General features: G+C 58.5%; 31 protein-coding genes, 1 rRNA gene and 1 pseudogene. 13 read left to right on the forward strand and 20 right to left on the reverse strand.

The features are described 5' to 3' along the window. Positions 1 to 153 precede the first annotated feature (153 nt). On the reverse strand, positions 154 to 1140 hold the full coding sequence (locus IEQ42_RS09110) for an FAD:protein FMN transferase (RefSeq protein WP_210703294.1): 987 nt from the start codon (positions 1138 to 1140) through the stop codon (positions 154 to 156). 134 nt (positions 1141 to 1274) lie between these two features. Here IEQ42_RS09110 and tcuC point away from each other — a divergent pair, with 134 nt between their 5' ends. Beyond that, complete coding sequence (gene tcuC / locus IEQ42_RS09115; protein ID WP_210703295.1) at positions 1275 to 2573, forward strand: MFS transporter; 1299 nt, start codon at positions 1275 to 1277, stop codon at positions 2571 to 2573. Between the two features lie 185 nt (positions 2574 to 2758). Here the strand turns inward: tcuC and IEQ42_RS09120 are convergent, their stop codons facing one another. Further along, positions 2759 to 4222 (reverse strand): glyceraldehyde-3-phosphate dehydrogenase, encoded by a 1464-nt coding sequence (locus IEQ42_RS09120; protein ID WP_210703296.1) that lies wholly within the window; start codon positions 4220 to 4222, stop codon positions 2759 to 2761. A 354-nt stretch (positions 4223 to 4576) separates the two neighbouring features. On the opposite strand from IEQ42_RS09120, the gene mfd reads away from it, so the two are divergent. From mfd to IEQ42_RS09135, 3 genes are read left to right on the forward strand one after another with little or no spacing between them, the layout of a single operon-like run. Further along, positions 4577 to 8026 (forward strand): transcription-repair coupling factor, encoded by a 3450-nt coding sequence (mfd, locus tag IEQ42_RS09125; protein WP_210703297.1) that lies wholly within the window; start codon positions 4577 to 4579, stop codon positions 8024 to 8026. 10 nt (positions 8027 to 8036) lie between these two features. Beyond that, positions 8037 to 8603, forward strand: a complete 567-nt coding sequence (locus IEQ42_RS09130) for a CsiV family protein (RefSeq protein ID WP_210703298.1) — start codon at positions 8037 to 8039, stop codon at positions 8601 to 8603. A gap of 11 nt (positions 8604 to 8614) precedes the next feature. Further along, positions 8615 to 11305 carry a DEAD/DEAH box helicase gene (locus IEQ42_RS09135; RefSeq protein ID WP_210703299.1) on the forward strand — a complete coding sequence of 897 codons (2691 nt, stop codon included), beginning with the start codon at positions 8615 to 8617 and terminating at the stop codon, positions 11303 to 11305. Positions 11306 to 11445: 140 nt separating this feature from the next. Here the strand turns inward: IEQ42_RS09135 and IEQ42_RS09140 are convergent, their stop codons facing one another. From IEQ42_RS09140 to IEQ42_RS09150, 3 genes are all read right to left on the reverse strand, one after another. After that, positions 11446 to 12183: an S-methyl-5'-thioinosine phosphorylase gene (locus tag IEQ42_RS09140; RefSeq protein ID WP_150592531.1), complete on the reverse strand. Its 738-nt coding sequence runs from the start codon at positions 12181 to 12183 to the stop codon at positions 11446 to 11448. 12 nt (positions 12184 to 12195) lie between these two features. After that, positions 12196 to 13206 carry a beta-N-acetylhexosaminidase gene (gene nagZ, locus IEQ42_RS09145; RefSeq protein ID WP_042560163.1) on the reverse strand — a complete coding sequence of 337 codons (1011 nt, stop codon included), beginning with the start codon at positions 13204 to 13206 and terminating at the stop codon, positions 12196 to 12198. Between the two features lie 158 nt (positions 13207 to 13364). After that, positions 13365 to 14072: a TetR/AcrR family transcriptional regulator gene (locus IEQ42_RS09150; protein WP_042560164.1), complete on the reverse strand. Its 708-nt coding sequence runs from the start codon at positions 14070 to 14072 to the stop codon at positions 13365 to 13367. 229 nt (positions 14073 to 14301) lie between these two features. Between IEQ42_RS09150 and lexA the strand changes: the two genes are divergently transcribed. Further along, the gene (lexA, locus tag IEQ42_RS09155) at positions 14302 to 14910 is read left to right on the forward strand and encodes a transcriptional repressor LexA (protein WP_042560165.1); all 609 of its coding nucleotides are present in this window, start codon (positions 14302 to 14304) and stop codon (positions 14908 to 14910) included. Positions 14911 to 14920: 10 nt separating this feature from the next. Beyond that, on the forward strand, positions 14921 to 15394 hold the full coding sequence (sulA, locus tag IEQ42_RS09160) for an SOS-induced cell division inhibitor SulA (protein ID WP_210703300.1): 474 nt from the start codon (positions 14921 to 14923) through the stop codon (positions 15392 to 15394). A gap of 97 nt (positions 15395 to 15491) precedes the next feature. Here sulA and IEQ42_RS09165 read toward each other — a convergent pair whose 3' ends face one another. The 7 genes from IEQ42_RS09165 to IEQ42_RS09195 form a co-directional block, all read right to left on the reverse strand. After that, positions 15492 to 15725: a hypothetical protein gene (locus IEQ42_RS09165; RefSeq protein ID WP_150592597.1), complete on the reverse strand. Its 234-nt coding sequence runs from the start codon at positions 15723 to 15725 to the stop codon at positions 15492 to 15494. Between the two features lie 106 nt (positions 15726 to 15831). Then, the gene (locus tag IEQ42_RS09170) at positions 15832 to 16356 is read right to left on the reverse strand and encodes a DUF6586 family protein (RefSeq protein ID WP_210703301.1); all 525 of its coding nucleotides are present in this window, start codon (positions 16354 to 16356) and stop codon (positions 15832 to 15834) included. A 143-nt stretch (positions 16357 to 16499) separates the two neighbouring features. Further along, complete coding sequence (gene topA, locus IEQ42_RS09175) at positions 16500 to 19130, reverse strand: type I DNA topoisomerase (protein WP_210703302.1); 2631 nt, start codon at positions 19128 to 19130, stop codon at positions 16500 to 16502. Between the two features lie 114 nt (positions 19131 to 19244). Further along, a complete protein-coding gene (locus tag IEQ42_RS09180; protein ID WP_042560169.1) occupies positions 19245 to 19481 on the reverse strand; it encodes a DUF1653 domain-containing protein in 237 nt (78 codons plus the stop codon). A 98-nt stretch (positions 19482 to 19579) separates the two neighbouring features. Beyond that, positions 19580 to 20755 (reverse strand): acetyl-CoA C-acyltransferase FadA, encoded by a 1176-nt coding sequence (gene fadA, locus IEQ42_RS09185; protein ID WP_210703303.1) that lies wholly within the window; start codon positions 20753 to 20755, stop codon positions 19580 to 19582. Between the two features lie 32 nt (positions 20756 to 20787). Further along, on the reverse strand, positions 20788 to 22935 hold the full coding sequence (gene fadB / locus IEQ42_RS09190; RefSeq protein WP_150598230.1) for a fatty acid oxidation complex subunit alpha FadB: 2148 nt from the start codon (positions 22933 to 22935) through the stop codon (positions 20788 to 20790). 527 nt (positions 22936 to 23462) lie between these two features. After that, positions 23463 to 23900, reverse strand: a complete 438-nt coding sequence (locus IEQ42_RS09195) for a hypothetical protein (protein WP_210703304.1) — start codon at positions 23898 to 23900, stop codon at positions 23463 to 23465. Between the two features lie 103 nt (positions 23901 to 24003). Here IEQ42_RS09195 and IEQ42_RS09200 point away from each other — a divergent pair, with 103 nt between their 5' ends. Beyond that, positions 24004 to 24441: a universal stress protein gene (locus IEQ42_RS09200; RefSeq protein ID WP_042560173.1), complete on the forward strand. Its 438-nt coding sequence runs from the start codon at positions 24004 to 24006 to the stop codon at positions 24439 to 24441. Positions 24442 to 24561: 120 nt separating this feature from the next. Here the strand turns inward: IEQ42_RS09200 and IEQ42_RS09205 are convergent, their stop codons facing one another. After that, the gene (locus IEQ42_RS09205; protein WP_115147209.1) at positions 24562 to 26478 is read right to left on the reverse strand and encodes an ATP-binding cassette domain-containing protein; all 1917 of its coding nucleotides are present in this window, start codon (positions 26476 to 26478) and stop codon (positions 24562 to 24564) included. 214 nt (positions 26479 to 26692) lie between these two features. Here IEQ42_RS09205 and IEQ42_RS09210 point away from each other — a divergent pair, with 214 nt between their 5' ends. Beyond that, positions 26693 to 28621, forward strand: coding sequence for a transglycosylase SLT domain-containing protein (locus IEQ42_RS09210; protein ID WP_210703305.1), 1929 nt, complete (start codon positions 26693 to 26695; stop codon positions 28619 to 28621). A 101-nt stretch (positions 28622 to 28722) separates the two neighbouring features. On the opposite strand, the gene IEQ42_RS09215 is transcribed toward IEQ42_RS09210, so the two are convergent. Beyond that, the gene (locus IEQ42_RS09215; RefSeq protein WP_210703306.1) at positions 28723 to 30501 is read right to left on the reverse strand and encodes an ABC transporter transmembrane domain-containing protein; all 1779 of its coding nucleotides are present in this window, start codon (positions 30499 to 30501) and stop codon (positions 28723 to 28725) included. Positions 30502 to 30759: 258 nt separating this feature from the next. Between IEQ42_RS09215 and IEQ42_RS09220 the strand changes: the two genes are divergently transcribed. Further along, complete coding sequence (locus tag IEQ42_RS09220; protein ID WP_210703307.1) at positions 30760 to 30939, forward strand: PA1571 family protein; 180 nt, start codon at positions 30760 to 30762, stop codon at positions 30937 to 30939. A gap of 75 nt (positions 30940 to 31014) precedes the next feature. On the opposite strand, the gene pdxB is transcribed toward IEQ42_RS09220, so the two are convergent. Further along, positions 31015 to 32157 carry a 4-phosphoerythronate dehydrogenase PdxB gene (gene pdxB / locus IEQ42_RS09225; RefSeq protein WP_210703308.1) on the reverse strand — a complete coding sequence of 381 codons (1143 nt, stop codon included), beginning with the start codon at positions 32155 to 32157 and terminating at the stop codon, positions 31015 to 31017. A 215-nt stretch (positions 32158 to 32372) separates the two neighbouring features. Here pdxB and IEQ42_RS09230 point away from each other — a divergent pair, with 215 nt between their 5' ends. Continuing rightward, positions 32373 to 33782 carry an MATE family efflux transporter gene (locus IEQ42_RS09230; protein ID WP_210703309.1) on the forward strand — a complete coding sequence of 470 codons (1410 nt, stop codon included), beginning with the start codon at positions 32373 to 32375 and terminating at the stop codon, positions 33780 to 33782. Positions 33783 to 33918: 136 nt separating this feature from the next. Here IEQ42_RS09230 and tusA read toward each other — a convergent pair whose 3' ends face one another. Further along, positions 33919 to 34170 carry a sulfurtransferase TusA gene (tusA, locus tag IEQ42_RS09235; RefSeq protein WP_115147206.1) on the reverse strand — a complete coding sequence of 84 codons (252 nt, stop codon included), beginning with the start codon at positions 34168 to 34170 and terminating at the stop codon, positions 33919 to 33921. A 165-nt stretch (positions 34171 to 34335) separates the two neighbouring features. Beyond that, positions 34336 to 35409: a 23S rRNA (cytidine(2498)-2'-O)-methyltransferase RlmM gene (gene rlmM, locus IEQ42_RS09240; protein ID WP_042560180.1), complete on the reverse strand. Its 1074-nt coding sequence runs from the start codon at positions 35407 to 35409 to the stop codon at positions 34336 to 34338. 222 nt (positions 35410 to 35631) lie between these two features. Here rlmM and acnA point away from each other — a divergent pair, with 222 nt between their 5' ends. After that, positions 35632 to 38373 (forward strand): aconitate hydratase AcnA, encoded by a 2742-nt coding sequence (acnA, locus tag IEQ42_RS09245; protein WP_210703310.1) that lies wholly within the window; start codon positions 35632 to 35634, stop codon positions 38371 to 38373. Positions 38374 to 38746: 373 nt separating this feature from the next. Here acnA and IEQ42_RS09250 read toward each other — a convergent pair whose 3' ends face one another. Beyond that, positions 38747 to 39235: an SRPBCC family protein gene (locus IEQ42_RS09250; protein WP_150592545.1), complete on the reverse strand. Its 489-nt coding sequence runs from the start codon at positions 39233 to 39235 to the stop codon at positions 38747 to 38749. Between the two features lie 197 nt (positions 39236 to 39432). Here IEQ42_RS09250 and IEQ42_RS09255 point away from each other — a divergent pair, with 197 nt between their 5' ends. Both IEQ42_RS09255 and IEQ42_RS09260 read left to right on the forward strand, forming a co-directional pair. After that, positions 39433 to 40353, forward strand: coding sequence for an ADP-ribosylglycohydrolase family protein (locus IEQ42_RS09255; RefSeq protein ID WP_210703311.1), 921 nt, complete (start codon positions 39433 to 39435; stop codon positions 40351 to 40353). A 56-nt stretch (positions 40354 to 40409) separates the two neighbouring features. Continuing rightward, positions 40410 to 40814 (forward strand): lysozyme inhibitor LprI family protein, encoded by a 405-nt coding sequence (locus IEQ42_RS09260; RefSeq protein WP_210703312.1) that lies wholly within the window; start codon positions 40410 to 40412, stop codon positions 40812 to 40814. A 121-nt stretch (positions 40815 to 40935) separates the two neighbouring features. On the opposite strand, the pseudogene mrdA reads toward IEQ42_RS09260, so the two are convergent. Together mrdA and rrf are read right to left on the reverse strand one after the other, a co-directional pair. Continuing rightward, a pseudogene (gene mrdA, locus IEQ42_RS09265) lies at positions 40936 to 42812 on the reverse strand (penicillin-binding protein 2). A 219-nt stretch (positions 42813 to 43031) separates the two neighbouring features. Next, positions 43032 to 43107, reverse strand: a 5S ribosomal RNA gene (gene rrf / locus IEQ42_RS27855); the annotation flags it as partial.

The raw sequence follows: 43107 nt of genomic DNA on the forward strand, positions 1-43107 counted from the left end.
TCACGCCGAACGGCGGCGTGAAGGAACAATTGGGGGTCAGTAAAGAACCCGGACACAGTCTATAGAAGCGTCAACGCCGCGCACATTAACCCTTGGTCGCGTCGTAGGCTACTTTTGCCTGCACTACAACGCCAGCTTTCGTATTGTTCTCAGTCAATTTTTTGCGCCCGAGAGCCGATCGAAAGCCTTGCTGGTGCGTATGACAAAACCTGTATCGGCACGAATGACAAAGAATGCACCAATGTCATGTTTTTCGGCATAGGCCCACGCCCTTTCAGGCCCGAGAATCAGCAACAGCGTCGATAGTCCATCGGCCATCAATGCTGAAGGATGAATGACCGTGACCGACGCCAGGTCGTGCAGGACGGGCGCGCCACTGCGGGCATCGAAGGTGTGGGAATAGCGCCGACCGTCCTGCAGGAAATAGTTGCGGTAGTCACCCGAGGTGGACACGCCGTAGCCGTCGACGTTGATGATGCGCTCGGCGACCTGCTGATCGTCGCGAGGCGCTTCCAACGCAATGCGCCATGGCGAACCGTCAGGTTTTTTGCCCTTGGCCTTGAGCTCGCCAGTGGCCTCGGCGAGGTAATCGTGGATGCCCATGGCGTCGAGCCTGGCGGCAATCGTGTCGACGGCATAACCGGCGGCGATACTGTTGAAGTCGACTTCGACGGCGGCGTCCTTGCACAACTGCTCGCCATCGATGCGCAAATGCTGATGACCGACCCTCTGCAACACCTCCGCCAACGCAGCGGCACTCGGGACCTTTTCTTCGCGACCTTGCGGGCCGAAACCCCACAGATTCAGCAGCGGCTCCACGGTCAGGTCGTAGGAACCTTCGCTTTGCTCTGACAGCTGCTTGCCGATGCGGACCAGCTCGAGGACAGGCGCGGGCATTCTCTGACAAGTATTGGCGGGCAATGCGTTGAAGCGCTCGATATCCGAGTCACTGCGATACGTGGACATTTGCCGCTCGATTTCGGCGAGGATGCCCTCCACTTCGCTGCGCACTCGAGCGGCATCCACCTGACCTGCATGACGCACGTACTTGATCGAATACGTGCTGCCCATGGTCGCGCCGCCAAAGTTTTCCAGGCTGTCGCCGTTGCCGCAGCCCGACAAAACAGCGGCCAGGACCATAAGCCCTCTGCACCGTCCAGTTAACAAATCTTCATCTCCCCGCAAAACCGCGGCGGCCATTATGGACTACAGAGCGCGCTCGCTCCGAAACGGATGCGACGCCTTCACACAAATTCAATAGTGAGAATCTGCAAATGTCCTCGACCACGGGCAACGGCAAAGCGATTTTTCGCGTTGTCAGCGGCAATTTCCTCGAAATGTTCGACTTCATGGTCTACGGCTTCTACGCCACGGCCATCGCCAAAACCTTCTTCCCTGCCGACAGCGCCTTTGCGTCTCTGATGCTGTCGCTGGCCACGTTCGGCGCCGGCTTCCTGATGCGTCCATTAGGGGCGATTTTCCTCGGCGCTTACATCGACCGTCATGGCCGGCGCAAAGGCCTGATCATTACCTTGGCAATGATGGCCGCCGGCACCGTGCTGATCGCCTGCGTCCCCGGCTATGCAACGCTTGGCGTGGCCGCACCGTTGCTGGTGCTGTTCGGACGCCTGCTCCAAGGCTTCTCGGCCGGCGTGGAACTGGGCGGCGTGTCGGTGTATCTGGCGGAAATCTCCACCCCCGGCCGCAAGGGCTTCTTCGTCAGTTGGCAGTCCGCCAGCCAACAGGCGGCCGTGGTATTCGCCGGCCTGCTCGGTGTCGGTCTCAATCACTGGCTAAGCCCGGAGGAAATGGGCGAATGGGGCTGGCGCGTGCCGTTTCTGATTGGCTGCATGATCGTACCGGTGATCTTCGTCATCCGTCGTTCGCTGGAAGAAACCCCGGAATTCCAGGCGCGTAAACATCGCCCTACCCTGCGCGAAATCGTCCGCTCGATCGGTCAGAACTTTGGCATTGTCATCGCCGGCATGGCGCTGGTTGTGATGACCACAGTGTCGTTCTACCTGATCACCGCCTACACCCCGACTTTCGGCAAATCCGAACTGCATCTGTCGGACCTGGACGCCTTGCTGGTGACGGTCTGCATCGGTCTGTCGAACTTCTTCTGGTTGCCGGTGATGGGTGCGGTATCCGACAGGGTCGGACGTAAACCCCTACTGCTGGCGGCGACAATTCTGGCGATTCTGACGGCTTATCCGGCGCTGTCGTGGCTGGTGGCAAACCCGAGCTTCAGCCATCTGCTGATCGTCGAGCTGTGGCTGTCGTTCCTGTACGGCTCTTATAACGGCGCGATGGTGGTGGCGCTCACGGAGATCATGCCGGTGGACGTTCGTACGACCGGGTTCTCGTTGGCCTACAGCCTGGCAACGGCGACGTTTGGTGGTTTTACACCGGCAGCGTGCACTTATCTGATTCATGTGCTGGGTAACAAGGCTGCGCCGGGGATCTGGCTCACAGGTGCGGCGGTGTTGGGGTTGATTGCGACGCTGGTGTTGTTTCGTGGCAACAGGCATGAGCTGCGTACTGCGCAAGCGGCTGTGTTCGGTCGCGCCTGACAGGACCCCATCGCTGGCAAGCCAGCTCCCACAAGGGTTTCGGGTGTGAATGCGATTGTGCAAGCTCTCAAGAAACCTGTGGGAGCTGGCTTGCCAGCGATGAGGCCGGTACAGGCAACAGAGATTTACAAGGCATAAAAAAACGCCCCGACCTAAGTCGGGGCGTTTTCATGTGCAGCCAAGGCTTAGCGCGGGAACGCAGGCGGGTTTACACCGGCCATGTCTTCCATCACGCGAACCACCTGGCAGCTGTAACCGAACTCGTTGTCGTACCAGACGTACAGAACAACGCGGTTATCCTGAGTGATGGTCGCTTCAGCGTCGACCACACCGGCGTGGCGCGAGCCAACGAAGTCGGTCGAAACCACTTCCTGCGAGTTGACGAAGTCGATTTGCTTATGCAGATCGGAGTGCAGCGCCATGTAGCGCAGGTACTCATTCATCTCTTCACGGGTGGCGGCTTTCTCAAGGTTGAGGTTGAGAATGGCCATCGACACGTTCGGCGTTGGAACACGGATCGCGTTACCGGTCAGCTTGCCGGCCAGCTCAGGCAGAGCCTTGGCAGCAGCGGTGGCAGCACCGGTCTCGGTGATAACCATGTTCAGCGCGGCGCTACGGCCACGGCGATCGCCCTTGTGGAAGTTGTCGATCAGGTTCTGGTCGTTGGTGTACGAGTGAACGGTTTCGACGTGACCGTTGATGATGCCGAACTTGTCATTCACAGCCTTGAGCACCGGCACGATGGCGTTGGTGGTGCAGGAAGCGGCAGACACGATCTTGTCGTCAGCGGTGATTTCACTATGGTTGATGCCGTGAACGATGTTCTTCAGCTTGCCTTTGCCAGGCGCGGTCAGAACAACGCGGTCGACACCCGGGCACGCCAGATGTTGACCCAGGCCATCAGCGTCACGCCATACACCGGTGTTGTCCACCAGCAGCGCGTCTTTGATACCGTACTGGGTGTAATCCACTTCAGTCGGGTTCTTCGCGTAGATCACCTGGATCAGGTTACCGTTGGCGGTGATGGTGTTGTTTTCTTCGTCGATGGTGATGGTGCCGTTGAACGAACCATGGACCGAATCGCGACGCAGCAGGCTGGCGCGCTTGGTCAGGTCGTTGTCGGCGCCTTTACGCACGACGATGGCACGCAGACGCAGACCGTCGCCACCACCGGTTTTTTCGATCAGGATGCGCGCCAGCAGACGGCCGATACGACCGAAGCCGTACAGCACAACGTCAGTGCCTTTGCGGGCCGAGGCGTTTTGCTGGCCAACCACATCAGCCATTTCTTCACGAACGAACTGCTCGGCGCTGCGGCCGTTGCCTTCGTTGCGGAATTTGAACGCCAACTTGCCCAGGTCTACCGAGGCCGCGCCGAGCTTGAGCTCGCTCATGGCTTTGAGCAGGGGGAATGTTTCGTGGACGGAGAGTTCGCTGTCGTCGGAAGAACGGTGGCGCGCAAAGCGGTGAGCTTTGAGAATCGCGATGACAGACTGGTTGATCAGGCTGCGGCCATAGATCGAGCTCACCACGTTGTTATTGCGGTAGAGCTGACCGATAAGCGGGATCATCGCTTCTGCGAGTGCTTCACGGTCGATCCATTCACCAAGACACTGGTCGGGCTTCTGAGTCACGGTAACCTTCCACATGTAGGGGCAGAAAAAAGGGGCTACATTATGCCGCTCAGAACCTCTCGTAGCAATGCGCGCCTGTCGCGCAAACGCTAACAAATTTCCGTTCAAAAAAATTACGCCCTTCTCCAGCCCAGTAAATACGCGGCCTCCAGCACAGTCAATTTTTCGACGACTGTTAGACGATGTCTGTAACCCTCCGAAACACCACGCGGTTTCGGCACTACATAACCGCTAAAAAAGTGCTGGTTTTTATGGTTACCACTACATTTCACCCAAATATCGAAGATAGACACAGTCTGCAACTGACAGGCAGCATCGGACGCCGCTACAATTACCGACTTTGTCGCAACGCCTGGAGCTCAACCTTCCGTGCCTGTTCTGCGTCTACCGCTTCTCCCTGCTGCGGCAGGTAAACAGCATTGGGGCAATTTGCCCGGTGCCGCCCTCAGCCTGGCGATTGCCGAGGCTGCCAGCGCTGCCAAGCGCTTCACCCTGCTCCTGACCGCCGACAGCCAAAGTGCCGAACGGCTGGAACAGGAGCTGAGTTTCTTCGCCCCGGATTTGCCCGTCCTGCATTTTCCCGACTGGGAAACCCTGCCCTACGACCTGTTCTCGCCGCATCAGGACATCATTTCCCAGCGCATTGCCGCCTTATACAGGTTGCCGGAGCTGGCGCATGGCGTGCTGGTGGTGCCGATCACGACAGCACTGCATCGTCTGGCGCCGACCAAGTTCCTGCTCGGCAGCAGCCTGGTGCTGGATGTCGGCCAGAAGCTCGACGTCGAACAAATGCGCTCGCGACTCGAAGCCAGCGGCTATCGCTATGTAGACACCGTCTACGAGCACGGCGAGTTCACCGTGCGCGGCGCATTGATCGATTTGTTCCCGATGGGCAGCAAGCTGCCCTATCGCATCGACCTGTTCGACGACGAAATCGAAACCCTGCGCACCTTCGATCCGGAAAACCAGCGCTCCATCGACAAGGTCGATTCGGTCAAGCTGCTGCCGGCCCGTGAGTTCCCGCTGCAGAAAGATGCCGTCACCCGCTTCAAGGCGCGTTTCCGCGAACGCTTTGACGTTGATTTCCGTCGTTGCCCGATCTTTCAGGATTTGAGCAGCGGCATCACACCGGCCGGTATCGAGTACTACTTGCCGCTGTTCTTTGACGAAACCTCGACCCTGTTCGATTACCTGCCCCAGGACACGCAAGTGTTCTCGCTGCCGGGCATTGAGCAAGCGGCGGAGAATTTCTGGAACGACGTACGCAATCGTTATGAAGAACGCCGCGTCGATCCTGCTCGTCCTTTATTGCCACCGGCGGAATTGTTCCTGCCGGTGGAAGATTGCTTTGCCAGGCTCAAGAGCTGGCCGCGCGTGGTCGCCAGTCAACAGGACGTGGAAGTCGGTGCAGGTCGCGAGCGCTTCCCGGCGCAAACGCTGCCAAATCTGGCAATCGAAGCCAAAGCCACGCAACCGCTGGCAGCGCTGGCAGGTTTCCTCGATGAATTTCCCGGACGCGTGCTGTTCACGGCCGAATCGGCGGGCCGTCGCGAAGTCCTGCTGGAGTTGCTCGAACGCCTGAAACTGCGACCAAAAACGGTCGACAGCTGGCCGGATTTCGTCGCGAGCAAGGATCGCCTGGCGATCACCATTGCGCCGCTCGACGAAGGCCTTTTGCTCGACGACCCGGCGCTGGCATTGGTCGCCGAAAGTCCGCTGTTCGGTCAGCGAGTCATGCAGCGTCGCCGTCGCGAGAAGCGCGCCGACGGCAACCACGACGCGGTGATCAAGAACCTCACCGAACTGCGCGAAGGCGCGCCGGTGGTGCACATCGATCACGGTGTCGGCCGCTACCTGGGCCTGACGATTCTGGAAATCGACGATCAGGCTGCCGAATTTCTCACCCTCGAATACGCCGAGAACGCCAAGCTCTACGTGCCGGTGGCCAACCTGCACTTGATCGCCCGCTACACCGGCAGCGACGATGCACTGGCCCCGCTGCACCGCCTCGGCTCCGAGACCTGGCAGAAAGCCAAACGCAAAGCGGCCGAACAGGTGCGCGACGTTGCCGCCGAATTGCTCGACATCTATGCCCGTCGCGCCGCTCGCGAAGGTTATGCGTTCGCCGATCCGAAAGCCGATTACGCAACATTCAGCGCCGGTTTCCCGTTCGAAGAAACACCCGACCAGCAAACCACCATCGAAGCAGTGCGCGCCGACATGCTCGCGCCGAAACCGATGGATCGCCTGGTCTGCGGTGACGTGGGTTTCGGCAAGACCGAAGTGGCCATGCGCGCAGCGTTCATCGCTGTGCACGGCGGCCGCCAGGTTGCGATTCTGGTGCCGACCACCCTGCTCGCCCAGCAGCATTACAACAGCTTCCGCGACCGCTTCGCCGACTGGCCAGTGAGCGTGGAAGTGATGAGCCGCTTCAAGTCCGCCAAGGAAGTCAACGCGGCGATTGCCGATCTGGCGGAAGGCAAGATCGACATCGTCATCGGCACGCACAAATTGCTGTCCGACGACGTGAAAATCAAAAACCTCGGGCTGGTGATCATCGACGAAGAGCACCGTTTTGGTGTGCGTCAGAAAGAACAGCTCAAGGCCTTGCGCAGCGAAGTCGACATTCTGACCCTGACGGCCACACCGATTCCGCGCACGCTGAACATGGCAGTGTCGGGCATGCGTGACCTGTCGATCATTGCCACACCACCGGCACGACGCCTGTCGGTGCGCACCTTCGTCATGGAGCAGAACAAGAGCACGGTCAAAGAAGCCCTGCTCCGCGAACTGCTGCGTGGCGGACAGGTTTATTACCTGCACAACGATGTGAAAACCATCGAGAAGTGCGCCGCCGATCTGGCCGAACTGGTTCCGGAAGCACGAATCGCCATCGGCCACGGACAGATGCGCGAGCGCGAACTCGAACAGGTGATGAGCGACTTCTATCACAAGCGTTTCAACGTGCTGATCGCCTCGACCATCATCGAGACCGGTATCGACGTACCGAGCGCCAACACCATCATCATCGAACGCGCCGACAAGTTCGGTCTGGCGCAACTGCACCAGCTGCGCGGCCGTGTCGGTCGCAGTCACCACCAGGCTTATGCTTATCTGCTGACGCCGCCGCGCCAGCAGATCACTTCAGACGCAGAAAAGCGTCTGGAGGCGATTGCCAACACCCAGGACCTCGGTGCCGGTTTCGTGCTGGCCACCAACGACCTGGAAATCCGTGGCGCCGGCGAACTGCTCGGCGATGGCCAGAGCGGCCAGATTCAAGCCGTGGGTTTCACGCTGTATATGGAAATGCTTGAGCGCGCGGTGAAATCGATCCGCAAGGGCGAGCAACCGAATCTCGATCAACCGCTTGGCGGTGGCCCGGAAGTCAATCTGCGGGTACCGGCGCTGATTCCGGAAGACTATTTGCCGGACGTTCACGCCCGCCTGATCCTGTACAAGCGCATCGCGTCGGCCACCGACGAGGAAGGCTTGAAGGATCTGCAAGTCGAGATGATCGATCGTTTCGGCCTGCTTCCGGAGCCGACCAAGAATCTGGTGCGCATCACCGCGTTGAAGCTGCAGGCCGAAAAGCTGGGCATCAAGAAAGTCGACGGTGGCCCGCAGGGTGGACGCATTGAGTTTGAAGCGCAGACCCCAGTCGATCCGATGACCCTGATCAAACTGATTCAGAGCCAGCCAAAACGCTACAAATTCGAAGGCGCCACGATGTTCAAGTTCCAGATGCCGATGGAGCGCCCGGAAGAGCGCTTTAATACTGTAGAGGCGCTGTTTGAGCGCCTCATCCCGAAAACTGCTTGAAGGACGCCGCATGCGCCTGTTTCGTTCACTGACTTTGCTACTCACCTTGGTAGCACCTTCGGCGTTTGCCGATGACCTGTATCAGGTCGAAATGATTCTGGTGCGCCAGAACGCTGTGCCGGCGATTGTCAGCCGCGCCGCGCCGGAAGACTGGGCCGCCGGCGCCCAGCGTTTGGGCGACGACAGCAAACGTACGCCGGCGCTGAACGACGTCGTCACCAGACTCACCGCCAGCGGCGAGTACAGCGTGTTGATGCACAAGGCCTGGCAACAAACCCTCGGTGAAACGCCGGCAAAAGTCGCGGTCAGCGAAGGCAACGAGCAATTCGGTCAGTTCCCGATCGAGGGTACGCTTGAGATGAAACTCGGGCGCTTCACCGACGTGGCTGCGGATTTCTGGGTCAATCAGATCGACGCCAATGGCCTGGTCACTGCCAGTGAGCGCCTGAAACAGGACAGCCACACCAAAAACGGCCAGCTCAATTATCTCGACAACGGCCATCTGGCCCTGCTGATCAAGATCACTTCCCTGACCGCGCCTGCGCCACGGGAAGCGCCTGAAGTCGTTCCGGACTGATCGAAGTCCTTATGTCCCCGCCCCTGAGTAAACCGTTGGCACCCTCCTGGGTCAGCCGATTCAAGGAACAGAGCCTGGAGCGTGGTCGCCGCTACGCCCTGGAAAACCGGGTACGCATCGCCCAGGTCGGCGATGCGACCATTACCGCCAGTTGCGAAGGCTCTGGCGGTAACGTCTACCGTCAGACCATTCACCTGCGCGAGTCAGCCAAAGGCACTTTGCTGTTGGTCGACGCCGGGTGCACCTGCCCGGTTCGCACCAACTGCAAGCATTGCGCAGCGGTGCTGCTGAAAATCCAGGAAACCCTCGAGTACCCCGCTGCCGCAAAAGACGCCGAGCTGCTGGAAAAACTCCAGGCCGTGCTGGAAAACCGTGGCCCGAAGGCACCACCGCAGGTGCTGGTCGACAACGTTCAACCAATGCCTCGCCTGTGGCTGGCCAGCGTCGAGTTCAGTGCATTTGAACCGCGTAACGGCAAGATGCAGCGCTACATTCAGCATCGCGCGGCGTTGTCGTTCAGCTATCTGGACGAATACGTCAGCGGGCAGAAGAACAGCGACATCCTGATCCGCCAGGAAAACCAGACTTTGCGGATAAAACGCCACCCGGAAGTCGAACAGTCCTACCGCGAACAGTTAAGAATCCTCGGCTTTCGTATCGCCACCCGGCAGAGCAAAGCCTTGCCGGAAAGCGCTGGCGAACTGTATGAAATGGTCAATGACAGCGCCTGGCTGACTTTCACCCTCAACGAACTGCCAAAGCTGCGCACCCAAGGCTGGGAATTGCAGATCGACGAAGAGTTCGGCTTCGACCTGACCGCCGTGGATGACTGGTACGCCACGGTTGAACAGGCGCCGGAGCGCGACTGGTTTGATCTGGAGCTGGGGATCATCGTCAATGGCGAGCGCCTCAGTCTGCTGCCAATCCTGCTCAACCTGATGCGCTCGCACGCGGAAATCCTCAATCCGGAGCGACTTGCGCGGCGCCGTGATGACGAGCTGATTCTGGTCAACATTCCACAGCGCAACCTCGAGCACGGGCCGTTGCAGGTGGCATTGCCGCTCGGCCGGTTGAAACCGGTGCTGGCCACGCTCGGCGAGTTTTATTTGCAGGAACCTGGCGAAACCACCCTGCGCCTGAGCAAAGCTGACGCCACGCGCCTGAATTCGCTGGAGGGCCTGCCGCTGCTCTGGGAGGGCGGCGAGCAGATCCGCACGTTTGCTCAACGCCTGCGCGACATTCGTGATTTCAGCATCGAGGCTCCCGAAGGCCTGAACGCAACGTTGCGTCCGTACCAACTCGAAGGTTTGAGCTGGATGCAGTCGCTGCGCCAGCTGGAAGTCGGCGGGATACTCGCGGATGACATGGGTCTGGGTAAAACCCTACAGACGCTGGCACATATTCTCAGCGAGAAAATCGCCGGACGCCTGGATCGTCCGTGCATGGTGGTGATGCCTACCAGCCTGATCCCGAACTGGCTCGATGAGGCGGCGCATTTCACGCCGCAACTGGAAGTGCTCGCGCTTTATGGTGCCAGTCGCAAAAAGCACTTCGACAATCTGGCTGACTTCGACCTGATCCTCACTACCTACGCGCTACTGCCCAAGGACATCGAACGTCTGGTGCAACAGCCTTTGCATGTCTTGGTGCTGGACGAGGCGCAGTACATCAAGAACCCCAACAGCAAAGCGGCGCAAGCGGCGCGCGAGCTGAATGCTCGTCAACGCCTGTGCCTGAGCGGTACACCGCTGGAAAACCACTTGGGCGAGCTTTGGTCGCTGTTCCATTTCCTGCTGCCGGGCTGGCTTGGCGACGTCAAAAGCTTCAACGCCGACTACCGCGTGCCGATCGAAAAACGCGGCAGCGAGGTCAGACTTCAGCACCTCAATGGTCGGATAAAACCGTTCCTGTTGCGCCGCACCAAGGAACAGGTTGCCACCGAGCTGCCGCCCAAAACTGAAATCATTCACTGGGTCGATCTCAACGAGGCGCAGCGCGACGTGTACGAAACCATGCGCCTGGCCATGGACAAAAAAGTCCGCGACGAGATCACCCGCAAAGGCGTGGCGCGCAGCCAGATCATCATTCTTGAAGCGTTGCTCAAACTGCGTCAGGTTTGCTGTGATCTGCGCCTGGTCAATGGCGCCACCCTGCCCGCCCGCGGCAGCACTTCCGGCAAGCTCGACAGCCTGATGGAAATGCTCGAAGAGCTGTTCGAAGAAGGTCGGCGGATTCTGCTGTTTTCGCAGTTCACCTCGATGCTGTCACTGATCGAGGACGAACTGAAGAAACGTAAAATCTCCTATGCACTTCTGACCGGCCAGACCCGCGACCGGCGCACACCGGTGAAGGAATTCCAGAGCGGCAATCGTCAGATCTTTCTGATTAGCCTGAAGGCGGGTGGCGTTGGCCTGAACCTGACCGAAGCGGATACGGTGATTCACTACGATCCGTGGTGGAACCCCGCGACCGAAAATCAGGCGACCGACCGCGCCTATCGGATCGGACAGGAGAAACCGGTGTTCGTCTACAAGATGATTGCCCGGGGCACGGTGGAAGAGAAGATTCAGCACTTGCAGAAAGAGAAGTCTGATCTGGCAGCGGGCGTGCTGGATGGGCGCAAGGCTGGGGACTGGAAGTTGCAGAATGACGATATTGAAGCGTTGTTTGCGCCGTTGCCGGACAAGCTCGACAAACGCTGAGATCTTTGTCGTCTGTTAGATAGCTATCGCTGGCAAGCCAGCTCCCACAGTGATTTGGAATTGAACACTATTTTGTGAACAATACAAAAACCTGTGGGAGCTGGCTTGCCAGCGATGGAGCCAACCCGGTAAAGGCCTGATCAGCCCTTGAGCACTCGCGCCAACGTCGATTTCACTTTGCCCATGCCGGCATGCAACGCCTGCTCGATCTCGGCCATGGTGATCACTTGCGTGGTCTTGCCCGCCGCCGGGTTCACCACCAGCGCCAGACATGCGTAATCCAGATCCAGCTCACGTGCCAACGCCGCTTCCGGCATACCTGTCATGCCGACGATGTCGCAGCCATCACGCTCCAGACGCACGATCTCGGCCACGGTTTCCAGACGTGGTCCCTGCGTGCAGGCATAAACACCCTGATCGCTGTACTCGCAACCTTCGGCAGCCACAGCCGCAATCAATTGCTGACGCAACGGCTCGCTGTAGGGAAAGCTGAAATCGATGTGAGTGACCTCTTCCAGGTCATCGGCGAAATAAGTGTGTTCGCGCCCGCTAGTGTAGTCGACGATTTGATGCGGCACGCAGAAATGCCCCGTACCCATCGCAGGATGAATACCACCCACGGCGTTGACCGCGATGATCGCCTCGGCACCGGCCTGCTTCAGCGCCCAAAGGTTGGCGCGGTAGTTGACCTTGTGCGGTGGAAAGCGATGCGGGTGCCCGTGACGCGCGAGGAACAGCACTTCCTTGCCGGCATATTCGCCAATCTGCACGTCGGCCGAAGGCGCTCCATAGGGCGTGTCCACTGCCAGCGACTGGCGAATACTCAAGCCCTCGAGCTGGGTCAGGCCGGTGCCACCGATGATTGCGTAAACCGTCATAACGAAAAATCCTTAGTCGATCAGTTGGGCGTCTTTGAGTGCGCCGATGGCTTGCAGCCAGCGTGGATCCTGGCGGTAGTCGGTGCTGGCAAACGCCTGACCGCGCATACGGGCGATACGCGCTGACGGTTTGACCTTCATGCGTTGCGCAGCACTCAGGGCCAATTCGGCAGCGGCGCGGTCATTGCAGACCAGGCCCATGTCGCACCCAGCCGAGAGTGCGGCTTCGATGCGACTGGCGGCGTCGCCAACCACGTGGGCGCCGGCCATCGACAGATCGTCGCTGAAGATCACACCATCGAACTGCAACTCGCCTCGCAGGATGTCTTGCAACCAGCGCCGAGAGAAGCCAGCGGGCTGCGAATCGACTTGGGGATAGATGACGTGTGCCGGCATGACCGCGGCCAGTTGTTTGCTCAGTTTGGCAAAAGGCACGAGGTCGTTGGCGCGGATCTCGTCAAGGCTGCGCTCGTCGTTGGGGATCGCAACGTGGGAGTCGGCTTCGGCCCAGCCGTGACCGGGGAAATGCTTGCCAGTGGCGGCCATTCCGGCGCTGTTCATGCCCCGGATGAAGGCGCCAGCGAGCAACGCGGCACGCTCGGGATCACCCTCAAACGAACGAGTACCAACCACGGCGCTGCGCTGGTAATCAAGATCAAGCACTGGGGCGAAGCTCAGGTCGAGGCCGACGGCCAGCACTTCGGTCGCCATGATCCAGCCACATTGCTCAGCCAGGTATTCGGCATTCGGATTGTCGGCGATGGCGCGCATGGCCGGCAGACGCACGAAGCCTTGACGCAAACGCTGCACGCGACCGCCCTCCTGATCCACCGCCAGCAGCAAGTCCGGGCGAATCGCACGGATCGCCGCGCTGAGCTCACGCACCTGGCGCGGATGCTCGATATTGCGGGCAAAAATGATCAGACCACCCACTTCTGGCTGACGCAACAATTGGCGATCTTCAGCCGTCAGCCAGGTACCGGCGACGTCCACCATCAACGAGCCTTGCAGGCCAGCAGTCATAGAGATTCCTTGAATACGAAAAACCCGATCCGCATGAGATCGCCACCGAGGGCAGTGCCCGGCGGGTCGGCGATATCGATGGAAAACGGATTCAGAACGAGAGTCGGCATGGGCGGCTAGCTTAGCGGATACAAGCTGCCGCGCCCACCCGTGCGCGGTTAAACCTTGGCGGCCACCGGCGTTGATTTGCTGCGCGGGCGCAATTGCGCAGTGGCCATGGCAGCGTCGGTGACGCCGGTATCAGCGCGCATACCCGCAGCGAGGAACGGCACCATCAGGCGCATGACCTGCTCGATGGAGGTATTGACGCCGAAATCCGTCTCGGCAATCGCGCGCAACGCCTTGATGCCGGACATGCTGAACGCCGCGGCGCCGAGCATGAAGTGCACGCGCCAGAACAATTCAATCGGGGGAATGTTAGGTGCCGCTTCGTTGACCAGCAGCATGTAGCGACGGAACACCTTGCCGTACATGTCTTCCAGGTAACGGCGCAGGTGACCCTGGCTTTGGCTGAACGCGAGGCCGAGCAGACGCATGAAGATCGACAGGTCGTTACCGCTGCGAGGCTGAACCACGAGGGCTTGTTCGACGAGGATTTCCAGCAGCTCTTCGAGGGTCGGCTTGTTTTCAGGTTTGGCCTGACGGCGTTCCAGCTCTTTATCGAGACTGGCGCAGAAAGGCCCGAGGAAGCGCGAGAACACCGCCTGAATCAGCGCTTTCTTGGAGCCGAAATGATAGTTGACCGCAGCCAGGTTGACGCAAGCCTTGCTGGTGATCAAACGCAATGAGGTTTCAGCGAAACCTTTCTCCGCGAACAACTGCTCGGCAGCATCAAGAATGCGTTCAACGGTTTCCGACTGGGCCATGGCTACTCCGCCTGACAAACACTTGTTTGAAACATACGTTTCAGCCTGTGTCTTGTCAAGCCTGTCGGTTCGTTTTGGGAATGGTCAGTCAGCTATTTAACCACACAAGGACGACGCATTAATAAGCACGTCCACTGACCGTCTGGCGGCTTGCAAAAAAACGGGCATTGCCAAGACCGCTTCACTGTATATAATCCCAGTCACTGTATAAAAAAACAGAGCGATCAATATGCTAAAGCTGACGCCACGCCAAGCCGAGATTCTGGCCTTTATCAAACGTTGCCTCGAAGACAATGGCTATCCGCCAACCCGCGCGGAAATCGCTCAGGAATTAGGGTTCAAGTCGCCCAACGCGGCGGAAGAACACCTAAAGGCACTAGCCCGCAAGGGCGCCATCGAGATGACGCCCGGCGCCTCTCGCGGTATTCGCATCCCTGGCTTCGAAGCCAAGGCCGACGACTCTACCCTGCCAATCATCGGCCGGGTGGCTGCCGGCGCGCCAATCCTTGCCCAGCAGCACATCGAAGAATCCTGCAATATCAATCCAGCGTTCTTCCACCCACGTGCGGACTATCTGCTGCGCGTGCACGGCATGAGCATGAAGGACATCGGTATTTTCGACGGCGACCTTCTGGCGGTTCACACCACCCGCGAAGCGCGTAATGGCCAGGTCGTCGTTGCCCGCATCGGCGATGAAGTGACCGTAAAACGCTTCAAGCGCGAAGGCAGCAAGGTCTGGCTGATGGCCGAAAACCCCGAGTTCGCCCCTATCGAAGTTGACCTGAAAGATCAGGAACTGGTGATCGAAGGCTTGAGTGTCGGCGTAATCCGCCGCTAAAGGAGGCTTTATGCAGTTCCCACACACACCTCAGCAAACACAACTGCCGTTATTCGAAGCGTTTATGGCGCAACCAATGGCGCCGATCCTGAAAGAAGTGGTCGAGCGCCCCTGGAATACTGAACCCGAAGTATTCAGTGAGCTGTCACTGCGTGGTGCCGCCGGGAACTGCCTGAATCTGCTGGCGCCGATCCTTCGCGAGCTCAGCGACGATCTGGACGCACGCTGGCTGACGCTGATTGCGCCACCTGCCAGCCTGACCCAAACATGGCTGCGCGATGCTGGTCTGAATCGAGAGCGCATCCTGCTGTTGCAACCGAGAGGCACTCAAAGTGCTCAACAACTCGCTTGCGAAGCCTTGCGTCTGGGCCGCAGCCACACAGTCGTCACCTGGATCAACCCGCTGAACACAAGTTCACGGCAACTGTTGATCAGCGCTGCACGCACGGGCGACGCTCAGAGCTTGAACATTCGATTGGGTTGATTTACAACCTATAAGCGCTGTGTGAAGCGCAGGGCTTCTCCAGGGATAGAGAAGCCGATCTGAAGCGGCAGTGACAAAATCAAAAAGCAGTCGGGAATCAATGAAGAACCCGAGACCCCTCATCTTTATCAAACTCACCTTCGATCATTCGGCCTGCCATCTGCACGCCAACGCTCAACATCGCTTTTGCGATTTCCACGTGCTGGCCCTGCAGGAATGTCTTGGCGTCCTCGGAGAAATCCAGAGTCACCAGAGAACCCTCGTCCTCAGCCCTGCGCAGTTCGATTCGGCCGTCGGGTAACTCGACAATTTCTAGAAAGGACGTTGGCATATAGGTCTGTTCTCCACGAAAGGCAGGCATTATATAGACATCATTCAGGCTTCGCTTGTGATCTTGACCAGCAGCATGTTTCAGATTGCCACCGCGTCAATCATCGTCAGCATTCGTTCAAACCTTCGCGAAAACGAATAGCCAGACTCTTGAGGTTCTGCCGCCAACCCTCAAGTTCTTCACGGCTCAACTCGTGCGGAGCCTCTTCTTCATCCAGATTAACAGCCTGAATCAACGGCTGTGTCACATCGCCCTTGGGCTTGTGTGGCACGCGAGGCGGCTGAAACAACGCCGAATGCGCTGCCAGCAATTCTGCCAGCCAGGTCTCCGGATTGGCCGCCAGTTCAACCATTTCCGCCAGTTCTGGAATCGCTATCGACTCAAGCACTTCACGTGTCAACAGCATCTCGGCCCGTGGTGCACTCGCCTGAGGCAGCCGATAGAACCCGGCAATTTCATGACACAGCCCCAATAGCGCGCCATAGAGATGGAACAACGCTGATTCACGCCCAGCCTGAATCAGCGCCAGAGAATTCATCGCCCGCCCTTCTTCAGCTCGAGCCAAGGCTTCCAGCGACAGGCCGGCGAAATAGATTTTCTGATTGGTGCGGGTATAGAGTTCGTGGGCCATGACGGCAGCCTCCACAACGAAATAATTGCTTCACACAGACCGGACAGTGTCGTGGATCAACGGATCACACCGCAAGCACAAAACAAAAAGGCCGCATGAAAACCCGAGGGTTCTCATGCGGCCTTTCAGTATCAGACTAACGCTTACTCAGCCTTGGCCTTCGAGCGCTTGTCTTCAACAGTCCACTTGCCGCCGTCGAAGTACGCCTTCCAGCCGGTTGGCTTGCCGTCGACTTCGGTCTGCACGTATTGCTCCTTGGTCTTGCGGCTGTAGCGGATCACCGCTGGCAGACCATCAGGATCCTTCTGCGGTGCTTCGCACAGGAAGTGATACTTAGGATCGATTTCTTCCTTGTGCGGAAGAATCTCGATCACCAAGGGAGCACGGGTCTCGCGATTTTTCGGGAACTGACTGGCCGCCAGGAACAGACCGGACGCACCATCGCGCAGGATGTAGGTGTCGTTGACCTTTTCGCATTTCAGCTCAGGCATCTTCACCGGATCCATCTTCGGCGGCGCCGCGTCACCGCTCTTCAGCAGTTTGCGGGTGTTTTTACAGGTCGGATTGGTGCAGCCGAAGAACTTGCCGAAACGGCCGGTCTTGAGCTGCATCTCGCTGCCGCACTTGTCGCATTCCAGGCTCGGACCTTCGTAGCCCTTGATGCGATAGCTGCCCTCTTCGATTTCGTAGCCGGCGCAATCCGGGTTGTTACCGCAGATGTGCAGCTTGCGCTTCTCGTCGAGCAGGTAAGCGTCCATTGCCGTGCTGCAGATCGGGCAGCGATGCTTGCCACGCAATACCAGCGACTCCGACTCACCCTCATCGTCCGCAGCGATTTCGTCGCCCGGCACCAGGTTGACGGTGGCCTTGCAGCGCTCTTTCGGCGGCAGGCTGTAGCCCGAGCAACCAAGGAACACGCCGGTCGATGCGGTACGGATCTGCATCGGACGGCCGCAAGTGGTGCACGGAATGTCGGTCATGACCGGCTGGTTGGCACGCATGCCGGTTTCCGGGTTCTCGGCTACTTCGAGTTTCTTTTTGAAGTCGCCGTAGAACTCGTCCAGCACGTTCTTCCAGTCGCGCTCGCCCTGAGCCACGTCATCGAGGTTCTCTTCCATGCCGGCAGTGAAGCCGTAGTCCATGAGGTTCGAGAAGCTCTCCGACAGACGTTCGGTAACGATGTCGCCCATTTTTTCCGAATAGAAACGACGGTTGTGCAGGGTCACGTAACCGCGATCCTGGATGGTCGAAATGATCGCAGCGTAAGTCGAAGGACGACCGATACCGCGTTTTTCCATTTCTTTAACCAGGCTGGCTTCCGAATAACGCGCCGGCGGCTTGGTGAAGTGCTGGGTCGGATCGAGCTTGATCAGCTTCATCACGTCGCCCTGCGCCATATCGGGCAGAACATCATCATCGCCAGGTTTGGCAATTTGCGGCATTACTCGGGTGTAACCGTCAAACTTCAGGATACGACCCTTGGCGCGCAGCTCGAAATCACCAGCACCGACGCTGACAGTCGTCGACAGGTATTGCGCCGGTAGCATCTGGCAAGCCAGGAACTGACGCCAGATCAGCTCATAGAGACGCTCAGCATCGCGCTCCATACCCGCCAGCTTGCTTGGAATGGTATTGGCGTCGGAGGGACGAATGGCTTCGTGAGCCTCTTGTGCGCCTTCCTTGCTGCTGTAGACGTTCGGCGTTTCCGGCAGATACTTCTTGCCGAACTCATCTTCGATGTAAGCACGTGCCATCGTCACGGCGTCTGCCGAGAGGTTGGTCGAGTCGGTACGCATATAAGTGATGTAGCCGGCTTCGTACAGACGCTGGGCCATCATCATGGTTTTCTTCACGCCGAAGCCCAGACGGTTGCTCGCCGCCTGCTGCAGGGTGGACGTGATGAACGGCGCCGACGGCTTGCTGCTGGTCGGTTTGTCTTCGCGCTTGACGATGCTGTAGCTGGAGGACTTGAGTTTCTCCAGCGCGGCCATGGCCTGGGCTTCGTTGAGCGGTTTGAAGGCTTCGCCCTTTTCACGCGCTACTTCGAAACGTACGGTCGAGCCTTTGGCGCTGCCGAGATCGGCATGCACTTCCCAGTACTCTTCCGGGTTGAACGCGCGAATTTCACGCTCACGCTCAACCACCAGTTTAACGGCGACCGATTGCACACGACCGGCGGACAGGCCGCGGGCGATCTTGGCCCACAGCAGCGGCGAGACCATGTAGCCCACAACGCGATCGAGGAAACGACGCGCCTGCTGAGCGTTGACACGATCGATGTCCAGCTCGCCTGGCTTGGAGAAGGCTTCCTGGATCGCCTTCTTGGTGATTTCGTTGAACACCACACGCTTGTAGCGGCTGTCGTCACCACCGATGGCTTCGCGTAGGTGCCATGCAATGGCTTCCCCCTCGCGATCCAAGTCGGTTGCGAGATAGATGGTGTCAGCATCCTTGGCGAGCCGGCGCAGCTCTTCGATGACCTTCTCTTTGCCCGGGAGGATCTCGTACTTGGCCTTCCAGCCATGATCGGGATCGACACCCATACGCGAGACCAGCTGCTTGCGCGCTTTCTCTTTCGGCGTGAGCACCGGACCTTCGCCTGCGGCAGCCTTGCCGCGCTTGGCGGCTGGCTCTTTGCTGGCGCTAGCCGAACCGCTGGTGGGCAGGTCTCGGATATGGCCGATACTCGACTTCACCACGTATTGGTTGCCCAGATACTTGTTGATGGTCTTGGCCTTAGCCGGGGATTCCACAATGACCAGCGATTTGCCCATGGATCAGAAAATTCCTGAATTCTAGAAGTGAAAGGCGGTTGGCGCCTGACGCGGCACCGCTATATATAGTTGATACAAGGTGAGGTCAAGCGCAGGGTATTGCGCGCACTCCCCTTATGCCTTGGAAAACAGGCTCGGTTCGGCTTGCACCAAAGCAAAGCGTGGGACCTGCTCGCCGTCAACCTCGACGGACTCCAGAAACATGCTCAGGGGACGCACCCAAAAGCCGTAATCACCATACAGGGCTTGGTAAAACACCACTTCTTCTTCCGTCTCGGAGTGCCGCGCGACATTGAAAACGCGGTACTGCGGACCTTTGTAATGCTGGTAGAGCCCAGGTTGTATCGGCATGGTTTGGCCCTCCCTCAATTTTTTTCAAAATAAAAACAAAATAAATCCACAAAAACAAAAACCGGGGCACTTGGCCCCGGCTTCCATCGACGAGACGCTTAAACGCGTTCGAAGACGGTGGAGATGCCTTGGCCGAGACCAATGCACATAGTGGCCACCCCGAAGGTGCCGCTATTCTGCTTCATCACGTTCAGCAAAGTGCCGGAAATCCGAGCACCGGAGCAACCGAACGGGTGACCCAGGGCGATCGCGCCGCCGTGCAGGTTAACCTTCTCGTTCATCTTGTCGAGCACTTTCAGATCTTTCAGCACTGGCAGAGCCTGTGCGGCGAAAGCTTCGTTGAGCTCGAAGAAGTCGATATCGTTGATGCCAAGGCCCGCACGCTTCAGGGCTTTTTGTGTTGCCGGAACTGGACCATAGCCCATGATTGCCGGATCCACACCCGCCACTGCCATCGAACGGATCACCGCCATCGGCTGGATACCCAGGTCTTGCGCACGCTGAGCCGACATCACGATCATGCACGAGGCACCATCGGTGATCTGCGACGAAGTACCGGCCGTCACGGTGCCACCCTTTGGATTGAACGCCGGCTTGAGGGCCGCCAGACTTTCCAGGGTGGTTTCCGGACGAATGGTTTCGTCGTAGTCGAACAGTTTCAGGAAACCATTCTCGTCGTAACCCTGCATCGGGATGATTTCGTCTTTGAACTTGCCCTCCAGAGTCGCCTTGTGGGCGAGCTGGTGGGAGCGCACGCCAAAGGCGTCCTGCTGTTCGCGAGTGATGCCGTGCATTTTGCCGAGCATTTCAGCGGTCAGGCCCATCATGCCCGAGGCTTTCGCCGCGTACACCGACATGTGCGGGTTCGGATCGACACCGTGCATCATGCTCACGTGACCCATATGCTCGACGCCGCCGACGACGAACACGTCACCGTTGCCGGTCATGATCGCTTGCGCAGCAGTGTGCAGCGCGCTCATCGACGAGCCACACAGGCGGCTGACAGTCTGACCGGCAGCCGTGTGCGGGATCTGGGTCATCAGCGACGCCATGCGCGCGATGTTCCAGCCCTGCTCCAGGGTCTGGTTGACGCAGCCCCAGATCACGTCTTCGACTTCGTTCGGATCAACCTTGACGTTGCGTTCCAGCAATTTGCTGATCAGGTGCGCCGACATGTCTTCGGCGCGGGTGTTGCGGTGCATGCCGCCCTTGGAGCGGCCCATCGGAGTACGACCGAAGTCGACAATCACGACGTCTCTTGGATTCAAGCTCATAAAATTTCACTCTCGCTCAAAAGTTGGGACGCTTAACCGAAGAACCGTTGGCCGGTTTTGGCCATTTCACGCAGTTTTGCGGTCGGGTGGTACAGCGCGCCCAAATCAGCGTACTGGTCAGCCAGGGCAACGAACTCGGCAACACCGATCGAATCGATGTAGCGCAGCGCACCGCCACGGAATGGAGGGAAACCGATACCGTAGACCAGACCCATGTCGGCTTCAGCGGCGGTTTCAACGATGCCGTCTTCCAGGCAACGCACGGTTTCCAGGCAGAGCGGGATCATCATCCAGTTGATGATGTCTTCGTCAGTGACTTCGCGCTGCTCGTAAACGATCGGCTTGAGCACTTCCAGTACCGACGGATCGGCAACTTTCTTCTGCTTGCCCTTCTTGTCGGTCTCGTAGGCGTAGAAGCCCTTGCCGTTTTTCTGACCCAGACGCTTGGCTTCGTAAAGCACGTCAATGGCCGAGCGACGGTCATCTTTCATGCGATCCGGGAAGCCTTCGGCCATGACGTCACGACCGTGGTGACCGGTGTCGATGCCGACCACGTCCATCAGGTATGCCGGGCCCATCGGCCAGCCGAATTTTTCCATGACCTTGTCGATACGGACGAAGTCCACACCGGCGCTGACCAGTTTGGCGAAACCGCCGAAGTACGGGAACAGTACGCGGTTGACCAGGAAGCCCGGGCAGTCGTTGACGACGATCGGGTTCTTGCCCATCTTCTTGGCGTAGGCAACGGTGGTAGCAACAGCCAGCTCGCTGGACTTCTCGCCACGGATCACTTCCACCAGCGGCATCATGTGCACCGGGTTGAAGAAGTGCATACCGACGAAGTTTTCCGGACGCTTGAGGGCCTTGGCCAACAGGCTGATGGAAATGGTCGAAGTGTTGGACGCGAGGATGGTGTCCTCTTTGACCTTGTCTTCAACTTCAGCCAATACGGCTTGCTTGACCTTCGGGTTCTCGACTACAGCTTCAACGACCAGATCGACGTGACCGAAATCACCGTAAGACAGGGTCGGACGAATGCCGTTGAGAACTTCAGCCATTTTCGCTGGGGTCATGCGACCTTTATCAACGCGGCCAACCAGCAGCTTGGCGGCTTCGGCCAGACCCTGCTCGATACCGTGCTCGTTGATGTCTTTCATCAGGATCGGCGTGCCTTTGGAGGCCGACTGATAAGCGATACCGCCACCCATGATGCCTGCGCCCAATACAGCGGCCTGCTTCACGTCTTTGGCGATTTCGTCGTAGGCCTTGGCCTTTTTCTTCAGTTCCTGATCGTTCAGGAACAAACCGATCAAGCTCTGCGCGGCAGAGGTCTTGGCCAGTTTGACGAAACCGGCGGCTTCAACTTCCAGCGCCTTGTCGCGACCGAAGTTTGCAGCTTTCTGAATGGTCTTGATCGCTTCAACCGGCGCCGGATAGTTCGGACCAGCCTGACCGGCGACGAAACCTTTGGCGGTTTCGAAAGCCATCATTTGTTCGATAGCGTTCAGCTTGAGCTTTTCCAGCTTCGGCTGACGCTTGGCCTTGTAGTCGAACTCGCCGGAAATGGCGCGTTTGATCAGCTCAAGGGCCGCTTCCTGCAGTTTCTCTGGAGCAACCACGGCATCGACTGCGCTAACTTTCAGCGCGTCTTCCGGACGGTTTTCCTTGCCGGACGCAATCCACTCGATGGCGTTGTCGGCACCGATCAGGCGCGGCAGACGTACGGTGCCGCCGAAGCCTGGGTAGATGCCCAGTTTGACTTCCGGCAGACCGATCTTGGCCTTGGTGGACATGACGCGATAGTCAGCCGCCAGGCACATTTCCAGACCGCCACCCAGGGCGATGCCATTGATCGCGGCGACAGTCGGAACGTTGAGGTCTTCGAAATCGCTGAAGATCTTGTTGGCTTCGAGATTGCCAGCAACGAGCTCCGCATCCGGCAGCTTGAAGTTCTCGACAAATTCGGTGATGTCGGCGCCGACGATGAACACGTCCTTGCCACTGCTGACGATCACGCCCTTGATCGAAGCATCTGCCTTGATGGTGTCTACGGCCTGACGCAGTTCGTTCAGGGTTAGACGGTTGAACTTGTTGACGGACTCACCCTTGAGGTCGAATTTCAATTCGACGATGCCACTTTCAAGAGCTTTAACCGTGATGGCTTTACCTTCGTAAATCATCAACTGATCTCCACGATATGGAAGCTGAACAGTACACGTCGGACGCAGGCGAATGGCTAGGCAGGACGCTTTTTCGTCGATGCTGACACCAATCCACCCGGCACACCCGCCAACGCGATAGTCGGGATTCTGTAGGAGCAGTCTGTAAGACAAACGCTCAATTCATACGCCCGTTTGATTTGGGTACGTCACCTTCACGGAATTTCCAACAATTGTCAATCGCCCAAAATGCGGGTTGGAATGCGACTTTGCGGTCATTTCCGTACCATGCAGATCCGCAACACGCGCCTGCATGTGAAGCCATTCATAGGATCAATAGTTAGAAAAGTCGCCCTAATTCGCAGCGAGGCCTGTTTAAAAGTCTACGCTCACGGGACGATAGGTAAATGCGCTGCCCGTTTGAAGCCGGGGTCAGTGGTAAAAAAGTTTCCGGCCTGCCTGGCCAACCCGCCCGATGAATCATGTCGGGCTTTTTATTGCTCGTCTGCCGGACGTTTCGCACCGTTGCGGTGCGAAACGTCTGTGAGTCACGCCAGCGCTTTCAGAGTGGCGTCGATATCCAGCAAAACCGTGGCTTCTCCCTTCTCGCCCCAATACAAGGCGATCATCTGCTTATCCGCCTCAATCTTGAAGACGTTGCCTGGCAACTTTTCGAAATGATTGAGCAGCGCCCGATCCTCGCAGGTTTCCTGCCACTGATTGACCCACACGCCTGGCGATTTTTGCCAGTAAGTCCAGCATGCCGGCTGATTACCGCGACGCGGCCGATGGTATTGCGCGCACGGATCCGGCGGCTCTTGCGACAGCCAGTGCGGCCACTCCTGAGGCGCCAGTTGCATGGCCAGGCCAATACGACGCGCCTCCATGCGCAGAGCGATTCGACCGCTCTGCGCGCGCGATGGACGCAACCATGCCAGTGGGCTCAATACCACCAACAGGATTGACACCACTATCCAGACCGTCATATCTGTACTCCCGTTTTCTGATGAGCCCATTGCGTCACTTTGGAACCAATGCGCTTGAAACCAGCCATACTTACCAATATTGAACCCTTACGAGGAGCGCCTCATGCCCTACCACCACATCCTGGTCGCCGTAGATCTGACTGAAGAGTGCGACCCCGTCATCCACCGCGCCCGCGAGCTGTCGGTGAGCAACGGCGCCAAGCTCTCGCTGGTGCATATCGTCGAACCGATGGCCATGGCTTTTGGCGGCGACGTACCGATGGACCTGTCACAACTGCAACAGCAGCAGTTCGATCAGGCCAAGGAACGCCTTGAGCGCCTGAAGCTCAAGTACACAGAGCTTGAAGGCGCCAACTGCCACTTGACCTACGGCCAGCCGCGTCAGGAAATCCATCACTTCGCCAAGGAACAGCAATGCGATCTGATCGTGGTCGGCAGCCATGGCCGTCATGGTCTGGCGCTATTGCTGGGCTCGACAGCCAATGATGTGCTGCACGGCGCGCCTTGCGATGTGCTGGCGGTGCATCTGGTCAAACGCTAAAACCTGCAGGAGCGGCCGAAGGCTGCGGTCCTGCGGATCAAAAGATCACAGCCATCGACAGCCCCTGCAAAAAGCCCGGCCTCACGCAAATGAGGCCGGGCTTTTTAATGGCTGAAGCAATCAGGCATCCAGCTCGGCCCACCGCTCCACCAACGCTTCCAGTTCCGCCTGCAATTGCTCGAGCGAGGCAATAACCTTGGCAGTCTCTGCGGCAGGACGCTGATAGAAACCGCTGTCGGCCATTTCAGCTTCAACGGCAGCGATCTGCTGCTCCTTGGCATCGATATCGCCCGGCAACGCTTCCAGCTCGCGCTGCAGCTTGTAGCTCAGCTTTTTCTTGGCAGCCGGAGCAGCAACGGGCGCAGCAGCGGCCGGCTCAGCAGTAACCACTGCCGAGTTCAGGTCAGCTTTGCCCGACTTGCTCTCGGTCACGCCCAACAGACGCGGCGAGCCGCCCTGACGGATCCAGTCCTGATAACCGCCGACGTATTCACGCACCTTGCCTTCACCTTCGAAGACCAGGGTGCTGGTGACCACGTTATCGAGGAATGCCCGGTCGTGGCTGACCATCAGCACAGTGCCGTTGAACGTCAGCAGCACTTCTTCAAGCAGCTCGAGGGTTTCCACGTCCAGGTCGTTGGTCGGTTCGTCGAGTACCAGCAGGTTCGCCGGCTTGCTGAACAGCTTGGCCAGCAACAGACGCGCACGCTCACCACCCGACAGCGCCTTGACCGGCGTGCGAGCACGCTGCGGGCTGAACAGGAAGTCACCGAGGTAGCTCAGCACGTGACGGCTCTGACCGTCGATATCGATAAAGTCGCGACCTTCGGCGACGTTGTCGATTACGGTTTTTTCCAGATCCAGCTGATGGCGCAACTGGTCGAAGTACGCCACGTCGATCCGCGTGCCCTCTTCCACTTTGCCGCTGGTTGGCTGCAAGCCGTTGAGCATCAGCTTCAACAGGGTGGTCTTGCCGGTACCGTTGGCGCCAAGCAGACCGATACGGTCGCCGCGCTGCAGAACCATAGAGAAATCCTTGATCAGGAACGGGCCGCCCGGATGAGCAAAGCTCACGTTCTCGAGCACCATCACCTGCTTGCCGGACTTGTCGGCGGTGTCCAGCTGAATGTTGGCCTTGCCGGTACGCTCACGACGCTCGCTGCGCTCAACGCGCAGGGCTTTCAGGGCGCGCACGCGACCTTCGTTACGGGTACGACGGGCCTTGATGCCCTGACGGATCCACACTTCTTCCTGGGCCAGTCGCTTGTCGAACAGCGCGTTGGCAGTGGCTTCGGCAGCGAGCTCGGCTTCTTTGTGCACGAGGAAGCTGGCGTAGTCGCCGTTCCAGTCGATCAGGCCGCCGCGATCCAGTTCCAGGATGCGCGTGGCGAGGTTTTGCAGGAACGAACGGTCGTGCGTGATGAACAACACGGCGCCCTGGAAATCTTTCAGCGCTTCTTCAAGCCAGGCAATCGCACCGATGTCCAGGTGGTTGGTTGGCTCGTCGAGCAGCAGCAGATCCGGCTCGGACACCAGCGCCTGCGCCAGCAGCACGCGACGACGCCAGCCACCGGACAACTCGGCGAGGGTCTTGTCGGCCGGCAGTTGCAGGCGGCTGAGGGTGCTGTCGACAAGGGTCTGCAAGCGCCAGCCATCACGGGCTTCGAGGTCGTGCTGAACGTGCATGAGCTTGTCCAGATCGGCATCGGTAACGATGTTCTGGCTCAAGTGATGGTATTCGGCGAGCAACGCGCCAACGCCGTCGAGGCCTTCAGCCACCACGTCGAATACTGTCCGCTCGTCGGCCACAGGCAATTCTTGCGGCAGTTCGCCGATTTTCAGACCGGGGGCACGCCACACCGAGCCGTCATCAGGCTTCTGGTCGCCCTTGACCAGTTTCATCATGCTGGACTTGCCAGTGCCATTGCGGCCGATGATGCACACCCGCTCACCACGGGCGATCTGCCAGGACACCTTGTCCAACAACGGCATAGCGCCGAACGCAAGGGACACATCGCTGAATTTGAGCAGGGTCATGAGCTTCTCCAAAAACCGGGGGCGCATTCTACCTGACTTGAGGCTTCAGCAGGCCGGCAATTTGTCTGTCGAAGCACTCTGCACAACATTTGTTGCGAACTTGTGCTGCAAGGCCCGCAAAGCTTTCGCCGCTCGCCGGCAAAAGGCTAAGCTACAGATAATTCAGTGCTGATTGATGTCGGCACTTGTCATGATTTCTCTGCCCGGATGTCTCATGCGCAGTCGCCTCTTCAGTGTTTTGTCCTGTTTGCTACTCTCCGCCGCTGCCGTTCAATCCGCCCAGGCGGTGGACCTGTCCACCCAGCGTCAGTATTACGATGAAGCCAAACGTGCGTTGGCCAAGGGCGATACCGGCCCCTATACGCGCTATAGCCAGGCGCTGGCCGATTACCCCCTCGAGCCGTATCTTGCTTACGACGAGCTGACCGCACGCCTGAAAAGCGCCAGCAATGCGGAAATAGAGAAATTCCTCGCCGAACACGGTGACCTGCCCCAGGCCAACTGGATGAAACTGCGCTGGTTGCGCTGGCTGGCCGATCGCGGTGACTGGGCGACCTTCGTCAAGTATTACGATTCCAAGCTCAACTTCACCGAACTGGACTGCCTGAACGCGCAGTATCAGATCAGCCACAACAAAAAGACCGAAGGTTACGCCGCCACCGAAAAGCTCTGGCTGACCGGCAAGTCGCAACCCGCCGCGTGCGATGCACTCTTCGGCATGTGGGCCGCCGAGGGTCAACTGACCGAACAGAAACGCTGGGAGCGCACCAAGCTCGCCGCCCAGGCGCGCAACTATCCGCTGGCCAACAGCCTGATCAACGGCCTGACCACCCTCGCCCCCCGTGGTCGCTTGTTGGTGGATGTGGCGCAGAAACCCGAACTGCTCAACCAGCCGTCGCGTTTTACTCCGGCCGATGAGCCGATGTCCGATGTGGTCAGCCTCGGCCTGCGCCGCCTCGCCCGTCAGGATCCGGAGAAAGCCATGGCGCTGCTCGACGGTTACGCCAACAGCATGCATTTCTCCCGTGATGAGAAAGTCGCGATCGCCCGGGAAATCGGCCTGACGCTGGCCCGCCGCTTCGACAGCCGCGCACTGGACGTGATGACCAAATACGATCCTGAACTGCGTGACAACACCGTTTCCGAATGGCGCTTGCGCCTGCTTCTTCGTCTGGCGCGCTGGGACGATGCTTATCAATTGACCCGCCGACTGCCACAGGATCTGGCCACCACCAGCCGCTGGCGTTATTGGCAGGCGCGCAGTCTTGAGCTGGCGCAACCGCAGAACCCGGAAGCGCAGACCCTGTACAAAAATCTTTCGCGCGAGCGTGACTTCTACGGCTTCCTCGCCGCTGACCGTTCGCAATCTTCTTATTCGTTGAACAACAAACCGCTGGTGCTTAGCCAGGCGCTGATCAACAAGGTACGCAACACGCCCGGCGTGCGCCGCGCACTCGAGTTTCATGCACGCGGGCAGATCGTCGACGGACGCCGCGAGTGGTACCACGTCAGCCGTCACTTCAACCGTGACGAAATGGTTGCCCAGGCCAAACTCGCCTACGACCTGAAGTGGTATTTCCCGGCGATCCGCACCATCAGTCAGGCGAAGTACTGGGACGATCTGGACATCCGTTTCCCGATGGCCCACCGCGATACCCTTGTGCGTGAAGCCAAGGTTCGCGGTCTGCATTCGAGCTGGGTGTTCGCCATCACCCGCCAGGAAAGCGCGTTCATGGACGACGCCCGTTCCGGCGTTGGCGCCAGCGGCCTGATGCAACTGATGCCCGCCACCGCCAAGGAAACTTCACGCAAGTTCAACATCCCCCTGGCCTCGCCGAAGCAAGTGCTGAACCCGGACAAGAACATCCAGCTCGGCGCCGCGTACCTGAGCCAGGTGCACAGCCAGTTCAATGGCAACCGTGTCCTCGCCTCCGCCGCCTATAACGCCGGCCCCGGACGCGTGCGTCAATGGCTGCGCGGCGCCGATCACCTGAGCTTCGACGTGTGGGTGGAAAGCATCCCGTTCGACGAAACGCGCCAGTACGTACAGAACGTGCTGTCCTATTCGGTGATCTACGGCCAGAAACTCAACTCACCGCAACCGCTGGTGGATTGGCATGAACGCTACTTCGACGATCAGTGATCAGCAGGCTAACGCCGAGTAATAAAAAAATGCCCGTATCGCGAGATACGGGCATTTTTTGTAACGTGCAAAGATCAAAAGGTCGCAGCCTGCAACAGCGCCTATACGACAGCCGCGTGTCCATCGCTGAACTGCAACGCCGCCAGCCGCGCATACAACGGATTGCTCGCAATCAATTCCTGATGTGTACCCACCGCGACCAGTTTGCCTTGATCCATCACCGCAATCCGGTCGGCGTTTTTCACAGTGGCCAGGCGATGGGCGATCACCAGTGTGGTGCGGTTTTGCATCAGGTTCGGCAAGGCTTGCTGGATCAGGTGTTCGCTTTGCGCATCGAGGGCGCTGGTGGCTTCGTCCAGCAACAGAATCGGCGCGTCGACCAGCAACGCCCGAGCGATGGCCAGACGCTGGCGTTGGCCGCCGGAAAGTCCAAGCCCGCCGTCACCCAAATGTGTCTGGTAGCCGTCAGGCATTTGCTCGATGAAGTCGTGGGCGTGGGCGATTCTTGCCGCTTCCTTGACCTGCTCAAGCGTGGCCGTTGGGCAGCCATAGCGGATGTTCTCCTCCACGCTGCCGAAAAACAGTGCTGGCGTTTGTGAAACCAGGGCAAAACAACGGCGCAGATCCAGCGGGTCGAGGCTGGTCAGCGGCACGCCATCCAGCAGAATCCGGCCCTCGCGAGGATCGTAAAAGCGCAGCAGCAAGTCATACACCGTGGATTTACCCGCGCCGGACGGTCCTACCAGCGCCAGGGTTTCGCCGGCCCTGACCGTGAGATTCAAGCCATCGACGGCGAAGCTTTCTGGACGCGAGGGGTAGGAAAAGCGCACATCCTGCAATTCCAGTTCACCGCGCACGCGCGCGGGCAATGTCACCAATCCAGTCTTCGGTGGCTGGATGATATTTTCCGAACGCAGCAATTCAGCAATCCGCTCGGCGGCACCTGCAGCGCGCTGAAGCTCGCCGATCACCTCACTCAACGTACCAAACGCGCTGCCGACGATCAGGCTGTAGAACACAAACGCCGCCAGTTCACCGGCAGAAATCCGCCCGGCGATCACGTCCATACCACCGACCCACAACATCACCGCGACAGCGCCAAGCACCAGCACGATCACTAATGTAATCAGCCAGGCACGCTGGAAGATCCGTTTGCGTGCGGTCTCGAAAGCCTGCTCGACCGTAGAGGCAAAACGTTGCTCGTCCTGTATTTGATGGTTGTACGCCTGCACGGTTTTGATCTGGCCGAGGGTTTCGGACACATAGCTGCCAATGTCGGCGATCCGGTCCTGGCTCTGTCGCGACAGATTGCGCACACGTCGACCAAAAATCAGGATCGGTGCAATCACCAGCGGTAGCGCGATCACCACGATGCTGGTGAGTTTGGGATTTGTGATGAACAGCAGAACGATGCCGCCGATCACCATCAACAGATTGCGTAGAAACAGCGAAAGCGACGAGCCGATCACCGATTGCAGCAATGTCGTATCTGCTGTCAGGCGCGACTGGATTTCCGAGCTGCGGTTGTCTTCGTAAAACCCGGGATGCAGGTACACAAGGTGGTTGAACACCTGTCGGCGGATGTCGGCGACGACACGTTCGCCGATCCAGGAGACCAGATAAAACCGGACGAAGGTGCCGACCGCGAGGCCCAGGACCAACAGCATGAACAGTCCAATGGATTGGTTGAGCAAATCCGCCGATTGGGTCATGAAACCCTGATCAACCAACAACTTGATGCCCTGCCCCATCGATAAGGTGATGCCGGCGGTGACGATCAATGCGAGCAGCGCACCGAAGGCCTGCCAGCGATAAGGCACGAGGAAATGACTGGTCAGGCGCAAGGCGCGCCGGTGCCGCGAGGAAAGCATCGAGATCATTCGGGTCCACACGTGTGCTGATGGATAGGGCCAGCCTACACACTCAGATGGGGTGGAACTCTGTAAATCACAATGAGTCAGGTTAAATATGCCCCCAAAGACTAGGCCATAGTTGCTATTGGTCTAAAGTCCCGATTGAGGCGAGCGGTCATTTCTGGTTGAGTAGAGATGCCGCCGCCGACGGACCGCAGGAAGCTGTCACAGCCCGGTCACGTGGGGGTTTTAACCTAGGCGCACAACCTGATGAGGAGACAGGCCATGTCCTTGCAACACAGCAGCGAAGACGAGATCCCAGTGTTCCGTACCAAACCCGGCCAGACTCTGGGTTGCTCGATCATTGATGAAAAAGGGCGCGAAGTACCGATCACTGAAGACATGATCCAGGACGCTTGCCGCGAACTGGAGAAGCGATTGGTCAAGCCTGCCGAACAAGAGTGATATAGCCAACGTCTTCCTGACCCGGCCCATCTGGCCGGGTTTTTTATGCCTGCTTGCGCCCTACAGGGGAATGGGCTAGAGAGCTACTGCTCCGAGCGCTGTCACGATCTGGCGCAACGTTGGCGAATGCCCCTCGATCCGTACTTTCAACCCTTCAATTTCGCGCCGAACCGGATACTGCTTGCGCAACAAATCGAATGCCGCACGCTGCTCGCCGACATTGCCTACAAGACTGCGACGAAAATCCGCATCATCCCGGCGTGGGTCGTACACGCCACGGCACAACATCGCCAATGCCCAGGCCGGATCACTGTCGGCATGCAAGGTTACCTCCGACAACCACGGCGCCGGCAGCAGGTCACTGAGCTGGATGCTCGCAGGCTGATCAATGAACTCGCAGTACGCTTGATAAATCTGCGCCGTGCCGCGCTGCTTGCCGTCGAGGCTGTAACCGGCAATGTGCGGCGTGGCCAGCACACAGAGTTCGGCAAGAGCCACATCGACTTCGGGTTCGGCCTCCCAGACATCAAGCACCGCTTGCAGGTCCTCGCGCTCCTGCAGCACTTCGCGTAGCGCAGCGTTATCCACGACCGGCCCTCGCGCTGCGTTGATCAACCAGGCGCCAGGTTTGAGTTGCTGCAAACGTTGCCGATCGAACAGGTGCCAAGTCGCACTGTTACCGCTACGGGTCAGCGGTGTGTGCAGGCTGATCACGTCGCACTGTTCGATGATCTGCTCCAGACTGACGTAATCCCCCCCCTCGGCAGCCTGACGCGGCGGATCACAGACTTTCACGTTCCAGCCCAGGCCCTTCAAGACGTTGACCAGGCGCCCACCAACTTCACCGGCGCCGACGACTCCATAAGTACGCTGAGTCAGATCAACGCCCTCGATTTCGGCTAGAGTCATCAGGCTGCCGAGCACATAGTCGACCACGCCTCGGGCATTGCAGCCGGGCGCGCTCGACCAGGTGATGCCCGCCTCGTTGAAATATTCGAGATCCAGGTGATCGGTGCCGATGGTGCAGGTACCAACAAAGCGAACCTTGCTGCCCACGAGCAGCGCGCGGTTGACGTTGGTCACCGAACGCACCAATAACACGTCGGCCTGCTCGACCGTCGCACGGTCGATGGAACGGCCGGGCACTCGGCGGATCTCGCCAAAACCGGCAAAAAAGGCATCGAGCAGCGGGATATTTTCGTCAGCAACAATCAGCATGGCGGGCTCCTTGGGCGGATCGGCAGTTTAGGTGCAGATACGCGGTTGGGCCAGCGGGGTTTGATTCCAATCCCGACAACGACATGCCCCCTGTGACGAGGGCGGCGCAAAGCCATGAGTGATTACAAATCCGCAACACAGGATTTTTCCTGACCAACACGTCAGCGGCGTAGAATGCGCCGCCTTGCGCATCAACATCTGTGGACGCTTTGCTTGTGAATCCTGTAACTGACCAACCTGTCGCCGTCTCCCTCAACCGCCCCGCGCGGATTCGCCTGGAGTTCAAGACTCTGCTTGCCCTGGCGGTGCCGATCATCATCGCGCAACTGGCAACCACGGCCATGGGCTTTGTCGATGCGGTGATGGCCGGGCGCGTCGGTCCCAAGGATCTGGCGGCGGTGGCACTGGGCAACTCGATCTGGGTGCCGGTATTTCTGTTGATGACCGGCACCCTGCTGGCCACCACTCCCAAAGTCGCCCAGCGTTACGGCGCCGGAACCCACAGCGAGATCGGTCCGATCGTGCGCCAGGCATTGTGGCTGGCGCTGGTAGTGGGCTTGATCGCTACCGCGATGCTGGTTGCCGCAGAGCCGATTCTGCATTTGATGAATGTCGATCCCGAGCTGATCGGCCCGTGCATGCAGTACTTGCATGGCATCGCCTGCGGTTTGCCCGCGGTGGCGTTCTATCATGTGCTGCGCTGCTTCAGTGACGGCCTCGGTCGTACTCGCCCGGCGATGGTACTGGGTTTATGCGGGCTGACGCTGAATATTCCCCTGAACTACATCTTCATCTATGGCCACTTCGGCGTGCCGGCCATGGGCGGCGTCGGTTGCGGCTGGGCCACGGCGATCGTGATGTGGGTGATGGCGCTGGGTCTGGCCGGTTACGAGCGCTGGGCCCCGGCGTATCGTTCGAGTGAATTGTTCAGCCGTTTCGATTGGCCTCAGTGGGCGGTGATCAAGCGTCTGCTGGCCATCGGCTTGCCAATCGGCATCGCGGTGTTTGCCGAGTCGAGCATCTTCGCGGTGATCGCGCTGTTGATCGGCAGCCTCGGCGCGACCGTGGTCGCCGGGCACCAGATTGCGCTGAACGTCAGCTCACTGGTGTTCATGATTCCTTATTCGCTGGGCATGGCCGTGACCGTGCGCGTCGGTCAGGCCCTGGGCCGTGAGGAACCACGCGAGGCGCGTTTCGCCGCCGGCGTCGGCATGGGGACTGCGCTGGCCTATGCGTGTCTCTCGGCGAGCATGATGTTGCTGCTGCGCGAGCCGATTGCGGCGATTTACACGGCTGACCCGACGGTGATTCATATCGCGGCGATGCTGATTGTGTATTCGGCGCTGTTCCAGTTCTCCGACGCGATCCAGGTCACCGCTGCCGGCGCGCTGCGCGGTTATCAGGACACGCGAGTAACGATGATCCTGACGCTGTTCGCCTATTGGGGCATCGGCCTGCCAGTGGGTTACGCCCTCGGCCTGACCGACTGGCTCGGCGAGCCGCGTGGCCCGAGCGGGTTGTGGCAGGGTCTTATCGTCGGCCTGAGCTGCGCCGCGCTGATGCTGTCGATCCGCTTGACTCGCAGCGCGCGCAAGCGCATTCGGATCAGTCGTTCGCTGGGCTGAGTCCTTTTACGCGAGACAAAAAATGTGGGAGCCAGCCTGCTGGCGATGATGGAGAGTCGGTCAACATAGACGTTGAATTGACTACCACATCGCCAGCAGGCTGACTCCCACATTTGGTTTAGCGTTGGCCTGAGGCTCAGGCTTGTTTTTTGCGGATCCAGTACAGATAAGTCCCGGCGTCTTCGTGCTGGCCGACCAGTTCATGGTCGAGAAACACGCAAAACTTGGGAATGTCGCGGCGGGTCGAGGGATCCGTAGCGATCACCTTGAGCAGGCCACCGGGTACCAGATCACGGATGTGCTGGTGCAGCATCATTACCGGCTCCGGGCAATTGAGGCCGGTAGCGTCGAGGGTGCCGTCTACCGGGGTATCGATCATTTCACTCATGATTAACTCCTGAAACTGGCCGGCATTGTCGCGCATTGCCGGGTGCTCGGTCACCTGTGGCTTCAAACTAATCCCCCTGTGAACTGCCGAAGGCTGCGATCTTTGCTTTTTGAAAGATCAAAAGATCGCAACCTGCGGCAGCTCCTGCACGGGGGGCGTGTGCATTTAGCGGGATTTGGTCTTCTTCACGTCATGCCGGCGCAGATGGCAGGTCACTTCCTCGCGGTCGTGATAAAGCTGCTTGCAGCCGATATCAACCTTGATCCCGCGCGCCTTGAAACCATCGGCAATGCGCTCAAGCAAACGCTTCACTTCGGCATAACGCTGCTTCATCGGCAGTTTCAAGTTGACCACCGCCTCGCGACAATGCCCCTCGCCGATCCACTCTTCGAGCATTGCCGCGTTACGCGCCGGTTTCTCGACGATGTCACAGACCATCCAGTCCACCGGCTGCTTGGGCTTGAAGGTGAAACCGTCCGCCATCAAGTGTTGCACCAGGCCGGTCTCCATCAGGCTTTCGGCCATCGGGCCGTTGTCGATAGCGGTCACCAGCATGCCGCGGTTGACCAGTTGCCAGGTCCAGCCACCGGGCGCTGCACCAAGGTCAACGCCGGTCATGTCACTGTGCAGACGATCTTCCCACTGATCACGCGGGATGAAATGGTGCCAGGCTTCTTCCAGCTTCAACGTCGAACGGCTTGGAGCCTCACGCGGAAACTTCAGGCGGGGAATGCCCATTGGCCACATCGCCGAGTTACCGGCATCAGCCATACCCAGAAACACTTCACGGCCGCTTTTGAATGTCAGCAACAGACGCGGCTTGTTTGCATCTTCAACCAGTTTGCCGGCACCCGTCAGCGCCTTGCGCAGCGGGCCTTCGAATTTCTTGCAGAAGTTCGACAGCTCTTTGCCATCGTTGGTATCGACGACCTCCAGCCACAGACTGCCGCACACCGGGAATTCGGCCATATGCGCGAGGATCACGCTGATGCGGTCGGTTTCCGGCAGATCAATGAAAACGCCGCGCGCCCATTGGCGCGGGAAGATCAGCTCGGCGAAACGCTGACCACGCATCAGGCGCTCGGCGCCGTCTTCTTCGGTGCAGACAAACTCCGCGTACGCAGTGGCGGTTTTCGCCTTGGCGTAACCGGACACGTTCAACTGGGCAGCGAGGTCGGAAATCTCCGAGCAGACTTCGCCTTCGAAACCTGGCCGGCAATGCATGAATAGGGTGTTCATTCTTACTCCTGGGCAGCGGGCGAACATTCGGCCCCTGCGCGATGCTCAGGCCTTGCGTTGAAGCAAAGCCTGTCACGAAAACCGGCGCATGATAGCCGATGTCGGAACCTTGGTTCTCTTCATAGAGTCCAGTTATTAGCCAGCTAATGAAAACAGGGCTACGTTGATAGCTCTGCCCGTCCCCTCAATCCGTAGCAATGCGGATTCAAAGGAGTGATTGCAATGCCGTCCCTAGATAGCCTGAAGACCCTTAAAACACTAAAAATCGACGACAAAACCTACCACTATTTCAGTTTGCCGGATGCTGCCAAAAGCCTGGGCAATATCGACAAACTGCCAATGTCGCTGAAAGTCCTGCTGGAAAACCTGCTGCGCTGGGAAGATGAAAAAACTGTCACCGGCGCCGACCTCAAGGCAATTGCTGCGTGGCTCAAGGAGCGTCGCTCCGACCGGGAGATCCAGTACCGCCCTGCCCGCGTATTGATGCAGGATTTTACCGGCGTCCCTGCCGTGGTCGACCTCGCAGCGATGCGCGCGGCCATGGCCAAGGCCGGCGGCGATCCGCAGCGAATCAATCCGCTATCCCCGGTGGATCTGGTGATCGACCACTCGGTGATGGTCGACAAGTTCGCCACGCCCAGCGCATTTGAGCAGAACGTCGACATCGAAATGCAGCGCAACGGCGAACGCTATGCCTTCCTGCGCTGGGGACAAAGTGCCTTTGACAACTTCAGCGTAGTGCCGCCGGGCACCGGGATCTGCCACCAGGTCAACCTCGAATACCTCGGCCGCACCGTGTGGACCAAAGATGAAGACGGCCGTACCTACGCCTTTCCCGACACGCTGGTTGGCACCGACTCCCACACCACCATGATCAACGGCCTCGGCGTGCTCGGCTGGGGTGTCGGCGGGATCGAGGCGGAAGCGGCGATGCTCGGGCAACCGGTGTCGATGCTGATTCCGGAAGTGATTGGCTTCAAACTCACCGGCAAACTCAAGGAAGGCATCACCGCCACCGACCTGGTGCTGACCGTTACGCAGATGCTGCGCAAGAAAGGCGTGGTCGGCAAATTTGTCGAGTTTTATGGTGATGGCCTCGCCGACCTGCCGCTGGCCGACCGTGCGACCATCGCCAACATGGCCCCGGAATACGGTGCGACCTGCGGCTTCTTCCCGGTCGATGACGTAACGCTGGAGTACCTGCGTCTGTCCGGACGGCCAACGGAAGTGGTGAAACTGGTGGAGGCGTATACCAAGGCCCAGGGGTTGTGGCGTCTGCCCGGTCAGGAGCCGGTGTTCACCGACAGTCTGGCGCTGGACATGGGCAGCGTCGAGGCCAGCCTGGCAGGGCCGAAACGCCCGCAAGACCGCGTCTCGCTGCCAAATGTCGCACAAGCCTTCAGCGACTTCCTTGACCTGCAATTCAAACCGACGAGCAAAGAAGAAGGACGCCTGGAAAGCGAGGGCGGTGGCGGCGTCGCGGTGGGTAATGCCGATCTGGTCGGCGAAACGGAGTATGAACACGACGGCCACACCTATCGCCTGAAAAACGGCGCGGTGGTCATCGCTGCGATCACGTCGTGTACCAACACTTCCAACCCGAGTGTGATGATGGCTGCTGGGCTCTTGGCGAAAAAAGCCGTGGAGAAAGGCCTGACGCGCAAACCGTGGGTAAAGAGTTCGCTGGCGCCAGGTTCGAAAGTGGTCACTGACTACTACAAGGCGGCGGGGCTGACGCAGTACCTCGACCAGCTTGGTTTTTCGCTGGTCGGCTATGGCTGCACCACCTGCATCGGTAACTCCGGGCCATTGCCGGAACCGATCGAAAAAGCCATCCAGAAAGCTGACCTGGCCGTCGCTTCGGTGCTGTCCGGCAACCGTAACTTTGAAGGTCGCGTGCACCCACTGGTGAAAACCAACTGGCTGGCCTCGCCCCCGCTGGTGGTGGCTTATGCCTTGGCTGGCACCGTTCGTACCGACATCAGTAGCGAACCGCTGGGCGATGACCAACAGGGCAATCCGGTTTACCTGCGTGACATCTGGCCAAGCAGCCGGGAAGTCGCCGACGCGGTGAGTCAGGTCAGCACTGCCATGTTCCACAAGGAATACGCCGAAGTGTTTGCCGGTGACGAACAGTGGCAAGCCATCGAGGTGCCACAAGCCGCCACCTATGTGTGGCAGGACGATTCGACTTACATCCAGCATCCACCGTTTTTCGACGACATTTCCGGCCCGTTGCCAGAGATCAAGGATGTGAAAGGGGCGCGGATGTTGGCGCTGCTCGGAGACTCGGTGACCACGGACCACATTTCCCCTGCCGGCAACATCAAGGCTGACAGCCCGGCCGGGCGTTATCTGCGCGAAAAAGGCGTCGAACCGCGGGACTTCAACTCTTACGGCTCACGTCGCGGCAACCACGAAGTGATGATGCGCGGTACCTTCGCCAACATTCGTATACGCAATGAGATGCTCAGCGGCGAAGAAGGCGGCAACACGATCTACATTCCGACCGGTGAGAAACTGCCGATCTACGATGCAGCCATGCGCTATCAGGCGTCCGGAACACCGCTGGTGGTGATTGCCGGGCAAGAATACGGCACCGGCTCCAGTCGCGATTGGGCGGCCAAAGGTACCAACCTGCTGGGCGTCAAAGCCGTGATCGCCGAGAGCTTCGAGCGCATTCACCGTTCCAATCTGGTCGGCATGGGCGTCTTGCCGCTGCAATTCAAACTTGATCAGAACCGCAAGAGTCTGAACCTGACCGGCAAGGAAACCTTCGAGATTCAAGGCCTGACCGGCGTATCCCTGACACCACGCATGAACCTGCCTCTGGTGATCACTCGTGAAGACGGGCGACAGGAGAAGATCGAAGTGCTGTGCCGCATCGACACCCTGAATGAAGTGGAGTACTTCAAGTCAGGGGGGATTCTGCATTATGTGCTGCGGCAGCTAATCGCTTCATAAACGCATAACCCCGTAGGAACTGCCGTGAGTTCGGCAGCTCCTACGGGGTTCCGTACTTTTCTTGGGGCGAAAAAAAACCCGCCGAAGCGGGTTTTTCCCAAGACCATTATCGACTCCCTGTCGGCAGCGATCCTTGCAATGGTCGATCATCCTTGATCCTGAAGTACTCCCTGTGCTTCAGTTGATGGGTGTAGATTACGTGGTGGATCCAATCAGCAATAGTCGTAATAGCTACCATCGCGTGTAAGACATTCGCCATAGAAGCACTTCCGAAAACCCTTAGAAGGGTCAGGCGTTGAGCATGCAGGCCGCGATTTTCGCGACTTTCAACTGCCCTGAGGCCTGCGCCTGCGGGTCAACCTACAGAGCACTATCAGCCCCGATCAAGCTCACGTGCCCTGGCGCTTTCCGCGAGAAACTGTTCAAGCCTGCTCAACTGTTCTTCCCAGCCACGACTGTCCATGTAATAGGCCTCTTTCTGGCGGATGTCGGGAATGTGCGCGAAACCGGACTCAGACACCTTGAGCAACGTGCCACCCTCGAAATCTTCCAGCTCGAACCTGACCAGCGTTGTCGGTTCCTGGGAATAGTCGATCTTCGGATTGACCGCATACGGATGCCATCGGAACGAGAACAATTGCTGCGGCTCGACCCGTTCGATCAATACGTTCCACAACACATGTTCATAACCCGGATACGTGACCTGCCCTTGCGTCCATTCTCCGGCAATAAAACGCCTGCCCTCCAGCGCCACACCAAACCACTGGCCAAACGCCTCGGCATCAACCAATGCACGCCAGACATGTGAACGCGACGCCTTGAGCGTGATTTTGCGTTCGAAACTATTGGGTACTGGTTTCATACGTCACCTCCTGTTCTGAACAGTAGGCTTGTATGACCACATGTCCAAGGTGAAGTTGTATCAAAGCGGTTCAGCTGTGCAAAAGCCAGGAAACATCCGGCTGCATTTTCCACTGGTGAATCGAACAATTTTCACCACAACCCAGCGGATGAAGCTGATACCTTTTCCGTCGATGCTGAACCGGACAAGGACGAATCATGCAGCCATCCCTCCCCGAACGTTATCGTGGCGCCCTGCTGGGTCTGGCTTGCGGCGACGCGGTCGGCACCACGGTAGAGTTCAAGCCACGCCATTCATTCCAACCATTGACTGACATGGTCGGCGGCGGTCCTTTCCAACTCAAGCCTGGACAGTGGACCGATGACACCTCGATGGCGCTCTGCCTGGCGGAAAGCCTGCTGATCAAGAACGGCTTCGACGCCAATGATCAAATGGGGCGCTATCTCAATTGGTGGAAATGGGGTTACCTGAGTTCGACCGGCGAATGCTTTGATATCGGCATGACAGTCAGTCAGGCGCTTTCGCAATACCAGCAAACAGGTGAGCCCTTTGCGGGGTCGACCGAGCCCAATAGTGCTGGCAACGGCTCTCTGATGCGACTGGCACCGGTGGTGCTGTTTTACTTCCCGGACGACCGGAAAGTCAGAAAATTCTCCAGCGAAAGTTCGCGAACCACCCACGCAGCACCCGAGGCAATCGAATGCTGCCAACTGTTCGCTGAGTTGATCAACAAAGCTCTGCTTGGAGCGTCCAAAACAGAACTGCGCTTTTTGCCAGTCTCAACCTTCAGCCAACCAAAAGTCGCGGAGATTGCTCGAGGTAACTATTTCACGAAATCAATAGACGAAATCTGCGGTAGCGGCTACTGCGTCCAGTCGCTGGAAGCAGCGCTTTGGTGTTTTCAGCACACCGACAGTTTTGCGGCGGCAATCCTGCAAGCCGCCAATCTGGGTGATGACGCCGATACCACGGCAGCGATCGTTGGCCAACTGGCCGGCGCCCACTACGGCGTTCGAGCCATTCCCGCCAATTGGCTGGATCTGCTGCATGACGGTGAGGAGATTGCGGCTACAGCGGATCGCTTGCTGGAAGCCTCGAGACAACAAGTACCTGAATAGATCCTGTGCAATCACTACACTGTTCTGCACTTACATTCGACACAGCGAGAATTTCCATGTCCCTACGTCAGCTCCTGGCCCTGACGCCTTTGCTATTCACCACCCTCACCCACGCTGGCGTTGACTGCGCCAACGCCAGCGATCAAGCGACGATGAATCAGTGCGCCGGGCAGGATTACAAAGCTGCCGACAAAGAACTGAACGCTGTGTATCAGCAGATCACCGGGCGTTTGAAGGACAACCCTGACGGCAAGAAGCTGTTGGTCAGTGCGCAACGCGCATGGATCGGTTTTCGTGATGCCGAGTGCAAGTTTTCGTCTTCGGGCGTGACGGGCGGAAGTGTGTATCCGCTGATCTATAGCAATTGTATGACCGCTGTGACCAAGGTGCGGGTTGAAGTGTTGAAGCAGTACTTGAAGTGTGAAGAAGGTGACATGAGTTGCCCGGTGCCAGGGGCCTGATTGTTGTAGTGACTACAAGACGCTATCGCTGGCAAGCCAGCGATAGCGTCGGTACGGTAGCGGCGACTAGTTCTTTGCATGCAAGCGTAGACCTCGACAACTTCCAGCACCGTTTCACGGGTTACACGTGCGGATCACCCGGCGCTTTGGACGGCGCAGCGTACTGCGGCTTGAGATGGCCTTCCTGATCAAGTAACCAGGCATCCATGATTTGCCGCACCACCGGCCCGGCGACACGACCACCGGCCTCACCGTTTTCTATCATCACCGAAATCGCAATCTTCGGGTGCTCCGCCGGGGCGAAGCCGACGAACAAGGCATTATCGCGGTGGCGCTCAAGTGTCTTAGCGCGGTTGTAGCGCTCACCCTGCTTGATCGCTACCACTTGTGCCGTACCACTTTTACCAGCGATACGGTATTGCGCACCCGCCGCCGCCGCACGGGCAATGCCGCGGGCATCGTGCATTACCATCTGCATGCCGTGGTTGACCTGCTCCCAATCGCGCGGATCCTTAAGCAGAATGTTCGGCATCGGATTCTGATCGACCGGCGCCACACCATCGACAGTCTTGGCCAGATGTGGGCGGTTCCACACGCCTTTGTTGGCGATCAGTGCGGTGGCTTGGGCCAGTTGCAGCGGCGTGACCTGCATATAACCCTGACCAATACCGAGAATCACCGTTTCCCCCGGGTACCATGCTTGTCGACGTGTAGTGCGTTTCCAGGCTTGGGATGGCATCAGACCAGGAGACTCTTCAAACATGTCCAGCGAGACTTTTTCGCCGAGACCGAACATGGCCATGTAGTCGTGCAGGCGATCAATGCCAAGCTTGTGCGCCAGGTCATAGAAGTAGGTGTCATTGGAACGCATGATCGCAGCGTCCATGTCCACCCAGCCGTCGCCGCTGTGGTTCCAGTTACGGTACTTGTGATCGAAGTCCGGGAGTTGGTAGTAACCTGGATCGAAGACTCGGGTCTGCGGTGTGACAACGCCTGCGTCGAGCCCAGCGATCGCCACTTCTGGCTTGATGGTCGAGCCCGGTGCGTACAGTTAAACAGTGGCCGGTCAATAGAATCACGCAGCGCCGAATACTCTTTGGTGCTGATACCAGTGACGAACAGGTTGGGATCGAAACTCGGGTTGCTGACCATGGCCAGCACTTCCCCGGTGGACGGATCCAGCGCCACGACCGAACCACGACGCCCAGCCAAGGCAGCTTCGGCGGCTTCTTGCAGTTTCACGTCAAGGCTCAGGACAATGTTTTTTCCGGGTACAGGGTCAGTGTGTTTGAGCACGCGTAACACCCTGCCTTGGGCATTGGTTTCAACCTCCTCATAACCGACATGCCCGTGCAACTGCGCTTCGTAGAAACGTTCGATGCCAGTCTTGCCGACGGACTGAGTGCCACGGTATTCCACCGAGTCGAGGGTTTTGGATTCTTTTTCGTTAATCCGGCCGACATAGCCGATCGAGTGAGCGAAGTGCATGCCGAGCGGGTAATTTCGAACGAACTGTGGCTCGACATCGAGCCCAGGCAAACGAAACTCGTTGACCGCCAAAACGGCAATCTGCTCTTCGGTCAGTTCATAAAACAGCGTCACCGGCGTGAATGGATGACGGGACTGTTTCATGGCTTTGTCGAACACCGCGCGGTCTTCGACGGGGAGGTGCAGGAGATCAATGACCTCGTCCAGTTCCTGATTGACGTCGATGGCGCGCTCGCGGGTGATGGTCAGATTGTAGCTGGGACGGTTATCTGCCAGCAGCACACCGTTGCGGTCGTAGATCAGTCCGCGTGTTGGCGGGATCGGCAGGACATGGACACGGTTGTTTTCGGAAATGGTCGAGTGGTAGTCGAACTCCACGACTTGCAGGATGTACAGACGCGCTACCAGGGCGCAGCTGACTGCGAAGACAAAAAGGGCGCAGGCGATCAACCGCTTGTTGACCAGACGCGTCTCTCTTTCGTGATCCTTGATCGGGATGGGTTCAGGCATTTCTACAGCAACTCTTTGGCGTAAGTGAGTGCCCATCCTTTGGCGAAAAATCAGTCCATGAAAAAAGCGAGTTGCACCATACCAAAAACTGCCCGGCCACTTAAGAAGGTTTTTCCCAGTGGCAACTCTTGCGAAAGCTTCGGCTCGACTCATCCGAGAACTTTCCTACGGGCAAAACAAAACCCCAACTGCTTTCGCAATTGGGGTTTCGGAATTTAATCTTGACGATGACCTACTCTCACATGGGGAAACCCCACACTACCATCGGCGATGCATCGTTTCACTGCTGAGTTCG

This window comes from Pseudomonas iridis (assembly GCF_017980685.1).
In the GTDB taxonomy this organism is placed as follows: Bacteria; Pseudomonadota; Gammaproteobacteria; order Pseudomonadales; family Pseudomonadaceae; genus Aquipseudomonas; species Aquipseudomonas iridis.

What these genes read in the sequence shown, in the direction of transcription:
- IEQ42_RS09215 (WP_210703306.1), bottom strand. Translation starts at nt 30,501, where the DNA reads ATGATCTCGATGCTTTCCTCGCGGCACCGGCGCGCCTTGCGCCTGACC.
- IEQ42_RS09180 (WP_042560169.1), bottom strand. Translation starts at nt 19,481, where the DNA reads ATGCCGATACAACCTGGGCTCTACCAGCATTACAAAGGTCCGCAGTAC.
- IEQ42_RS09120 (WP_210703296.1), bottom strand. Translation starts at nt 4,222, where the DNA reads ATGTGGAAGGTTACCGTGACTCAGAAGCCCGACCAGTGTCTTGGTGAA.
- IEQ42_RS09200 (WP_042560173.1), top strand. Translation starts at nt 24,004, where the DNA reads ATGCCCTACCACCACATCCTGGTCGCCGTAGATCTGACTGAAGAGTGC.
- IEQ42_RS09220 (WP_210703307.1), top strand. Translation starts at nt 30,760, where the DNA reads ATGTCCTTGCAACACAGCAGCGAAGACGAGATCCCAGTGTTCCGTACC.
- nagZ (WP_042560163.1), bottom strand. Translation starts at nt 13,206, where the DNA reads ATGACTGCTGGCCTGCAAGGCTCGTTGATGGTGGACGTCGCCGGTACC.
- IEQ42_RS09165 (WP_150592597.1), bottom strand. Translation starts at nt 15,725, where the DNA reads ATGCCAACGTCCTTTCTAGAAATTGTCGAGTTACCCGACGGCCGAATC.
- topA (WP_210703302.1), bottom strand. Translation starts at nt 19,130, where the DNA reads ATGGGCAAATCGCTGGTCATTGTGGAATCCCCGGCTAAGGCCAAGACC.
- IEQ42_RS09205 (WP_115147209.1), bottom strand. Translation starts at nt 26,478, where the DNA reads ATGACCCTGCTCAAATTCAGCGATGTGTCCCTTGCGTTCGGCGCTATG.
- IEQ42_RS09195 (WP_210703304.1), bottom strand. Translation starts at nt 23,900, where the DNA reads ATGACGGTCTGGATAGTGGTGTCAATCCTGTTGGTGGTATTGAGCCCA.
- tcuC (WP_210703295.1), top strand. Translation starts at nt 1,275, where the DNA reads ATGTCCTCGACCACGGGCAACGGCAAAGCGATTTTTCGCGTTGTCAGC.
- IEQ42_RS09140 (WP_150592531.1), bottom strand. Translation starts at nt 12,183, where the DNA reads ATGACGGTTTACGCAATCATCGGTGGCACCGGCCTGACCCAGCTCGAG.
- IEQ42_RS09250 (WP_150592545.1), bottom strand. Translation starts at nt 39,235, where the DNA reads ATGAAACCAGTACCCAATAGTTTCGAACGCAAAATCACGCTCAAGGCG.
- IEQ42_RS09260 (WP_210703312.1), top strand. Translation starts at nt 40,410, where the DNA reads ATGTCCCTACGTCAGCTCCTGGCCCTGACGCCTTTGCTATTCACCACC.
- tusA (WP_115147206.1), bottom strand. Translation starts at nt 34,170, where the DNA reads ATGAGTGAAATGATCGATACCCCGGTAGACGGCACCCTCGACGCTACC.
- fadB (WP_150598230.1), bottom strand. Translation starts at nt 22,935, where the DNA reads ATGATTTACGAAGGTAAAGCCATCACGGTTAAAGCTCTTGAAAGTGGC.
- IEQ42_RS09130 (WP_210703298.1), top strand. Translation starts at nt 8,037, where the DNA reads ATGCGCCTGTTTCGTTCACTGACTTTGCTACTCACCTTGGTAGCACCT.
- lexA (WP_042560165.1), top strand. Translation starts at nt 14,302, where the DNA reads ATGCTAAAGCTGACGCCACGCCAAGCCGAGATTCTGGCCTTTATCAAA.
- rlmM (WP_042560180.1), bottom strand. Translation starts at nt 35,409, where the DNA reads ATGAACACCCTATTCATGCATTGCCGGCCAGGTTTCGAAGGCGAAGTC.
- IEQ42_RS09150 (WP_042560164.1), bottom strand. Translation starts at nt 14,072, where the DNA reads ATGGCCCAGTCGGAAACCGTTGAACGCATTCTTGATGCTGCCGAGCAG.
- IEQ42_RS09210 (WP_210703305.1), top strand. Translation starts at nt 26,693, where the DNA reads ATGCGCAGTCGCCTCTTCAGTGTTTTGTCCTGTTTGCTACTCTCCGCC.
- sulA (WP_210703300.1), top strand. Translation starts at nt 14,921, where the DNA reads ATGCAGTTCCCACACACACCTCAGCAAACACAACTGCCGTTATTCGAA.
- pdxB (WP_210703308.1), bottom strand. Translation starts at nt 32,157, where the DNA reads ATGCTGATTGTTGCTGACGAAAATATCCCGCTGCTCGATGCCTTTTTT.
- IEQ42_RS09170 (WP_210703301.1), bottom strand. Translation starts at nt 16,356, where the DNA reads ATGGCCCACGAACTCTATACCCGCACCAATCAGAAAATCTATTTCGCC.
- acnA (WP_210703310.1), top strand. Translation starts at nt 35,632, where the DNA reads ATGCCGTCCCTAGATAGCCTGAAGACCCTTAAAACACTAAAAATCGAC.
- IEQ42_RS09135 (WP_210703299.1), top strand. Translation starts at nt 8,615, where the DNA reads ATGTCCCCGCCCCTGAGTAAACCGTTGGCACCCTCCTGGGTCAGCCGA.
- IEQ42_RS09255 (WP_210703311.1), top strand. Translation starts at nt 39,433, where the DNA reads ATGCAGCCATCCCTCCCCGAACGTTATCGTGGCGCCCTGCTGGGTCTG.
- fadA (WP_210703303.1), bottom strand. Translation starts at nt 20,755, where the DNA reads ATGAGCTTGAATCCAAGAGACGTCGTGATTGTCGACTTCGGTCGTACT.
- IEQ42_RS09110 (WP_210703294.1), bottom strand. Translation starts at nt 1,140, where the DNA reads ATGGTCCTGGCCGCTGTTTTGTCGGGCTGCGGCAACGGCGACAGCCTG.